Raw genomic sequence first — 57,671 nt, forward strand, 5'->3', positions numbered from 1 at the left:
TTTTAAAGAGTCATCGCCAATTTTACTCTATAGTGATCTGTCCGATAGAGAGCAACACTCTACCTTAGAATTATACCTACGCGGCGGCTACCTGCTGGATCCTTTCTACGGCGCCATTCAGCGAAGTGTACCCGAAGGTATTTATCAACTAACCGAACTGGCACCCGACGACTTTTTTCAGACAGAGTATTATTTAAACTATTACCAAGCCACAAGGCTTAAAGATGAGCAAGGTGTGATCATCCACCTATCCGATGAGGTGTCAGTGGTCATCTCTCTGGGCCTGCGAGACGACTCCACAGACGATATAGATGAGCCTTTTCAAGCTGTCGAACCGATAAAGTTTATCTTGCTCGAGTTAATCCGCAAACACTTCCAGCTATACGACCTACAGTCACTGATAACCGACCAACAATCGGTAAAAGACAAAAATTTCAGCAATAATCTCAACAAAGCCTTCAACAACTTTGGTCGAGAGGTGCTGAGTGAACGAGAACGTGAAATTGTGTTATTTATTTTGAAAGGTTACTCCAGTAAGGCTATCGCTAAATCACTGGATATCAGCCTGGAAACGGTAAAGGTTCATCGGAAAAAGATCCACTGCAAGCTAAACATCAGCTCACAGGCCGAGTTATTCTCCTTGTTTATCGTATCTTTACCTATGCTGGACAAGGATGCCGATGCAGATCCACTCGCCCTGTATCTCAGAAAATTTGAAGATTAAAAGTCTCAAAATTTCACAAAAAGTGCTCTGCCTTGCAGAGCACTTTTGATTATAACTGGATATTTAACTCATACTAGTCGTTGTCTACAATAACTGTTTCAGCGACAAGGCGATCAGCTAAATCACCGGCTATCCATGCAGTGAAATAAAATACTTCATCAGGCTCTTGAATATCATCATCGACACTATAATAAGTAATAATGACTTCACTCACCCCTGCTGGTATATTTAGTACCTTAAAATTAAGTAAATTGACATCATATTGATATGTCCGTGATGCATCAGTATATATCAACTCAACATCGGCACGAAGATCAATCCATACTTGTGCACTATTAGTGAGAAGTTGTATACCTAAACCTGTATTACGATATGTAGCACGATCAAACATCACATGACTCGTATTAAACTCACCCTCCATTATAGTTTGTTTATCAGTTAGCATCTCTTTTAATTTAACGTTATTCTCAGAGTAAGAACCACTAATATCGAGAATGAAATTTTTCTTATCTGCTTGCATTTCATCTAACCAGGCAAATAATTCAATCTTAGTATCATTATCATTATCATCAATTAACGTCAGAACTCTCAATAGTATGCTTTGACTTCCAATTGGAACAACTAAACTCCCATTTGTATTAATGTCGACTACTTTTGGCCAGGTTTTACCGCCATCAAAACTGGCATAAACTAAACTACTGAAATCAATTTTAACAATACTTTCAAAGGAGTTAGAGAATTGTAGCCCTAGAACTCTTTCACTAATTGTTGGTGTCTCTAAGTGAATGTTGAAATAAGCATCGTTACCACCTACAGAACCCATGATATCACCCACTATGCTCTGAACTGGTGGTTCTACTGGATCAACCGGACCTGTAATCTCAGATACCCGCATAGAGTGAGGTTCAGAAAAATCAAGATATTCACCATTAAATGCCAAAACATTGATTAAGTCAGCATTGTCTGTGTCTTTCGTAAAAAAGCCTAAACGGTTGTAAGATAAATTATCAAAGTCCGACAGGATCACCTTCAATCCATCAGGAACAATCAGGTCGACTTCATGGCCACGAATATAGTGAGGCAAAGCATAACCTGAACGCTGGCCTGCAGTTAAGCAGTATTTTTCGTTGGTTATACGACTAATGATACAGGCTTCAGGAAGCCTTTTACTCGGAACAACTAACATTGAATAGGGTGCAGAAAAGTCGAGATACTTGCCATTTCTAGCCTTTACATGCTCCAACTGCTTATTTTCAGTGTATCTATCAAATGAAGCCGTATGATTATTTGGTATACTTCCATCATCACTAAGAACCATTACCAGACCACTGGGTATTTGCAAATCAACTTCATCCCCTTTTATATAAGCCGGTAATGTATAACTAAGCTCACCTGCTGTAAGACAAAATTTTTCACCGGATTTACGGCTAACGATGCAGGCTTCAGTAACTTTCTTCGTCGGAACAACTAGCATAGAATAGGGTGTAGAAAAGTCGAGATACTTGCCATTCCTAGCTTTTACATGCTCCAACTGCTTATTTTCAGTGTATCTATCAAATGAAGCCGTATGATTATTTGGTATACTTCCATCATCACTAAGAACCATTACCAGACCACTGGGTACTTGCAAGTCGACTTCATCCCCCATTATATAATCCGGTAGTGTATAACTAAGCTCACCTGCTGTAAGACAAAATTTTTCACCGGATTTACGGCTAACGATGCAAGCTTCAGGAACCTTCTTCGTCGGAACAACTAGCATGGAATAGGGTGTAGAAAAGTCGAGATACTTACCATTTCTAGCCTTTACATGCTCCAACTGCTTATTTTCAGTATATCTATCAAATGAAGCCGTATGATTATTTGGTATACTCCCATAATCACTAAGAACGACTTCCAGCCCACTAGGAACCAGTAAGTCAACTTCATCTCCCATAATATATTTTGGTAGGGTATATGCAATTTCTCCAGCTTTAAGACAATACTTATCGCTGGTATCACGGGTAATGATACAGGCCTCAGGTATACTTTCAGCATATATAAGAGTGCTATCACTAGCTATAGAAATATTGGAGACCGAGGTTAAAGACATACCAAACAATAAGAGTAAATAATTTTCTTTCATAAGTAACCATTAAATAAATATTGAAAATAATATTTAACACAGTAACAATTAAAAACAAAGATAAATATTTAAACACGCCAACGCATTAATAAAAAAGCAATAATAGTTCATTTTAAAACCAACAGGATACACTTTAGATACACTAATTAAGTATCAATAACCCCTCTACCAAGTAATTATTTATGAAGATTAGTAAATCCTAGCTTTCAATCTAAGTTTCTAATTAGAAAATAACAAATAAAAATTCAATTTATTGGGAAACATATGAATAATCATAAAAGAATATTTCTAAACATTTCTGCCAAAATTTGTTTAATTACAGCACTAAGTGGATACTTATTACCAAATATTGCATCTGCAGAGGACTTAACAGCTAAGATATTAGCATCATCCCCCTACTTTTCTGAAGTGCATGCAAACCTAGATACAAATACCATTTCAATGTCATTTACTAATGATCTTAGTTCATTACCTGGTTTCTATGTCAAAGCAGAAGTGAATACTCAGTACAAAATGTCTTGCAAAGAAGAGAAATGTTTTTATTCTAAAACGAGTGTAACTAGTAATATTAAAGAGGTGTATAAAAGCACCCTTTTATCTTCAGGTGATAAAGTCATTTTCACTATGAAATGGGGTGGTAAAGATGGTGTCATAATCGATACAAGAGAAGTGACGGTTTCCGATTATAATTTTGATTCAGATTATGACGGTGTCATAGATAGTATGGATACAGAACCCGAGTTAAATTCATCCATAGAGACATTTGAACAAATTGGCGCCCAAGCCTGGTTGGACTCTCTTGATAAAGAAGATTTACTAAAAACTAAGGGTAACTTCGCCAAAACGACAGATTATAATAGCTTCATAATTTACGATATTGATAATTCTGGCAACCTGATATTTAATACAGTTTATCCATGTCCGCCAAACTTTGCCTTCTTTGGTGATATAAAAGCATGCCTACCACTTGATAAGGTGCTACCAAACAACGACATTTTTCATGGTGAAGTTTTAAAAAAAGAAGATGCACAGAAAAATTATATCGAAAGCCTTACACCTGAATCTATTGCATTAATTAGCTCTGTTAGCGGTATCGATTATGATTATGATCATGACGGCGTTATAGACAACATAGATTCTGAACCTCAGCTCCATTCTTCCATAGAAACAATGGAAGCCATTGGCGGCCAAGCTTGGCTAGACTCTCTTGACAAAGAAGATTTACTAAACTCCTCGTTCGCCAGAACTACAGATTATAATAGTTACATAATTTATGATATTGATAACTCTGGCAACCTAATCTTTAACCAAGTTAACCAATGCCCACCAAACTTTGCCTTCTTTGGTGATATAAAAGCATGCCTACCATTAAAAGCAATAGCAGATTATGAATTCTATCAAAAAGAAGATGCCCTTAGAGATTATGTAGACAGTCTTACCCCTGAATCTATTGCCTTAATAAATTCAGTTACCCACTAAGTCACATTGGCAATGACTCTCATTAGCTTAGTAAATAAGGAAGAATAATCAGGCTGCCTGTACTTTAACAGGTATGCCTGATTTTATTCATTACCTGTATTCTACCAATGTCCCATCAGCTTTATCGCGATAAGCTCATAGGCTAACTTGTACAATCCAACTGCACAATATCCAAACGATCAACACAGGTAATGACAGTAAGTCATTACTAACTCATATTAAGACACACTCACCACACAAGTCTCAAACCAAGTTAAGTAACTGTTAAAAATGGATTATACCTTATCACCCTAAATTATATTTATTCATTTCATCTAGTTTAATATCCCGTCTACAATGTCGAACGTCTGATGAGATTTACAAGAAATAAATTCCCATGAAAATTTTTATAGTAAGTGAATTTGAGTTAATTAAAACAACCATTAGAAAATGCTTAAGAGTTTCATGAAAGATGCGCTATCCAGGGCAAGAGCATGAGTGTTTAATGGATTTTGCACTCTACTTCTTCCATAACTATCAGACTCGTGCAGAACAAGGGCTGGGAATGTATTACTACATACCTAAGCTCGAAAGCATGGAAGAAGCACAGTGGTGGGATGATATTTTCAGTTTCACCGAAGCCTATTTCAGTGTAAGTACAGGTACGATTAGAGCAACGGTATTGATCGAAACTCTCCCTGCGGTGTTCCAGATGGATGAGAGCCTATACGTAATGCGTGACCATATTGTTGCGATGAATTGTGGTCGATGGGATTACATTTTCAGCTACATAAAAACCTTAAAAAATCACCCAGACCGTATATTGCCAGATCGCCGTGAAGTCGGTATGAATAAGGCATTTCTCAATGCCTATAGCCAACTATTAGTACGTACTTGTCATCAAAGAGGAGCTTTGGCTATGGGCGGCATGTCTGCCTTCATTCCAAATAAAGATCCTCAAGTCATGCAACTTGTACTCGACAAGATGGTTGAGGACAAACGACGGGAGTCTAACAATGGGCACGACGGCACCTGGGTCGCTCATCCACACTTAGTGGTCCCGGCGATGGATATGTTTAACCAGCATCTTAAAGGTCAAATTAACCAACTGGATTTTGACTCTAGCGACATGGGCGAAATAAGCGCAGAGCTTTTGCTGCAGCCATGTACCGGTGGGTGTAACCAAGCTGGTGTGCGGAAAAATATCCGTATCGCGCTCTATTATATCGAGGCATGGATTCAGGGGGTGGGTTGTGTGCCTATCTATGGCCTCATGGAAGATGCCGCAACCGCCGAGATTTCACGCGCGAGTATCTGGCAGTGGATCCATCACGCAGTGAAATTGGACGATGGACAAGTCTTCACCGCAGCGCTTCCGCACTTGGCTAACTCAGGAGCTTGACACCATCAAGGCTGAAGTCGGCGACGCTAGATTCGACTCGGGTTGCTTCCATGAAACGGCGCGCCTCTTCGATGAGATATCTACCTCCGCCGAATTTGCGCCTTTCTTAACCTTGCCTAGTTACCCTCTGTTATTAGACTAGGATTGGAAATAATTCACAACATAGCATCTGACTCTTAATACAATCGGTATAACAACTAGAATAGAGTCAGATGGTAGCTGTGGTGTGATTGCCCTTTAAGCCTTTGTTATTTATCTTCACTTTGCCCCAATCAACAAGTACAATTTCTGATTAGCGCGCGTTTTTGGCTAACTGTATACAAAACTCAATTTTATGCTAAAAATAAAGCTGATAAATTGTGTACAAAACACAGTAAAGTTAACTGAAAAACGTATAATGAACGGCATTTCACCCTCTATCAAAGAATCTGGCAACCTAATGACAAGTCACCTTAAATCGACACAGGTAAAACCCAAATCTAAGCTTTCTAATCAGACTTTGGATGACATCGTTTACTGCCATATTTTTGATGCAATTCTAGAGCAGCGCCTACCGCCTAATACCAAGCTCAACGAAGAAGTGCTGAGTGACATATTTGATGTCAGCCGCACCATGGTTCGCCGCGCCTTACTGCGATTATCTCTGGAGCAAGTCGTCGTTATCCGGCCTAACCGAGGTGCCATCGTTGCCGCACCGACCGTAGAGGAAGCCAAGCAGATCTTCAAAGCCCGTGAAGTCATGGAGTTGGCGATCACTGAGCTGGCTGTAGAACACGCAACCGCCGAACAGATAAAGCAAGTTCGCAAGCTTGTAGCAGATGAGCAGAGTGCATTCGAGAAAGGCGATTTTGGTAGTGGTATCCGCTTATCTGGTGAGTTTCATCTACAACTTGCCGAAATGGCTAACAATACTCCCCTGTTTAATTTCCAACGCAGCCTTGTCTCACAAACATCATTATTGATTGCTCAGTATGAAGTGGGTAACCACATAAACTGCTCCCTGGATGAGCATACGGCGCTGTTAGATGCCATCGAAGCTGCCGACAAAGGCAAAGCCCTTACTTTGATGCAGGAACATCTAAACCATATTCGCTCGAAATTAAACCTCGATGGTGAATCTGTGTCTAAGGATCTCCATGTAGTTTTTTCCAGCTTCACCAATAAGAACACCAACAAAGGTAAGATCAACAAGGCCTAAAGGTTTAAATTCAGTCAGCCTCACTGTTTATTGCGCTCTTGCTGATGATAACTCGTCATAAAAACAAAAAAGGCCATAAAGGCCTTTTTTTGATTAACGCGTTAACATGATGATTAGACTACTTTCCAACAGCGACTCACATATCCTGCAATCGAAACAGGGCTATCTTGTTTATCTCAGCCAAGGCGGTACTGAATTCGGTTTCACTGTCGTTATCTAAGCGCATTTCAAAAGACTCGAGGATTTGATGGCGATTGGCCCCTTTCACAGCCTTGATAAAAGGAAAGTTAAAACGATTCAGATAGAGCTGGTTAAATCGCGTAAAGCGCTCAAATTCCTCTGCCGAACAAAGATCTATGCCCGCACCAGCTTGCTCCGAAGTGGATGCCTGGGTCAGCTCGCCATTGATCGCTGCGCGTCCCGCAAGATCCGGGTGAGCATTGATCAAAGCTAATTGCTTACTCTTGTCGGCTTGCAGCAGTGTATCGGCCATTCGCTGGTGCATAATATTGATGTCGTCTTCATTGCCGGAAAAGCCGGCATCAAACACCCACTCTGCTACCCAAGGGCTGTGTTCATACACATCTTTGAAGTGTGCGACAAATTCGCTTCGGTTCATTTTAGTTGGCTGACAATGTGAAAAGTGCATCATAGTTCCCCCTCCTTTATGCTTGGATGCGGGTGATGCTGGTGCCAGTGCTTGGCAATATCTATTCGTCGGCACAGCCACACCTTATCATGTTGCTTGACATACTCGAGGAAACGCTTGAGCGCAGCGATGCGACCGGGTCGACCGATGAGGCGGCAATGTAAACCAATCGACATCATCTTAGGCGCCGTTGCTCCCTCTTCATACAAGGTGTCGAAGGAGTCTTTTAAGTACTGATAGAACTGCTCACCCGAATTGAAACCTTGCACTGTGGCAAAACGCATATCATTGACATCTAAGGTATAAGGGATCACCAGTTGCGGCTTAGGCCCCTCTTCATGCCAGTAAGGCAGATCATCATCGTAGGCATCAGAGTCATAGAGGAAACCACCTTCTTCAGCCACGATTTTACGTGTATTTGGCCCGGTGCGCCCCGTATACCAGCCCAGTGGCCGCTCACCTGTGATGCGCTCGATGATCTCAATCGCCTTATGCATATGCTCCCGCTCCTCGGCATAATCCATATGTCGATAATCTATCCAGCGGTAACCGTGACTACAGATCTCATGTTTATCTTCCATCATGGCTCTCGCCACGTCCGGGTGACGCTCTAAGGCCATAGCAACGGCAAAAACAGTCAGCGGAATATCATATTGTTTAAACAAACGCAGTACGCGCCAAACGCCGGCCCGGCTACCGTATTCATAAACAGACTCCATACTCATATGCCGCTCGCCCACATAAGGCTGTGCGCCGGGAAGCTCAGATAAAAAAGCTTCGGATTCTGAATCACCGTGTAACACACAACGCTCCCCCCCCTCCTCATAATTGAGCACAAAGGAGACAGCAACACGCGCCTCTCCAGGCCAATGTGGGTGTGGAGGGACAGCGCCATAGCCAATTAAGTTACGCGGATACTCATTATTCATCGAAGGACTCCTTATCTAAACCTAGCCACAAACAAGCAAGCAACAAGCGTTAACCAACAATGAGGCCGATTCGCTTGCTTCTCTGATCTCTGTTTTTATTTTTAAATCTGTTTTAAAAATTGATTGGTTAATCTTGCGCCACACATTGTACAAAATCAACCGTAAAAATGTGTACAAAAATAAAAAGCAAATAAAAAAAGCCAAAACCAAAAGAACTACCACTTAATAATCAATAGGTAATGTATGGGTGAGACTTTAATTCTCAATGAAAAAAGCACATTTATGAAACAAAAAAACATGGTGTAAGGCTTTACTATCCGCTCACGTTGTGTACATAGTTAGCATGACAAGTGAACAATAATCTAAGGCTATGCCGATAATATGGCCATAGATAGCCAACGTCTTCCACTCAGGGATCACCACTGACGCCATAGTCACAGCCTTGCTGAAGCAAACCTACCGGAGCCCGCTTGCGATAGGTCCTCCCTGAGACCGAAGAGAAATATAAGCTAAACCCATGTAATAAGCAGCAGAGTACAAAATAGAATAAACACTAGAATAACAACAGATAAGCCCACTCTGACTGAGTTGGAGGTGGGCTAAGGAAGTATCAATGGAAACAGTATGGCTTAAAAACCCCCTCGCTTTCTACACAGGCACAGATGAAGATGCCCGCGGTGGTGTAGTGATATCCGGCACTAAAGTTGTCGAAATAATTAAACTGGGAGCTGAGCCAACACTAAAAGTCGATGTTGTAGTGGATGCCAGCCAGCATGTGGTTACCCCAGGATTAATTAATGCCCATCATCATTTCTACCAGACCCTGACGCGGGCCTACCCCGACGCACTCAATAAAGAGCTATTTCACTGGCTCAAAACCCTGTATCCCGTTTGGGCCGGGCTCGATGAAGAGATGATTAGTCTGGCAACCGAGGTCGCATTAGTAGAGATGATGATGTCAGGCTGTACTACGGCATCGGATCATCACTACCTGATCCCCAACGGATTAGAGCACGCCATTGATCTCCAGGTCGAGGTGGCTAATAAGTTAGATATGCGGGCAATTTTAACCCGTGGTTCCATGAGCCTCGGCGAAGATGACGGCGGCCTGCCGCCTCGCCATACCATTCAAACTGAACAGGTCATAGTCGATGACAGCTTGCGTTTAATTCGCGAGTACCATCAGCGTAATGATGGCGCCATGATACAAATCGCTTTGGCTCCATGCTCTCCCTTCTCGGTCACAACAGACCTTATGCGTGAGACAGCACGCATTGCTAAAAATGAGAATGTCATGGTGCACACTCACTTGTGTGAAACCATAGATGAGCAAGACTTCTGCCTCGAGCGCTTCGGTCATCGTCCGGTGGATTACCTCGAAGAGGTTGGTTGGTTAAATCACCGCACCTGGCTAGCTCACGGTATTCACTTCAACGACGAAGAAATTAAGCGTCTGGGTCAGGCACAAGTGGGGATAAGTCACTGCCCTACGTCCAATATGATGTTGGCCTCGGGCATATGTCGTAACAAGGAGCTGGAAGCCGCAGGAGTGAAAGTCGGACTCGGCGTCGATGGCTCAGCCTCTAACGACGGTTCTAATATGATAGGTGAAGTTCGTATGGCACTGTATTTACAGCGCTTACGTTATGGGGCTGCCGATGTTACTCACTTTGATGCACTACGCTGGGCAACCCAAGGCTCGGCTCGCGCCATGGGCCGTGACGACATAGGCACCTTAGCCGTAGGCAAGCAAGCCGATATCGCCATGTTCAAACTCGATGAAATCCGCTTCTCTGGCTCCCACGATCCTCTGGCAGCGCTCATATTGTGCGGCGCTCACAGTGCTGACAGAGTTATGATAGCCGGAAAATGGCGTGTCCACGACGGCCAAGTGATTGGACTGGATCTGGAGCGACTGCTCTACAAACACCGCAATGCCGCCAAGCGCCTAGCAGAAAAAGCACTAGCACTACGCTAGTTGTTATAACTCAAGATAAACTGCAGTACAGCCGACACAATGCACTTCAAATTGCGTCGGCTGTACTTAACCACACCGCCATAATATACATGCACAATTAACATCGTTTGATACGAATCAGTATACACATTTTGTTGTTTGAACTTAAAGAAGTGATAATTTCAATTGAAGATAAAGCTTAGCTGGAAATCATAGAAAAATCACTGGTAGGCGTATATCAAGGCTGCAGATAAAAATTTGATTACTTTTAAATAGGAATGTACAAGTAATAAGCTGACTAACTCTACATGTACGTGGCACGCACTCTTAATAAATAATGCATAACCAATCTTATTAAAATAAAAACAGCCCTAGCTAATAAAGGACTGTTTTTATGGTTAAATATTAATGGTCTCTAGTCATTATCAACAATAACTGTTTCAGCAAAAACACCATCAACAAATTTACCCGCTAACCACGCGGAGAAATAGAACACTTCATCAGGCTCCTGAATATCATCATCAGCACTGTAGTAAGTGATTATGACTTCTTTCACCCCTTTAGGTATGTTTAATACCTTAAAACCGATTAAATTTACATTATATTGATATGTTCGAGATGAATCTGTATATATCAACTCAACATCCGCTCGAAGATCATTCCATACCTGTGCAGTATTAGTAATAAGCTGTATACTTAGCCCTGTATTGCGGTATGTCGACTTATCAAATATGACATGACTGGTATTAAAGTCACCTTCAATAATGGTTTGTTTTTCAGTTATCATCTCTTTTAACTTAACAGTATTATTAGAGTGCTCATTACTGATATCTATACTGTATTTTTTCTTATCTTTCTGTAGTAGATCTAACCAAGCGAGTAATTCAACCTTTTTGTTCTTATCATTTTTCCCATCAACTAAAGTCAAAACTCTCAATACTACACTCTGACTTCCGTTCGGCACAACTAAGCTACCACTTGTATTAATGTCGACCACTTTAGGCCAAGTTTTACCATTATCAAAACTGGCATAAACTAAACTACTAAAATCTACTTTTACAACACTGTCTAATGAATTAGAAAACTCCAGCCCTAAAACTCTTTCGCTAACGGTTGGTGTATCAAAATTAATGTCGAAAAAAGCATCATTCCCACTAACAGTCCCAGTGATAGCAGCAACTTGACTTTGAACTGGTGGATCAACAGGGTCAACAGGGTCAACAGGGTCAACAGGGTCAACAGGGTCAACAGGGTCAACAGGGTCAACAGGGTCAACAGGGTCAACAGGGTCAACAATGATCGCAGAAGAAGAGACTCGCATAGAATGAGGTTCCGAAAAATCCAAATATTGACCATTAAATGCCAGAACATTTGTTAGTTGTGAATTAGCTGTATTTTTCGTAAAAAAACCTAAACGATTGTAAGATAAATTATCAAAGTCCGATAAGGTTACTTTTAATCCATCAGGAACAATTAGGTCAACTTCATGACCGCGGATATAATGAGGTAATGCATATCCTGAACGTTGACCTGCTGTTAAACAGTACTTTTCATTGGTAAACTGACTAACAATACAAGCTTCAGGCTGCTTACTGGTCTTGATTACTCTCATCGAGTGCGGATGAGAAAAATCAAGAGTTTTCCCATTTCTAGCTTTTACCCCCTTAAGATCTGCATAAGCCGTATATTTATCAAACACAGCTAATCGGTTATAAGACAGATTATCAAAATCACTCAACATAACACTTAACCCACTGGGCGCCATCACATCAACTTCATGTCCACGAATATAATGAGGGAGTGCATATCCAGAACGCTGCCCAGCCTTTAAGCAATATTTTTCAGCCGTTTCTCGGCTAATGATACAGGCTTCCGGTTCCTTAGTTTTTGCAATCACTCTCATCGAGTGTGGGTGGGAAAAATCGAGGAATTGGCCATTTCTCGCTTTAATATTTTTAAGGTCTGCATATGCCGTATACCCATCAAATACAGCGAGTCGGTTATATGACAAGTTGTCATAGTCACTCAACATCACACTTAGCCCACTAGGTGCTATGATATCAACTTCATGGCCACGAATATAATGAGGTAGAGCATAGCCAGATCGTTGCCCTGCTTTCAGACAGAATTTTTCACCTGTTTTTCGGCTAATAATACAAGCTTCAGGCACCTTCTCTGTAGCAATGACTCTCATCGAATGTGGATGGGAGAAATCCAAAATCTTACCATTCCTAGCTTTAATATTCTTAAGGTCTGCATATGCCGTATAACCATCAAATACGGCGAGTCGATTATATGACAAATTGTCATAATCGCTCAGCATGACACTTAACCCACTGGGGGCTAGTACATCAACTTCATGCCCACGGATATTTCTAGGCAGCGCATATGGAGAACGTTCGCCTGCTTTAAGACAATATTTTTCACCAGTATCACGAGTTATCAAACAAGCTTCGGACGTATTCTTTAATTGTGATGAATCATTGCTGGCAAGGCCAGCTTTAGAAAAAGAGACCAATGAGATCCCCATCATTATTAGTACAGATTTTAACTTCATATATTGCCTTCAGTGTTCAAATTTATTAGTACCTAACAAGTAACTTAGCTATTTCGATCCGACCTTTTAAGTTCGCAAAGAAATAAACCGCAGAAGTATCTAACAAATTTAAAAACAACTGGTAGTAAATAAGTATAAAAACTTATCAAAAATCATAATAATGTTGTTTTAAAAGAAAATGTTCAATACCTGCACTCATCACTATAAAAACAGAAACACCCAAGATACGCACGCACTCGAAAATCATGACATACTAAATATTTATTTTCATTATCAATAACTCAATCGAAATCTGCTCAGCTTAAAATAAAGTTTCACATTCAATACAAGATGGTAAATCATTACGATCAAAATCAATTCAGAGCTTCACACTCAACAGGAAATCGATTCAAAAACCTAACTTTAGTTGTACACTAAAAATAAAACTAGAGCAGTTCAATATAATGGTGGTTTGATATCAGGTGCGTCAGAGTAAACTACTGGATTACATATAGAAAGCCTAGCTCTTATTTCTGAATCGTTCCAATCTACCCACAGTTTCATAAGTGCGGAATTTAAATTTAACTAACAAACACTCTAGGACGTTTAAACCTTATTTAGTACAACTAATAGAGCACTTTACAGCTGTTATATCGTTACATGTAATTTAACCAATAAGGGGCAACATCTCCATTAAATACGAGAGGGGAAGTGCCCCTCCCCCTTAGAACAGACCTCAACTCTATATTCCACATCATATTTATCTTTAGATGAATCAAGCAACTCAAACAGGTCAAGCACCAAATACATGGTTATTGGAAATAATAAATTTCATGACGAAATAGGAAAACGAACAGGAGGTCATGAGGTCAAAGAAAGTGGCATCTGTAATTTACGAAGTGCATCTTTTAACACAACCTTAGCTCGTCACTCGTGGTAGTAAAACCTGACTTTTAGGTTTTCTCAGCCATTTCCCAGGTAGGAGCCCATAAATAGCAGTGACTGCACACTTATCTTCTCAGTTAGCTATAAGCAACTTGATATTTGTTCATTCTGTCCTTTAAGCTCACAACGCATATCCTCTTCAAGCCTGTAAATGGTCAATAAAAAACCAGCGGCATGACACCGCTGGCTTTTCATTTCAAGACTCAATCAAACGACTTGAAGATTAGCCCATTTAAATATGTGTTAGCATAAGTGACACCATTAATCTTGCTTTGCGGCATATTGATGGGCCACAATAAAATCAACGCTACCCTTTAATACATGAAACATAGTTACTATAAGAGACTCCTGCACTGGCACTACCTACACGTCTGACACCTCTTGTAAGATCAACATCATAATGTCCATCTCCTGACACAGTAGATGACCAAAACCAGTCGTTCATCGGCCAGCCCTTCTCAGTAAAGAGTCTGTCATTACTATCATCAACCCCATCAAAGGTATTAAACAACGAAAATAGCTCATTTGTTGTTGGTAACCTCATTCCTTGATTTGTGCAAAAAGTATTTGCGGATGGCCAATTATGCACAACGTTTATCTCTCCCGCTGGTGCTGTATTACCATCCCCAGTGAGTGAACCAGTATAACTAACTCCTTGCGCTTTGGCTTCAGCTAGCGTTAACGGACGAGTAAACGTTAGCCCTCCAGCAATTAAATCTCCAGATCCGATGAACTGACTGGCCACCTCTTTATTACTCGACGCTGTAACATTAGTAAATAAAGCTCGAGTAATTACGATTTCTTCTAGCGTATTGGTAACACCAAAATTTACTACGCCATCGGTGCCGGATATCAAATTTCCATCAACCAGTTGGGCTGTCACACTATCACCGAAAGAAACCTCAACTTCTGCGCCCCCTACTTGATTACCATAATCATCCAGTATGGTAACCTCAAATAAATTCTGCTCACTGCCATCGGAGATAGCTTCATCACTAAGCAACACTAGGCTATCGACTCGCGCCGTATCGATGTCACCGATAAAGTTCACTGTCCTCCACACATAAACGCTAATCCCATTATCCCCTATATAGGTCACGGTTATCTTTGAGTCACCAGATTTGATACTAGTCACCTTGATAGTCGCTAATCCGTTCTCGTCTGTCGTGTATGTACTGCTATCAGGAACCGCATCATTTGTTGTCTCTACAGACAAAATTGCATTAGCGACCGGGCCTGTATCACGTACCAAGGCAAAGTCCAGCTGTACCCTATCAGTCCCATTTGCAACAGCAACTCCACGTACAACATCTACAGTGAGTCCGCCACTGTCAACACAAGTCACATTGTAAGTGTCTGTCCCCATTACATTAGGCGTCCCATTTTCAATTGAGTACAAACCAGCATTCGAACCGTCTTGAGTGATATAAGCTTTACCTGCTGGCCAAAGTTTATTCACTTTAGGGTCAACGGCATCATACATTACATCCATTTCAGCTGACGTAGGTAAACGCCCTCGCCCCCCACAATATGCTTGAGCACCAGCGTAGGTAAATGTGGCTAACTGCAGAGCTGGCGTGTAGCCATTATCTGTATATGACCCTTGATATTCACTAGTCGTTTGTTCAATTTCAAACTTGGTTTTAGGGGCTGAAAATGTCAGTAGACGTTTAGCAGGATCATCCCAATAATCGATATCGGTCCATCTGGCCACTTGGTTGGCATCAAATGCTGTAACCTCAACTATCCCCGTAGCAAAGCCGCCTCGATGGTCTGACACCATGTAACTGACATAATGCTCACCATCGGTAGGCGCCTCAAACGTAAACACGGTATTAGTTAAGTCTGCGGCGTTTTTTGACGCCACATTGGCGGTGTAACTTTTAACTTCGATAAGCTGCAGCTCATCGCTATCGATGACATCTTCGATATAGCCACTGACATCGATATCTACACTGGTGTTTATCTCAACATCTTCATCGTATGCAAAATTTGCTGCCGTAGGCGCATTATTCAAGCTATCCGACACAGCATAATCTAAAGTCCCCATCTTGATGTCAGGCACGCCAGCGATGTTACCTTCAAGAGCATAAACCACACGGGATACACCTTCAGCGGTGGCCTGATAGGTAATAGTAAAATCATCGGTACTTATATCAACTTCGCCATCACCTAACACGCTGAAATCTTCAGATAAGGTATAACCAGCGGGGAAATCAGTTCCCAGAGCCGCTTTGATATCTGTCTCTAACTCTGGATCACCCACCGCCATGGCTATCGAGATAGGAGGCAGTACTGCCGCGCCACCTGCACTACTCGCCACCATGACTTTAGCCCTGGCACGTGTCTTAGTCTGACCCGCCAAAGCAACACTTTCCACCTCATAACCATATTCACAAATGGCCGCGCCTTCAACTGTGACATTAAAGCCCTGACCTAAGATGTCGCTGCCTTCGTCACCCGTTTGTACCTGACCACACTGGCCACTGCCCTGGCTGGATTCGAGATAAACATCGGTCACCTTAGCACCTGCTGTCCCACTCTCAATCAGACTCGACAAATCGACATAACCTGCCTCGTCGGGCGCAACTACATTAAAACCATCACGAGCCGATACCGGCGCCTGCTCAACTACAGGACCTTCAGCGGGAGAATCAGAGCCTGAATCTCCTCCCCCACACGCTGACAACAACAGGCTAGACAGCACCACAGAAGTTAATACATTGAGTTTACCCATTCTCATCCCAGGCCTCCTGATAGCTTGATGTCCATACATTTGAAATGTCTAAATGCATTAAATAGTGCTTGAGTGGCCGCCAGGCCAATGACACTGGTCATGTTAAATCCTTAAATTGTGTTAACTGCACACATCCTTCCCCAAAGCGCTTAACGCTCAGGATGAAGGTGATTGCAATGTTATTTGTGTGTCGCTGTTTCTATGAGCTGCGTTATATACGTAGTGACACTCCCTAGGAGTGCATCGAAATGGCTCGTATCTCGTATCTTGTATTTTCATAGCGCGTCGGCCAGATATCCTGAGGTTTCATCTCCAAGGCTTCAGCTATAATTCGCTCCCCCTTAGTCCAGGGGCGGTCCAGCGCCTTACTCAAGGTTCCTGCCGCCAACCCCGCCTCTAGCGACAGTGACTTGATGGTTAGCCCTTTTTTATGCAGCGAACAAACGATATCCAAGCGGTGCATATCGACAACAGTGTGACTTTCTACATGGGCTGATTTCATCTCTGGAACCTCATTTGTTAACTAGAGCATCTACCGCACATTTTGAGCGGCCCGCAGGCAACGCTTACTGACTTAATTTTTATATCGAACAAAACTAAAATCTAAATATACGATCGAAGATTATTGCTTGATCTATTAAATAGATCTAACATCCAAGCTTTGTTTCACCAAGGTTTCAAATGAGGCCAATCTGCACATTTCATACTTAACAATGATTAATGAATGTTTTAATTACAGCTACTGTCGAAACATTACAGTTGACTGCTATAATTAATATTGATTCAACATTGACACCACATAGATAAATAATGGAAAACCAATCGCTTATATGAATGACTTACCCAGTTTTAAGAACCTCGTTTACTTGGTTAACCTGCACCAAGAGCTTAATTTTCACCGTGCAGCCAAAGCATGCGGAGTGAGTCAGTCGACCCTGTCTACGGGAATTAAAAACCTGGAGGATATGCTTGGCGATAAATTACTCGAACGTCACGGCAATACATTTACTTTTACTGCGATTGGTGAAGATGTAGTGCAGAGGTCAAGGAAGTTACTCGCTGAAGCTAATGATATGGTGTCGCTGGTCAGGCAACAGGGGAATGTAATGACCGGCAATGTTCGATTGGGTTGTATCTCCAGCATAGCCTTGTTTGTGCTCAAGAGTATCTTTAAACACTGTGATGAGGCCTATCCGGACCTAAACCTGACGATTAAAGAGGGCAGTACTGATGAGCTTATCGAGGCGTTAACCAAGGGCGAGTTGGACATGATATTTGTGGCTCAACCGGTAGACATAGGCCGTCACCATTATATGAAACTGGGAATTGACCCGTTTAAGTTTGTTGTACATCCAGACCTTGCCGAGCAACTAGGCGAACCACTGGACTACCAAAACCTCCCAGACGAAAGTATCTACCTGCTAAAAGGAGAAAGTAGCATGTCAGAGACTGAACTAGGCCCTTTCTTTCTCGATAATAAAAAGAAATTTAGCCATCAAAGCGCCACGAATCTACAAACCTTAGCCCTGCTCGTCGATGCAAAAGTCGGCGCCATATTCCTGCCTCAAATGGCCATCGATTATGGCCTGATTAAGCACTCTAATGCGGTTGTGATGCAGCCACCCGGCGAAGCACCCTACCGCGAAATAGGCCTGATGTGGCGTAAAAGCTCAATCAAGGTGGCCACACTGAGAACTCTGGGACTGGCAATACAGAAACTGAGATACAACTAACGTCCAGTACCCTTTTTCGGCACCCAATAAAAAGACCAGCAGCAAGTGCTACTGGTCTAATAAAACCGTCAACCTATTTCAGGACGGGACATTCTCCAGATACCCTTGCCTGAATAAATCGAAACTCAACCAAAGCCAAATCAAACAAGTGGCACCAAACGAATAACACAGTCGCACAATGTCAGAGCAAACTGGCCGCATAACACTCAAGAAATGCAGCGAGAACCAAAAAAAAACCAAACATTCAAAAGTGAGATAAAACCAAGAGGAGGATATAGATCTCATTTTTAAATATTTTTTAAATAATACGCAAAAAAATCTAAAAATATAAAGCACCCTAAGACATGATCAAATTAAGATAAACCCGAAGATGTCAAATATTTGTCGCGACATTTTCGTATCCTGAGTGTATCTTTATTTTAGATCTTGGATTATAAATAAACCTGAAGTTACGACAATGTTGAATCAAGCAGATAATTTACGGGTGAACTATGAAGAACACAATTCTATTATTAACACTACTTTTTACAGCAGCCCAGGCGAATGCAGGTAACCAAGCGGTTTTTCAATGGTCGGGTACGGTTCCTATGGCACATGACTGGAGCTCAAAACCCTTAAATATCACAGAGAATTATTGGCAAAAGGGATTAAATCTACAAACTAAGTTTATCACCATTGAAAATCAGACCGAAGTTGCCAGAAATATAGTGATTAGCATAGAAAAAATAATAGATAAGAATAAATTCAAAGTTGCAAGCTATAACACAGATGCCAGAACCTATAAGTTAATAATAGAATCAAAAATATGAACATTCATAATTATCGGTATTTTCAAGATAATTAAAAATACCTTTTCTTTATATGGATATATTGAAATAACAATCATTTAATTGGTACTAAGACTCACTCAACTAAACCATACAATCAAAAACGGTCAATAACTTAAGTCATTGACCGTTTTTGATTGTAAATGAGCATTATCAGAAGCTACCTATAAGCTTGGCATCGAGGTTTTATCTAATAGGCAGGCTTAATTTTTCCTTTGGAAAAACAAACTTATTGTTATCTACTCTGACTTTAATCCAAGGATTGAGCACACTCAAGGCATCGATTGTTAAGCAATGTTCCTGAGCAATTAAATGTAACCAAGCCCCTTGTACGATCACATGGTCCTCTAGATTCGCACTATCCATACCTAAAACATCCTGGACATCGAAAACATGTTCACAATGGCCATAGCTATAGAACCTTTGATAAATATTACAGTCATTAGGCTCATACACCTGATCTATATTATCCAAATCAGTCATTGCTATGGTGGTTCTACAAGTTTCAGATGACTCCTCTAGCAAAGCCACAACCGCGGGAGCCGTGACTACAGGAGCAGGCTTGGACACAGCAGGAGTAGGCTCGACTGAAATCTCAACAAAATCATAATTGGATACATGCTGGTATTTGTTTGACTGACCAAACAGGTACTGTACTCCTATGGCTAAGGTATAGCTGTCACCACGAGACTCACTTACCGGTTCCTGGTACCAACGATAGCCTAAGTTCACTTCCCAGGATGGAGTCAGCTGATACTTAACACCTAACCCAGCAAACAGGCCATCGCCCTCATCACGATAACCCAGCTCAGAGTACAGAGAATACCCCTCCCCTAAGGAAAACGTAGGCCGCATAAAGGCTTCAACAGCCTCAGAGTTGGCCACACCATCATGTAAACTACTCACAGCCACACCTAAATCAAGATACTGATTAAGACGGTAACCAGTTCCTGCACGCCAATACAGATTGCTCTCTTCAGCCTCTTTACTTAAGCCCAAACCAGTGGCACCTTCGATAAACCAGGCTCCAACTTGATCGGCTGAACCGGTATCACTCTGTGCAAATGCCTGAGGTGCGAGTCCACCCAGACCAACAAGCAGCAGTGCTGCTAACCTCTTATTCATATTATACATCCGGTTCAAAAATTAACGTAAAGGTGTCAGTGTAAGAACCTACCTCAAGTGGATCTAGCGGGACTGAATTAAACTCAACATCAATTTTAAAATTGATGTTGTTCACCTCAACTCCAGACACTTTTAAGCTAGGATCACTAGGGTTGCTGACGACCCCCTCTTCGACTAAGTATTCGCCATTACTACAGCCAATGCATTTAATACTGTAAGGGATCTCTGACCCAGAATTTCTCAATATGTAATCATCAGAGCTATTTAACATCACTTTCATACCGTCGCTGAAAAAGCCGCTGGCAGTCACATCAAAGCTGGTTTTGGCCGACACAGTGTCGGTGCCTACGCCATAGACAGTTTTCATCTCTGACTCACCAGTTAGCTCCACCGAGGTGATATAGGCCGGAGTATGATCAATTTCCAAAACAAACGGCTGACTGTCGATAAACTGAGTTTTTATATCGCCAAGGTAATACTGATAAAACTGACTGAGCGACACACTGCCGCGATAAAGACCTGCATCTTCCCCATCAAAAGCATCGGCCAAATCAGTCTCGTCTATACTAAATATCGGACGGATAAAAGCGTAGGGCGTCACGACCTTAGTACCTGTGGTTAATATATTTGGAAAAAGGCAACTACTCCCTAATACAGTAGCGATAGGTGGACTCCAGGTGCCGCAAGAAGAACCACCAGGAACAGGGTCGCCTGAAGTAGGGGCCGCAGAGCCTGTGTGGTATTCAAACCCCTTGAACGTAATCGGCACGACGAAATTAGTACTAGCTGAACTCATCGTAATACCAGTTGGTATCGTTCCGACAAAAGCCCCGGGGATCCACTTAGCAGTAGGTGTTAAGCCATGTGTCGGCGTCCAGAACGAAGGCACCATGCCATCACCGCTGCTACTGACAATGGCATTATCCCAACGAACAACCCCGCCGGTAAGATCCACGTTCAGGGTCGATGCCCAGCCATTCGATATACTAAAAAGTAAGCTTACCAGCAGCAGATTAACTCTTTTCATTATTCGCATCCCTGATCACTACACGCATGTCCTTTAATTTATTACCCGTAGTGCGAACTTCTAGATTGAGCTTACCCTTATTCATATCAGGCTGAAGCTCCATCTCGAAACGGCGACCGGCCAGCACCTTAATGTTCTTGCGGCAAGTATCATTCAACGTGCCTTCACAATTGTTGACACTGATATTCAGGAACGTCTTACCTTTGTTATATACCACAAGCTTATTATCAATATAACGGGTTGAATAATTGAGCTTATCAGCCTTACCAGGGACGATAAACAAGGGAGCAAAACCCACCGCCATCTGCACCGCTTGCTCAGGACGCACTGATTCATCAAAATAAGGCGTCGGTACTACGGCAAGCTGGAAAACTCGATCAGTATCGCTAACACAATCCGGTAAACAGCTCAGTGACACCTTAAGATCTTTCTCAAACCCCGGATTGATCACGGTGCGCGCCGGACGTACCGTGAGTTTCCACTGGTCTAAGTTATCTCGTGTATAGGGAGTCTTTACGATCTCACCATCAACCATAGTGAGTTCATATATACCGATATTGAGAAATATCTTCTTACCCTCAGTGTTGGTGACGGTAAACACACCTTCGCTATTTTTATCAGCAACTTTAAACATAGAGCTGACCTGAATCGCTTCGGCTGACTGGATACTGATAAACAGACCCAAGACGGCTGCTAAAACATATTTGATATTAGGCATCGTTACCTTCCTCATTTTCTAAAAGAGTAAGCAAGTCCAATTCGCTGTCTTTGATTAATACATAAGCATCCAACTCTTGTAGCAGCTGACGCTTTGCTGATGTTAAGTTAATATCCGTCACATAAATGTACTGCTCACCGGCAACGGTAACGCTGGTAAATATGACGTTTTGACTGTTAAGGCGCGCGATAACATTTTTCGCATCTTTACCTACGGTAAACTGTCCCAGGTATACTAATGCTTGCTCTAAGTTATCCCCCTGTAATAAATAAGATGTTTTCTGCCATTTATCACGACCAGTCTGCTCTAACCCCGGCAAACAGAAGCCCTTAAGCGTATTCACCTTAGTGTCGCTGGCCTTACCTTCGTAGATACACAAGCCTTTACGTGAAATAAGACGGAAATCAGCATTCTTACGATAGTTAACTCTGAACACACCATCGTCAGACAGAGGTTCGGCGCTGATACAGCCATCACCTAAACACTGCACTCTGGATATAGGGTTACCGAAAATATCATCCAGTACCAGGATCTGACTTGCCAGTTCGGTAACATCTGCAGAAACATTAAACACAGTACCAGGGTGGCTGAATCTGTGATCTCGCCCTCGCTGGACTTCAACGTTGTCTCCAGATGCATCGAAGTCAAAATCGAACGCCGAGTACTCTTTTAACGGTAGCAAAGATACTTCATCGGACACTGTCACCCTGCGGTTGTAACGGCCGTCTTTACTCAAACCAAGCTTTAACTCGGGAGAGAAATCTTCATCCTGTGTCAGGGCACTAACCTGAGCATAACTGCGTGACTTATCCTTAGTGAACGACAAGCCACTAGATGACAATACCTGAGTGCTATTAAAACCAGCTGACAGTGTTTTTTCGCCTCTGTCATTTGTGTAGCCATAACTGTTAGCGGTGAAATAGTCGTTGTCACCCGAAGCCGTTACCGAAAGATCACCCATCACAGAGTTATCATTGAACACATGCGCGCCCGCCGAGGCATTACCACGCCAATTATCACCTTGATAATCGCCCCTTAGGTAATTTACATTGCGATCGAAACCATCCTGATCGACATACAAACTGCTCTGAGCCGATATACCACTATCACCGAACGGCATGGTCCAACTTAGTGATATGCGAGAATCCACATCAGTAACACTGTTATCCATATATTCGGCGTTAACACTTAAACTACCGGCATCGAAACTCTTTGATAAACCGGCAGATAACGACCAGAGTTCAGACTCACTCTCGACCACAGCACTAGCAACTTTGACAACATCTCTAGAGGTATAGTACGCAGCCCGTAAGAAACCATTAGCCCCCATGACCTGACCCGAAATACCAACCCCAATGTCTTCGAAACTGCGCATGCCATAAAGGTGGCTGGCCATTCGGTACTCAGTATTTTGAGCATCGTATTCATAGCGACGATAGTCCAAGAAAATCCCAGAATATGACAGACTGCCTCTCTGATAAAAGTCATCAGCATTAAGAAAGCTACCATGAACAAAATCCAGACTCAGAGCTTCATTAAAGTAATAACTTCCACCAAGTTGAAGATATTGCTCATCAGTCCCTATGGTTGCCGAACCACCAAAGAGAAGCGCTTCGTTAAATCTATAAGTGCTACTTGCCTTAATAATATTACGGTCGTAATTGTCATAATCCGCCATCAGAGAGTCTTGATTTAAAGGAGAGTCTCCAAAATCAAAGTCTTCTAAACGGCCCACACCGAATACATAGTCAAACTCACCCACAGGAATGGAGAATTGGTTATTATTCACCACCTGACGACGCTCTTTAAGTACGGTATTTCCTGAAACCTTCAAGATAATTGTGATGTCATACACACCTTTTGGCAGATCTTCATAACTGAGGAATTGTTGTCCCTCATCTACCACCTGAGTCAAGATCAAGCGATCGTCTCGATAAACCTCTAATTGCCCAAGCTGAGGTGCATAAAAATAGATCTTTTGCTGACTATCCGCACTGCCCTTAATCAAGTTCCTGCTGGAACCGACAAAGGCACCATCTAATGCCATTCTGGCACCAGTATCGAACATATCGGTCGAATTAAAAGACAGGTTATAGCGACTACGACCCGCCTGCAGGGTATGGCCTGAAAAATCTAATGTATAAAGACCTGAATAGAGATCAAACTCATTACCTGGTGTGTGATATTGAGTATCGAAAGTGAGATACCCCAAAGGCAGGCCAATTGTGGTGTAATTCGACATGGAGCCGCTATTTCTGCCATCAAAATCGGTATATCCATAGAGGCGAGTCGAGTTAATCAACGCATTACTCTCACTAAATGCGCTCTGATACTCGACCTCGGCCAGCTCAGCTTTAACCGATGTCGATGGCACAAAAATTCTTAGCTGACCATAATCGAAATCAAACACATAACCAGCATTGTCAACCTCAGGTGTCACCAAACAGCGAGCCAAATTCCCTGTACATGACTCATCGGTGGCAACCCCAACAACTAACTGCTCGAGAATCGCATCCACTGCAGCAGATTTAACCTGACTTTCTAAAAAATAGCTTTTTAACTGCTTGTAGGCACTGCTATCACTCTCGACTCTAAACGTATCGTAACTGGCTAGCCCCTTAACTAAGGTACCTTCACCAGCTCCCACCACCACCACGTTGATTTGTTGTTGAGTCTCATCGAAAAAATCCGAAAATTCACCGGGGAAATAATTTGTTTCAGCCAAAGCACTGGCAACACCACTGAGTGTCAATGGCAGTGCAATCAATAAACATGTACTTAGGCGGCTCATATTTTTAACCTCGCATAGACACTCAGGGTTCCGTTACACACTTGCTCGCTATCGGTTTGCGCTAGCGTAGGATAAACCAGAGTAAATTTATGCTGACTAGTTCTTAAACCATTGTTTGTGGTTTGAAAAGACATCGCTGGAGTCACGTCATCAACGACAAATGGAGTATCGTCAAACAATGTGCTAACAGCCAAAGGAGCACCATCACACTGATGATCTGAGCCCATTAATTCAATCTCATAATCTTCAGTGTTTGCCATCGGACTGGAAATAGTAAACCCCATATCTAAATCGTTAAACCCTTGGTTTTTTGTGTCATATAAAGCGGTAAATATTTTTTTATCGGCCTCAATAGAAAGTTCTGCTGAATTACTGTTTTTTACAATATCAACATTTATATTGACACTCTTAGTTACTGTCCCAGCACTTACGCTAGCCGTAAAAAAAATCAATATATAAAAAAGTAAACTTGAATACATTTCAGTCCCTACATTTATTTCGAATACTTCAATATCAATATATTTTCAAGTATTAATTTTAGATTTAAGTTGAACTTTAGAATTAAATAAAACCAACTTGAAAATAAATAAAACAATTTAAAGTGAAGACAATATATTAAGCCATGTTGAGCTTATCCACATTCAAAGTAAATAATTCACTCTACGCGACACTCAAATCTATTGACTAAAAGCTACAACTTAAAAAGCCGGATATAAAGATATAACATCTAGCATCCGGCATTATCTACTTACAAAGGCTTAGTTCATAATCAATAAAATAAATAGTTATGAACATAGCATCTGGATAATTAAATTAGATTGCAGCGTCAGAAATCAAAACTGTCGCCTGAACAACAACTTCATCACCTTCAGCAACACTAGGCATACCAGATGCACCAGTTTCTAGAGTCATAATTACTGACTCAGCAGCAGCAGTGCTAGTATTTTTAACAAGAGCGCTTGAATCAACCATCACAGAGAACTCTTCAGCTGTATCTTCGCCAAGTAATCCACCACCAGAAGAGAACTTAAGGTTAGTTAGTGCGTAGAAGTAATTGGCTTGAGCACCAGTGCTGTCTTCTACATTGAAAGAAAGCTCAGAAGATGATGAAACAGTTACTGCTTTAGTAGTCTCGTCGACTGCAAAAGTAAGTGTACCGTCATTGTGGCCAACAGTACCTGTATCAACAATAACCAATTCAGGGTCAATAACATTTGCAGCAGCAACAGTACCAGTCCACTGGAAGTTACCTGTAGACTCAACAGCTACTGCATTACCTGCCAACATAACTAGTGCACTGATTGTTGCGATTTTGAATACGTTTTTCATTTTAAAGCTCCGTAAAATAATAATTTGTTGAAGTTCTTCTTTCGAACTGGAGCCAGTATATGCTTTTGAAAAACGCAATTTGTATCACGAAAGTATCGAATGAAAAGCGATTTCATCTACAGTGTAAATACCTTGTAGTATGAAATAACGAAATCAGCTTTCATCTTGCTATAAAAACCTTCCCCTTTTTAACAATGCTTTTAACTGTGCCACCCATGTTAATTACCCCTCATTTACTTTGCCTTCAAACTTAATAGCTCTACCATTACCAGCTCAAGTTTGTTGACTTGCTATAAGTATCTAGGCTTCTCAAAACTGCTCTATATAATGAGTGATAACTAGTAAATAGTCATAAACATATATAAATCACCCAGTGAATAGACAAAGTAAATATAAAACCTACATTTCAATAGCTTGAAATCACCTTGCTGAGCATGATTATGAATTGAGCATGCATTTTATGCCGCGTTACCTTTCTCACCTACCTGATATACTTAAGCCCCCCTTAACCGTGCCACCCAATATAGTGGCCACCCTGAGAACTCTGGGACTGGCAATACAGAAACTGAGATACAACTAACGTCCAGTACCCCTTTTCGGCACCCAATAAAAAGCCAGCGATGTCATGCCGCTGGCTTTATCAATATTTGAGCCCTCCTAAAACACACAAAAATGATTGCGCGCGCATTAAATCATCCTTGATGACCAATCGCCCCCCCATGCGCTTAATTCAAAAACCACACGACGAGCGAGCTACCACCTTTAACTACATGCAGTTGACCAATCCCTGTCAACAATAAAAGACGATTACCATGCCCACATGCAATACCCGCTATACGCTGCGAAAAGCGGTCAAACAACTCAATCAGTGGTTTAACCACTTTGGCTTTGTGCAGCATCCCAATAAAACCTTTATTGGTAAAACCACCAAAGGTTTTGACTGGCTCGGTGTCAATACAACTTAAACGGCCATGTAGGCACAGGAAAACGCGCTCTCACCAATTTCACCGTAAAATTACGCCAGCTTTACGAGCAGGTGGCGCTGTATACTCCTAACAAATACAGCGCGATGCATAACCCCCTAGCATCCTTTAAAGACACTCCACAAAAAATGTTAGCAACAAAACAGCCGGCTTTAGAGGCGGTACCTCAATACAGCCTTTTAGTTACATATAACTGTCAGATCTGAAGCAGTACTGTCAATTTTGGACTCCATTCTTATAGTGCCCGTCCCTCTACTTGTACAATATATTTGCCCTGGGTAAGCATACTGCTTAAGCGGCCCCCCAAAAGTATAAGTAAAGTCAGATCCGCTCTGAAATTGCAGCATATTCTTTCGCCTTGAACTACAACTACCTGCAAGTATTTCCTGACTATTACTAAGGGTAACCTGGGTCACATTCAAAGGCCCCGGCCCTTGAATCGTCTTCCGAGTCGCAAACCCACAACTACTAGTCCAATATCCATCATAAAAATTTCCAGATAAAATAATTGCATTCGAGTTGAATGTAATATCAGCTTGTTGACTTGAAAGCCCATTCAGCAAACTGGTAAAAGTACTAGTCACCGATACGACCTCTTCCACATCGTTCGTTACCTTGATTTCGAAAAAACCGCTATCATCCGTATATAAATTAGGTGGCGGCTGTATCATTGCAGTCCCGCTATCTAAACTCACTTCAACAAGCGCACCTACAACAGGATTACCATTAGCATCAAGCAACTCCGCTCTTAAGCTGTTTTCCTCAACACCATCACTACTAGCGTTATCCTGAAGTACTGACAACTGCGCTACTCGCGCCGTATCGATGTCACCGATAAAGTTCACTGTCCTCCACACATAAACGCTAATCCCATTATCCCCTACATAGGTCACGGTTACCTTTGAGTCACCAGATTTGATACTAGTCACCTTGATAGTCGCTAATCCGTTCTCGTCTGTCGTGTATGTACTGCTATCAGGAACCGCATCATTTGTTGTCTCTACAGACAAAATTGCATTAGCGACCGGGCCTGTATCACGTACCAAGGCAAAGTCCAGCTGTACCCTATCAGTCCCATTTGCAACAGCAACTCCACGTACAACATCTACAGTGAGTCCGCCACTGTCAACACAAGTCACATTGTAAGTGTCTGTCCCCATTACATTAGGCGTCCCATTTTCAATTGAGTACAAACCAGCATTCGAACCGTCTTGAGTGATATAAGCTTTACCTGCTGGCCAAAGTTTATTCACTTTAGGGTCAACGGCATCATACATTACATCCATTTCAGCTGACGTAGGTAAACGCCCTCGCCCCCCACAATATGCTTGAGCACCAGCGTAGGTAAATGTGGCTAACTGCAGAGCTGGCGTGTAGCCATTATCTGTATATGACCCTTGATATTCACTAGTCGTTTGTTCAATTTCAAACTTGGTTTTAGGGGCTGAAAATGTCAGTAGACGTTTAGCAGGATCATCCCAATAATCGATATCGGTCCATCTGGCCACTTGGTTGGCATCAAATGCTGTAACCTCAACTATCCCCGTAGCAAAGCCGCCTCGATGGTCTGACACCATGTAACTGACATAATGCTCACCATCGGTAGGCGCCTCAAACGTAAACACGGTATTAGTTAAGTCTGCGGCGTTTTTTGACGCCACATTGGCGGTGTAACTTTTAACTTCGATAAGCTGCAGCTCATCGCTATCGATGACATCTTCGATATAGCCACTGACATCGATATCTACACTGGTGTTTATCTCAACATCTTCATCGTATGCAAAATTTGCTGCCGTAGGCGCATTATTCAAGCTATCCGACACAGCATAATCTAAAGTCCCCATCTTGATGTCAGGCACGCCAGCGATGTTACCTTCAAGAGCATAAACCACACGGGATACACCTTCAGCGGTGGCCTGATAGGTAATAGTAAAATCATCGGTACTTATATCAACTTCGCCATCACCTAACACGCTGAAATCTTCAGATAAGGTATAACCAGCGGGGAAATCAGTTCCCAGAGCCGCTTTGATATCTGTCTCTAACTCTGGATCACCCACCGCCATGGCTATCGAGATAGGAGGCAGTACTGCCGCGCCACCTGCACTACTCGCCACCATGACTTTAGCCCTGGCACGTGTCTTAGTCTGACCCGCCAAAGCAACACTTTCCACCTCATAACCATATTCACAAATGGCCGCGCCTTCAACTGTGACATTAAAGCCCTGACCTAAGATGTCGCTGCCTTCGTCACCCGTTTGTACCTGACCACACTGGCCACTGCCCTGGCTGGATTCGAGATAAACATCGGTCACCTTAGCACCTGCTGTCCCACTCTCAATCAGACTCGACAAATCGACATAACCTGCCTCGTCGGGCGCAACTACATTAAAACCATCACGAGCCGATACCGGCGCCTGCTCAACTACAGGACCTTCAGCGGGAGAATCAGAGCCTGAATCTCCTCCCCCACACGCTGACAACAACAGGCTAGACAGCACCACAGAAGTTAATACATTGAGTTTACCCATTCTCATCCCAGGCCTCCTGATAGCTTGATGTCCATACATTTGAAATGTCTAAATGCATTAAATAGTGCTTGAGTGGCCGCCAGGCCAATGACACTGGTCATGTTAAATCCTTAAATTGTGTTAACTGCACACATCCTTCCCCAAAGCGCTTAACGCTCAGGATGAAGGTGATTGCAATGTTATTTGTGTGTCGCTGTTTCTATGAGCTGCGTTATATACGTAGTGACACTCCCTAGGAGTGCATCGAAATGGCTCGTATCTCGTATCTTGTATTTTCATAGCGCGTCGGCCAGATATCCTGAGGTTTCATCTCCAAGGCTTCAGCTATAATTCGCTCCCCCTTAGTCCAGGGGCGGTCCAGCGCCTTACTCAAGGTTCCTGCCGCCAACCCCGCCTCTAGCGACAGTGACTTGATGGTTAGCCCTTTTTTATGCAGCGAACAAACGATATCCAAGCGGTGCATATCGACAACAGTGTGACTTTCTACATGGGCTGATTTCATCTCTGGAACCTCATTTGTTAACTAGAGCATCTACCGCACATTTTGAGCGGCCCGCAGGCAACGCTTACTGACTTAATTTTTATATCGAACAAAACTAAAATCTAAATATACGATCGAAGATTATTGCTTGATCTATTAAATAGATCTAACATCCAAGCTTTGTTTCACCAAGGTTTCAAATGAGGCCAATCTGCACATTTCATACTTAACAATGATTAATGAATGTTTTAATTACAGCTACTGTCGAAACATTACAGTTGACTGCTATAATTAATATTGATTCAACATTGACACCACATAGATAAATAATGGAAAACCAATCGCTTATATGAATGACTTACCCAGTTTTAAGAACCTCGTTTACTTGGTTAACCTGCACCAAGAGCTTAATTTTCACCGTGCAGCCAAAGCATGCGGAGTGAGTCAGTCGACCCTGTCTACGGGAATTAAAAACCTGGAGGATATGCTTGGCGATAAATTACTCGAACGTCACGGCAATACATTTACTTTTACTGCGATTGGTGAAGATGTAGTGCAGAGGTCAAGGAAGTTACTCGCTGAAGCTAATGATATGGTGTCGCTGGTCAGGCAACAGGGGAATGTAATGACCGGCAATGTTCGATTGGGTTGTATCTCCAGCATAGCCTTGTTTGTGCTCAAGAGTATCTTTAAACACTGTGATGAGGCCTATCCGGACCTAAACCTGACGATTAAAGAGGGCAGTACTGATGAGCTTATCGAGGCGTTAACCAAGGGCGAGTTGGACATGATATTTGTGGCTCAACCGGTAGACATAGGCCGTCACCATTATATGAAACTGGGAATTGACCCGTTTAAGTTTGTTGTACATCCAGACCTTGCCGAGCAACTAGGCGAACCACTGGACTACCAAAACCTCCCAGACGAAAGTATCTACCTGCTAAAAGGAGAAAGTAGCATGTCAGAGACTGAACTAGGCCCTTTCTTTCTCGATAATAAAAAGAAATTTAGCCATCAAAGCGCCACGAATCTACAAACCTTAGCCCTGCTCGTCGATGCAAAAGTCGGCGCCATATTCCTGCCTCAAATGGCCATCGATTATGGCCTGATTAAGCACTCTAATGCGGTTGTGATGCAGCCACCCGGCGAAGCACCCTACCGAGAAATAGGCCTGATGTGGCGTAAAAGCTCAATCAAGGTGGCCACACTGAGAACTCTCGGGCTGGCAATACAAAAACTGAGATACAACTAACGTCCCGTAACCCCTTTTCGGCACCCAATAAAAAAGCCAGCGGTATGACACCGCTGGCTTTTTTATTGTGGGCTCTATCAATTTATTTGAAGATTGTGCGTACTTACAAAGTACGCTTTAAAGTGACTGGCGCCGTTAAGCCAGCCCCTTAATCCAAATGTAAACTTATACTGAATCCCATCGTAAATGAAATCTATAGTTAGTTAGTACAAGTAACATACCTAGAATTATTATTATGTTGAGTACTGGTACTATTATCATGGAGACGAACTTCCCAGTGGTAGTCTGGATTAGTATCATGCTCTGTACTCGTCCAGTATGCCCAATATGTAGGCCAACCGAGTGCGGTCCACATGTTTCCTTCGTCTGCGTATAGTAATTCAAGCTCATCGAAACTCGGCAGGCGTTTGCCCTGATTAATACAAAATGAACTTGCTTCAGCCCAATTCATCCTCGCGAACGTGACATCATCAGGTCCATAACTGCCATTCTCTCTCTGAGTAGAGCTATATGGAACACCTTGTTCAATCGCTTCTTGCTCGGTCAATGGATAAGTAAATGGCAGCGGAGCAGCAAATTGACTTGTCGTAGAAAGAGATGTGAAGCCAGATATATAACCAGTGTAAGACACCTCTACAGCGACTGGTTCCCCTACAGTGTTAGCCAAATGAAGCCTGACCTGCCCTCGCCCATCCGACACTAGCAAAGCTATATCTTCATCAGTTGAAACAGTGTTACTACCAAGTTGAACATTGATATTAGCCCCTGGTACCGGACGATCTTCACTATCGAGTAAGGTGATTTCAATCACGTTCCGCTCAATGGTATTCGCTCTGGCATTATCTTCCTCTATGGTCAGACTGGCAACTCTTGCCGTATCTATTTCACCACCGTCACTGACGCAAGCAAATTTTGAGATATCTGCAGGGTTGTTATTCGAAACAGATCCATTAGTAAGGTTAAAGTCATAAGTTCTACCCTGACCATCCATTGTACTGGACCAGTAATAATCGCCCATATTCCAACCATATGCAGTTCCCATGTGTCCATTTTCTTGAAACAAGGCTAACAGTTCATTTATGGTTGGTAAGCGTGTACCAGTATCGTTGCAATAATCTTCAGCTTCAACGGATCTCAATGAAGCATCGTTATGTTTCTTAGGGCAGACAAATAGAATTTCTCCACTGATAACATCAGAACAGATTGGGTCACTAAATACGCTATATCTGGATTCAGATGTGAAAGCACCTCCGGCATTAGTGAAACTTGCGGTAACCTCAACACGCTCCTCGATAGAATCAGTTAGATTAAAAATGACTTGACCATCCACACCAGATATTAGCCCTAAGGGGTTTTCGAACAAATCAGCAGTGACGCTGTCCTTCTCCAACTTTATAAGTGCCCCGCCAACTGGATTACCGTAAAAATCATGTAGGGTAACGCCATATTTATTCATTGCTAAACCATCGGCAGCTGCATTGTCATTAATCACTACCATAGAAACGACTTCCGCAGTATCTATATCACCGATAAAATTAATATCAGTAGACACACGAACTGTTTCCGATGTGTTGTTTACGTACTCTAAATTTACCGCCGCCGTACCTGCTTGAGTACTCTTCACACTAAACTTGGCTTCACCTTGTTCATCTGTAGTAATGACAGTTTTTTCTGGACTCGATGAAAGACTATAGCTGAGTACAGCACCAACGACCGGTCCGGTATCACGAACAAATGAAGCAGTCAGTTCAACCGTGTCAACGTCGTTGGCAATTGCTGTGTTTTTATTTGCCAAAAGACGAGGTCCACCACTATCTACACAAGTGGCATAATAAAGCCCCCCATTAACTTGAGCAATCTTGTTATCGAGTAAAGATACAACGCTAAAACTAGTATCATCCAGAGCTAGATACCCTTGACCCATCGGCCAAGAATAACTTGAGGCCGGAGATTTAACGTTATACAAATCCTGTATTTCTGCGACAGTGGGCAATCGGCCTCGCGTAGCACAATATGCCTCGGCCCCCACTGATGAGAAAGTTGACATGCTAATATTGGGTGTATATCCGGTATCAATCCAGTTACCCTGATAAGTTGCAGCAGCAGCTTCAATATCCATTTCAAATTTAGTCTGAGGAGCTGTAAAAAGTAACTGGTCATTCTCGATATCTGACCATCTTGCCATTTGATCTTGATTCGCCACACTGACTTCTATAATGCCTGTAGCAAAACCACCGTGCTGGTCGGAAACAACGTAAGTAACATAGTGTTTACCACCAACTAAACTTGTAAATGTTAATACAGTATTACTTAAATCATTTGGGTCTTTAGCCGCCACTGTAGCGGTATAGCTCTGAACCTCAACCAATTGCAGACCATCACCATCACTATCATCTATATGATTATCAGCACTGAGATCGATTTCATAGGAGGTATTTATCTCATCAGCATTGTAAGCAAAACTTGAGGCTGTTGGGGCATTGTTTAAACTGTCTGAAACCGCATAATCTAATGTGCCCATTTTGATATCAGGCACGCCAGCGATTTCGCCTTCGAGGGAGTAAACCACACGAGATACACCTTTAGCTTTGGCGGTGTAAGAAATTAAGAAGTTAGGCGCGTCTACAGTGACATCACCATCACCTAACACACTGAAATTTTCAGATAAGGTATAATCTGTCGGATAGCTAGTCCCCATGGTCGCTTTTAAAGCCGCTTCGATATCGGTCTCTTCTATAGCGCCAATCGCCATGGCTATCGAGATAGGAGGCAGTACTGCCGCGCCGCCTGCACTACTGGCCACCATGACTTTAGCCCTGGCACGTGTCTTAGTCTGACCCGCTAAAGCCACACTTTCCACTTCATAGCCATATTCACAAATAGCTGCACCTTCAACTGTGACACTAAAGCCTTGATCAGAAGCTAAATCATCTGTAGAAACTTCACCACATTGCCCACTACCCTGGCTGGACTCAAGATAAACACCCGTTACCTTAGCCCCTGCGACGCCACTCTCAATTAGGCTCGACAAATCGACATAACCCGGCTCGTTGGGCGTAACCACATTAAAGCCATCGCGGGCCGATACCGGCGCTTGTGAAATAGGGGGCACATCAGGAGTAGTGGTGGTATCACTACTGTCGCTGCCACCACAGGCAGTCAGTAGTAACGCCGAGGCCAACACCGATAACCCTGTTGTCATTAACTTAATTTTTCTCATTGTGTTTATTCCTAAATTTACAATTTTCGCACCTAAACCAAAGATCCGGCCCGGGAACCAACAATCTCTTATACAACCAACTCTGAGTAAAATTATAAGCAGTGGTCAAAGGTAAGTGTTTCACAGAGGTATCTGCTATATATCACAGTAGGGGAAAGAGGCCATAATGCTGAAACTAGCAGGCGAGTGGAAACCAGATAAAATTAGTTGACAACTGATTTTCATACTCGTTACGTATTTTATTGATGAGTAGCCTCAGTTTGATACTTTCGGGGTACAAAATGGATGTCAAAACGAATGGATAAATGTCCTCGTTAAGCGCATCATGCCCGCAATTGAGTAATTTTATACGTATTAGTTTATTCTTGTATCTGGCTCTTGAATATTTAGATTAACTCACCAATAACTTCAGACAGGTAGTTTATAAATGCAAACAACGGAAAAATCCAAACTGCCCGATGGATTAGCGCGCTTCTGGAACGATGTGTGTGATCAAGATATCAAGTTTGCATTAGAAATTTGTACTCAGTATGAAGATTATATCGCAGCTCAACTAGACCAGTTAGAAGCATTAGTCAATAACGCGACAAACACTAAACTAAATCAGCAAAATATACAGCTTACCGAAGAGATACTGCATAAATTAACAGGAAGTCTTGCCCTGTTAGGCTTCGATCCACAAAGTCACTATCTGCATGAATTAGAACTCAAGTTTTCTAGCAAAACAACATTCTTGGATCAAGCTACTTTTGACAATATCCAAAGTCAAGTAAGGGGAGTGTCAACTCTTATAAGGCAATGTTGTCATTTGACCTAAGGCAATTGACAGCCATGGCTGATGTGTTTATCACAATGGGTTGAGGCATCACTGACAAGCACTCCCAATATAGTACAAGCTATTGATGTACTAAAGTATTCGAGTCAAACCACCTAATTAGTGTATAAATTGTTATAACCCAAAGTAAACACACCCTTCAACACCCTGTATTACATGGCTTTTATTGTGGCTTATGATTTTCACATTTTTTTACTACCTTCATACTGAATCCTACGTCAGACTTGAAACAAATCTTGTGCGAGCTGGCGTGTGTTTAGACATATGTCCGTCTGCAACAAGAATTACAATCAAGATACTTGGAAGGAATGATTCAATGATAACTAAAACTTTGTTGATCGTTGAGGACGATCTATTTACCTCACGACTGATTAAAACATTTTTTGAACGCAAAGGTTTCATCGTATATCAAGCCTATGACACAGGTGCCGCTTATATGTATGCCACAGAGAAGCGTCCTGATTTAATCATCCTTGATATTCAATTACCGACAGACTCAGGGGTGTCCATTTTCAAGGCACTAAAAAACATACATCCTTGCCCTATTATCTTCTATACCTCGATATCGACGGAAGATATGGAGGTTAAAGCAATAGAAATAGGTGGCGATGACTATGTCAACAAGCAACGTGGTATGCAGGTGCTTCACTCTAGAGTTATCCGCCTGATTAAAAAGAATAATACCCATACTCAGGAAGCGATTAGTCCCTTTATTGAGATCAACAATATTAGCCTAAATGCCGAGTTAAACCTGTGTCAAATCGGTGATGTTTCAATTGAATTACAAAAAAAAGAAAGCAAGCTATTAAGCTTTTTAATGTTACATAAGAATACTTTGGTAAATAGGGATGAGTTGTCTTTTATATTAAATGGATACTCCCATGATGGTTGGAGCCGAAGTATCGACTTAATAGTATGTAGGATCAGAAAAAAATTGCGTCAGGCTAATATTCCTGAATCTGCAATCAAGACACTTCGTGGAAAAGGATATAGTTTAGTGGAAACTGAGTTTAAGGCCGCTTAGTCACTATCAGCGTTATCAACAGTTTAAGTATAGTATTTACCTTGACACATTAAGTTGATGGGATCTGCAAACATGGAAATGTCACCAGATTTCATTAACAAACTTTCTCCCCCCCTCACATTTTCACATTTAAGTTCCATACATCTCTGATAACCTTTCTAAATAACAAGAATTAAAACTAAAACCCTTTCAACACAATAAAAATTAATAAATATTTTTATGCATAACATTAATGTATACCCGCAAAAAGAATAATGATTTGTCATAATTGGTGATGTTATTGAATATAGACATTAACGTTATTAATGATTTATATTTTATGAGTATATTACTGCTTCTATTTGTTACTTTCATCGCAGCTAGCCTACAAGCCGCTACAGGGTTTGGTTTTGGCATAGTAGCGGTATCCGCTTTCTTAATTCTATTACAGTCGACTGCTGCGGTGCAGATTGTCATTATTCTCACCTTAGCCATGTCAGTGATCCACTGGTTTAAGGTCCGCTCTCTCGCTCCCAAACTATTGGTAAAACAACTCATCATCGGCTGTTTCATCGGCTATCCAATCGGCGTAGTACTCTTCTACCTGGCGGATATTGATACGCTAAAATTAGCCGTGGCCATTCTCATCCTATTGATGGCAGCGCAAAATTTAGTAGAGCGATTTCGTAACCGTAATGATGAAACCAGTTTTCTACCAATGAATCAAAAGCTATGTGCTTTTGTTGGCACCATTTCCGGCACCATGGCCAGTGCCTTGGCGATGCCGGGCCCTGCCGTTGTGAGCTACTTAACCCAATGTGAACTCGATAAAAATGCCATTCGGGCAACGGTGATCACCACTTCCACGGTTTCTTATTCTGTGTCGCTTATTCTGCAATTCTCATTTGTAGGCATAGAGAGTCAAACCTGGGAGTCATCACTCATGTTGTTGCCTATGGTATTTGCCGGCCTTTTCTTCGGCGAGTACATATCAAAATTTATCAATCCAAAATTATTCAAGAACATTACTTTGTTCGTACTCGTCGCAAGCGGAGTAAACATCTTAGCCACCTTGTGATAGATGAAACTCGCTTTCCAGAGAATGACTAATTCTAAAAATAAGTTCTAAAAATACACGTTAACTCAATAAATAAAACACAAAAATAAGAAGGTTGAAAATATGATAACTAGCAAATTTACCAAGGCACATCTGGCTCACCTACCCACTCCATTTGAATTAATGCCCAACATGACCAAGAAATTTAAGGGTCCGAATTTATATATCAAGCGAGATGATGCCACAGGCCTGGCTTTTGGCGGAAATAAGGTTCGCCAATTGGAATATTATGTCGGCCATGCCATGGATCTAAATGCCGATGCCTTACTCACTACAGGTGCCGTGCAGTCTAACCATGTTCGTCAGACTGTGGCTGCAGCTCGAAAGATGGGCTGGCACGTAGAAGTGCAGCTGGAACACAGAGTCGACACTCACTCTAAAGAGTATTCAGAAAGCGGCAACCCATACCTGAATAAACTTATGGGCGCAGTAATTCACAATTTTGATGTAGGTGAAGATGAACTCGGCGCAGATAAAGCCATGTATGACCGGGCAGAAGAACTAAAAGTACAAGGATATAGCCCTTATGTGATCCCTCTCAGTGCCACAGACAAGACGCCATGGGGCTCCCTAGGATACGTGGAATGTATAGAAGAGCTCTGTCAGCAAGCCAGCGAGAGTGAAACTCAGATAGACGCTATCATTTTAGGTTCTGGCTCGGCCAACACTCACGCCGGTGTATTAGCAGGTCTGATTGCTCTGAACATGAACATCCCTGTTTATGGTTTCTGTGTCCGCCGTGATAAAGCCGCTCAAACTGAACGCGTCGAAATAAAAACACGCAAGGTACTCACTCTTTTGGGCATAGACGAAAATAAGTTAACCTCAGGCATGGTGATGTGTGCCGACTGGGTGCTTGCGCCTGGTTACGGTCTGCCATCGAGCGAGGTGGTCGATGCCATACACACCACGGCTTTCGAAGAAGGCATATTGCTGGATCCGACCTACACAGGTAAGGCCATGGCAGGAATGCTCGGTATGATCAAAGAGGGCAAGTTTAACGATAACGATAATGTCGTGTTCCTCCATACGGGCGGGACTCCCTCCCTGTTCGGCTACCCCGAACTTGTTGCCGGTAAATAGCTAACAATAAGAGGAAGAACTATGTCTACACATAATCAATCCCCGAAGCTTGAGTTTTATGTTGGCAAGATAGGCGGGATACTCCCCCTATTTGCCATGGTCACCTTGATGCTTATTCTCACAGCCTACGGCATGGGAGGGCCAAAAGGCGCATGGGCTCCAGGATTTATCGCGATTTTACTCGGCCTATTGCTGGTAAAGAATAAGACTGATTACTGCCAATCAATTCTCACAGGTATCGCCAACAAAACCGGAGTTGTCGTCATTACGGCCTGGATGTTTGCTGCCGTGCTCGGCGCACTGATGAAAGCCGGTGGTTTAGTCGATGGCATCTTATGGTTTGGATTATCTACCGGTATTCACGGCAGTGTATTTCTGGTGGTGGTATTTTTCTCCACCGCGATATTTGCCTCTGGGACAGGTTCCTCAAACGGGGCAAATTTAGCCCTGGCCCCCATCTTATTTCCTGCCGCTGTCATGTTAGGCGCCGATCCTGTTTGGGCCGCATTAGCACTCCTGTCCGGCGCCGTATTTGGTGACAATGTAGCGCCGATATCGGATGTGACCATCGTCGGTTGTGCGACACAAAATGCCGATCTGGGGCGAACCGTTAAGGAACGTTTTCCACTGGCTGTCACCGCAGGTGCAATCTCACTCGGTATATTCATCATCTTTGGTGCCAGTGGAGAAAACGCGTTAGATGTGAACACCATAGATCTGGATAGACTTGAGCCAAGTAACTTATTGATGTTAATCGCGGTAGCCGTGGTCATAATCACGGCATTGAAAGGGCGTCACCTCATTGAAGCCTTAGGTTACGGTATCATCACTGCCATGATGGTCGGGGTATCTTTGGGAAGATACGAGATCTCAGATCTATTTCATATACCCGCAACCCGAGGCGATAGCAGTGGTTTAATTGAGACCGCCATAGGCGGTGTGACAGGCGCCGTGATGTTTGTGCTATTGCTGCTGGGGATCATCAGGATTTTCATGGATTCAGGCTTAATGGACAGCATACTTAAGTTCATCATGAAAAATCTGGGCGACAGTGTCATAAAGAGTGAGATGATCATCTTCTTCTCTACTGCAGCCTCTTCACTACTGGTGAGTGCTAACGCGCCATCGCAACTTCTTGTTGGGCCAACAATCGTTCGTCCAATTGGAGAAAGACAGGGAGTGAGCCCAGAGCGTCGCAGTAACTTGATGTCAGCGGCGGTATGCTCAATCTTCTATATGATGCCTTGGTGTTTAGCCGTCATGGTGTGGTATTCCTCAATAGAGACCGCAGCATTAAATTCAAACCTGCCCGTCCCCTCGGCCGCCATTAGTTTTGTCGCCCCCTACCCTTGGGCCCTGTTTTTAGTGTTTATGTTTTCGATTCTCACTGGCTGGCAACGTAAAACAATGACAAAAGAAGAGATAAGTTCTGCCAGTCTCAAAACGACGAATTCAAAATCAGAAGTTAGTACATAATAGAAGGAAAGAAGTATGACCATTAGATTAAATACAGAATTAGCACCCGCTGCTATTGGCCCCTACGTGCAAGGTGTAGTCACTGACGCTTTTGTGATAACGTCGGGTCAACTGCCCATAGATCCAGCTACAGGGAATATGCCCGAAGAAGTTGCCGCTCAGACGCGCCAGTCACTGGCCAATGTTAAAGCCGTGATTGAAGAATCTGGACTGAGTGTTGGCCATATTTTTAAGACCACGGTATTTGTGAAAGATCTTAATGATTTTGCCTTAGTAAATCAGGCTTATCAGGAGTTCTTTGATGCATATGACGCACCCTATCCTGCTCGCTCTTGTGTCGAAGTAGCTCGCTTACCAAAAGATGCCTTAGTTGAAATCGAGGCCATGGCAGGAAAATAAGATCGCCACGCAAAAAACTCAACATAATGAAGGCGGTTTTTACCGCCTTTTTTTCGCTCAATATTACTGAAGAGAGTCTCTATGTCATCAAATAGTAAGCTCAACCCACGCCAGATTGAGGCATTCCAAAAATTCATGCTAACAGGCAGTGTCACTAATGCCGCGTCATTGATGCATGTCTCTCAACCGGCCGTCAGTAGATTGTTAGCCGATCTTGAGAAACAACTTGGTTTCAAACTCTTCGTCAGGAGTCATAATAAGTTAGAGATAACTCCAGAAGCTCACCTGTTTTATCAAGATGTAGAACGTCTGTTTACTGGTTTAGATAGCTTAAGTCGCTCCGCAGCAGCGATAGTAAATAACAATAGGGGAAAATTGAGGATCGGTGCTATGCCAGTGTGTTCCGACAGTTTTCTTCATGATGTGGTTGCAGATTTTGCCATCTCTCACCCCCAAATAAGGATAGAATTAGAAACAGCCCCAAGAAACCAACTTATCGAGATGGTGTTAGACAGAAAAGTAGATGTTGCTATCATCGCCGATGTCAATATCGATGATGAGGATTTTGATTGTTGGGAGCTCTATAAACAAAAAGCCAGAGTGTTCTTGCCTCAAGGCCATCCACTCGCTAACAGAGACTCTTTAACACCTAAAGACCTGCAAGATGAGAGATTTATGACTCTGAGCTATGGCAGTCCATTCAGAACTCGCGTAGAAAATTTATTTATAGGCCAAGGGATAAAACGCAATATTGTCTTTGAGGCTAGATCGCAGCACCTGTTGCTTCAGCTGGTTAAAAGAGGGGTCGGTATTGCCATTCTCGACCCCTTTATTTTACTCGCCGACGATAGAGGTATTGTGACACTCCCCTTGGAACCAACAGCACAATGGAGCTATTTTTTGGTTCAAGCCAGAGTGCCACAACAAAGTGCCTTAGCAAACGCCTTTAGATCATCTCTACTCGCCTATATGAAGAAGCTAAAATAATCGGCTTTAACATAGATATTAAAAACGATAAATGAGCTTGGTCCTTAAGTCCGTCATGCTTCTGGCATCGTTATCAAAAGTCATCACAGAATAGTCCATCATGGCAGAGACTTGTTTCAATGATTCGAATTGGTAACTCAAATTTAACGTATGTTCCGTCATACCCCCTTCTTCGTCTAAGGGATTAAAGTTCGTCCATCTATATTTTACCTTTACCGAATAAATCTGATAAGCGACACCGAGTTGTAATGAGTTACTTCCGGCCTCAAAACCTGTATCGCCAGAGGTTTTAGTGGTTGTGGTAAAATTAGCATAGGCATTGTTGCCTAAACCATGAAGGACTTTACCGTTATCATTGGTCTTGTTATAACCAGTAAACAAGTCAAGGTTATCTATCAATTCAACTCCCAGTTTTAGCCCCAACATATCCGAATCCTGTCCCAGAGTATTATCGTGGTAAACCGTCTTATAATATTGCCCACCGATATAAGGCTTAAAACGAGTATCGAACTGATAAAACATGTCAGCATAGCCCATAAACGCAATTCCTTGGGTCTCCACCAGATGGACTTGTACATTAGTATTTGCTATCGACGTATTACTCATATACAGGCTATACATTCCATATTCACCAATATCCAAAAACTCACCAGGTTTACCTTTAGCATCAGCTTTAGCCTGAGTGAAGGGAGTAGTCGATTTAAAATCGGTTCTGGCTTGATATCGGTCTATTTTACCGGCAACAATGACAGTTTGAGGCAATGAACGATCGGTGATCAAGTATGCCTCATAGGACTCAGTGACGCTTTGAGCCGATGAGCCACCCAGCAAAGGCATGGCTAAATATCGCCTACCGAGATGGACTCGAGTATTGGCATTCGAAAAATCATAACTAAGATACGCTTCAGATAACACGGCACCATCGGCGCTCATGGACGTTTTGTAAGCATCGTCAACGTCATCTCTCCAAGTTACGTCTACAACTTGGAGAGAGCTACTAAGGCTAAATCCATGGAAGTCACCAGATACTAATTTGAACTCTCCTCCATTAGTCCAAATTGAGCTAGTTTGCTTTCCTGAGCTATCAGAGAAATCTTGTGAAAAATACAGTGATTTTATTTCTCCGCTCACCTTAGCCTCATTAATAGCATCGACGATGGCATCCGATGCGAATGACTTTGGCATACAGATAAGTGATATGACAATGGAAAGACAGAGCTTCTTATTCATAATTATTACTCTTTTTAACAATCAAAGACACGAATATTAACAAGTGTCATTGTCAGCAATGATGTATATTCCGACAAATGATTGTTTATTTAACGAGCATGACTAAATGTTATCCTGAATAAATACACTGCACTTACACAAGAAAAATAATAGGCATGATAAATTTATACTATTGTAGATAACTTAAATTGAAGGTCTTATGAATACTGCGAACCTGTTATCAAGAGATGAATTGGCTATGTTTGCAGACTTATTCTCCGTCGATAACATTACAGACGCTAATCATTCAGATGTTAATCAGCAAATAGATCTCAAAGATTACTCTTCAGATAGTTCAGAGCTCCTCATCGACAATATTGATAGATGGTCAAATTTAATGGCACTAGGAAATGTTTTATCTGAGGTTAAAGAAGATGTTACTGATCCTAATAAAGTGGCTAACGGGATTCAGTTAGCCATAGAAATTTACAATACGATTATTAACAAAGATTTAGTTAATCCTTTACAGGTTTAATCAATTCCCCCCTTAAACTTCTAGCTTTAAGGTGCATCATGTCGATAATAGCAAAAAAACCATCATTTATTTAGGTATTATCATATTTTTAACGAAAATCATTTTTTCACTGTAAATAAAATATCGCCTACAAGGTATGAAATGGTGGGGAGAACAATAGCCATATAAATGTAGCCATCCATGAATTCGATCCTGTCGCATATCAGACAAAGAGAGAGGCGATAAGAGAAAATAAAGAAAACAACTTCATCTGGAATAAGATTGAATGGCATTTCAGCAACCGAGTCAACATGATGCTATTTAAGCAAAGTCCAAAGCATTATGCGCCACAGTATGTAGGTTATTGTGCTTTAGCCGTTAGTAAAGGAGTAACAGTAGAAATAGAGTCAGATAAGAACTGGTCTGAATAACAAAATATAATTTAATACCTTAGCGGTTATTTATATCAATTATTTATATCTCATGCCGTAGGTTGTAACCCATGGCAATCACTCTGTATTAAGGCTTTCTCATACCAGATACTCCAAGCATGTTGATCATCTCCCTGTGCTTGGGATTGCATCCCTATAAGCAAAAGTACCAATAGTTTATGATCTTCTAATTGTTCAGAACAGAACAAGGGATCATAGAAGCAGCGACGCTGAACAAACTCTAACTGAGTATCGAATCCTTTCTCTATACCACTGATACAAAGCGCTCTGGCTCTTTGATGCAGATTTCTATAATCATCACTCAGCAAAAATGCAACAGGTCCCAGGATTAATATCAGTGCTAAACACCCCAATGGACTTTTTTGCCACTGATCCAGTTGCCCGGCTCTCGCCTGCTCCAGTAATTCGAACCAGTCCAGCTTGATTTCATTAGAGAGCATATAAAGCTCGATTCCCTTACCTTTACTGTATTGGCTGAACCATTGCCTCAAAAAACTATTCATATTCCTACTCTTATTGATAATGGATTATTTACTCTAGTAAATATCAGTAAACACATGCCATTATAAAAATATAAAACAAAATTGACCATGATTTTAAATTTACATGGCTACTAAGTTATTTACATCCTTGATTATGTATCTTCAACGTAATCCTAATAGCGTTAATTCTAAAGATACAGTTATTTAGGACAAAAATAACATCGTGGGCAATGCGGGATACACTGTGGATACAAAAGACTGAGTGCGAACAATAAACAAACAGACTAAATTATAATTTCAAATCAATGGATCCTTAAGTGAGTAGATGATGGAATATTTTGAACTGTTTATGATTTATGCAGGTGTTTTTTCTGCCGGAGGTTTGTCAACCTTCCTGACAATACATTGGATTATCTCTTCATCTAAGAGGGATGCCAATCCATATAGTAACTAAATCTAGTTAACTAATTAAACCTATATTACCTTGGCTCTTAATCCCCCTAACTATTTGTTAAGAGCCTTTTTTATACCTTATATATTTCAAACTTTTAAAACCCTTAATAAAATTAATATTTATCAAATGCCCTCCCTCTATTGTTCAGGCATTAACTCCTTGATGCACAAATTATAAAATATCATTGCCTGAGGCGAACTATGGCGATCCTTTAGCCTGAATATACCAATCTGTCTCTCGACCAGAGGATCCAATAAGGGGATCCAACACAGTGAAGGCACATTTTGAGGAAAGGCTAACCTTGGCAGAGTTGTCACACCTATCCCAAGTTCAAGCACTGAAAACAGTGAAGTGATGTTCTCAACGCTATATAGGGCATTTTGAGTCAATGGGCTGGCACAGCTAGCCTCTAATAGCTTACAGGTCCCATTATTGATGAAGGGGTAGCGACTTATCTCTTGCCAACTAACGCCTTTTTTCTGTTGCGCTAACGGGTGTTCTTTTAGGCAAACCAGTCCCAGAGGGTCTAACAATAGCGAGGTGAAATCGACTCTTGTATGGTTTATGTTAAGGCAATTCCCCAAGGCGAGATCCACTTCACCCGCCAGTAATCTTCTCTCCACCCCAATAGCATTGTCATCGATAAGTGACACCTTTACCTTGGGATGATCACGGGTAAACTTCGCCAATACCTTAGGAATAATCTTAGCGGCAACCGAAGGTACACTGGCGATACGCAGCTCGCCTAGCTCACCCGCGGCTGCGGCGCTAAAGTCATAGGTTAACGCACGATATTGACTGAGAAACAGAATAACCTTAGGCAGACAGATCTCACCAAAAGGGGTCAACCTAGCCTTGTGGCCAGTTTCGAACAGAGGCTGGCCCAGAGTGCGTTCCAGCTCCTTTATCGACGTGGACAGAGCGGCCTGAGAGCGGTTCGCCCTCGAGGATGCAGCGCGAAACCCTCCCTCCTCGACCACCAGAGAAAAATGCTTGAGCTGCTGCAACTTAATATCCATTGGCTAGTTCATTCCTATTGTATTTCTCTGATATTGGTACTGAATTCTATTTACTAAGAACTGTTGTTTAGCATTGTAATAAAGAGCGCTAGATTGATAAGTATCATTTATTTTTTTTGTAATCTAAAGCATTTTATTTATCAACTTTTTCATCATCAGTTGATAAATAAAACTTATCAATTAGACAAAATTAACCGTTAGTCTTATCGAAAGGTGTGTGCAATATTTGAACTCACACATTTTTTGATTCTTGATGAGTAATAATTCATGGCCAAGACTAAACAAGCAGTGCCCACATCACTTTTCGCTTCGACCGCTCCGTTAGAGTGGGCCATCACAGCTAACGGCACCCTGTATACCGCGCAAATACCTATCGATAACCAAGGTATTGTGGTCGAAGGTGGAATTGAGGCCCAGACCCGCAAAACACTGGATAATCTGGTGCATACCTTGGACTGTGCAGGCGTTGATACAGATGCCGTATTACAAGTGATGATTTATGTAACAGATGCCAGTTACCTACCTAAGGTCAATGCCATTTATGCCGAGTATTTTAAGGCGCCCTTCCCTAATCGCGCGGCCCTTGTGGTTGCCGGTTTAGCCAGAAAAGAGATGCTGGTCGAGCTGGTTGTGTATGCGGCGGTTGCATAAACCCTAACATCTAGCTATTTCCCAGAATTTAAGTAAAAGAAAAGGATTAATAATGAGCATCAATACAGAACAAGCTATCTATATCGGCGGTGAGTGGCAGGGTGGAATATCGACCATTACCAATATTAACCCGTCTGATCTATCCCAAGACTTAGGTCAATTTTCTCAGGCCAGTCGCCAACAGGTAGACCAAGCGATCTCGGCGGCGAGACAAGCCCAGCCTATCTGGGAAAAAACGCCATTGGAGCAAAAACAAAAAGCCCTGCAAGCCATAGGCGATGAGTTGATAGCCCGTTGTGATGAACTCGGCACCTTGCTGTCGAAAGAGGAAGGTAAACCTTTTGCAGAAGGCAGAGGTGAAGTCTATCGTTCCGGTCAGTTCTTCCATTATTTCGCCGCCGAAGTACTGAGACAGATGGGCGATCTCGCCGACTCGGTCAGACCTGGCGTGTCTGTAGAGGTCAGTCGGGAAGCCGTGGGGGTGGTGGCCATTATCTCTCCCTGGAACTTCCCCGTCGCCACCGCCGCCTGGAAAATCGCCCCCGCATTAGCCTTCGGTAACAGTGTAATTTGGAAACCCGCCAATCTGACACCGGCAAGCGCCGTCGCATTGGCAGATATCATTCATCGTCAGGGCTTACCCGCCGGTACTTTTAACTTGGTGCTAGGCAGTGGCAGTGAGGTCGGCGACGCCTTGATCAATTCTGATAAAATTGACGCGGTAAGCTTTACAGGCTCGGTAGATACCGGCCGTAAGATAGCCGCAGCAACGGCGGCTAACTTTGTTAAGTGCCAGCTGGAGATGGGCAGTAAAAATGCCTTAGTCATCGCCGATGACGCCGACATTAATATTGCTGTCGAGGCGACCATTGCCGGTTCCTATTCGGGTGCGGGTCAAAAGTGCACCGCCTCGTCTCGCTTAGTCGTGTTAGGGAGTATCCATGACAGGTATGTCGACGCCCTGATTAAACGCATGAGTCAATTAAAAGTTGGCCACGCACTAGAAAAAGACGTTTTCATGGGGCCTGTGGTCGATGACAAGCAGCTGACTTCTAATTTTGACTGGATTGATAAGGCGCACCACCACGGCGCCGAACTTGCCTTCGGAGGACAGAGATTAGCGCTTGAGCATGAAGGCTATTATATGTCGCCAACCTTACTGCTTAATACTCAAAATGATTGGGACTTGAATCAGGAAGAAGTGTTTGCGCCCTTAGCCAGCGTCATCAAGGTCAAAGACCTCGATGAAGCCATAGCCACAGTCAATGACACACGATTCGGCTTAACCGCCGGCATCATCACCCAGAGTCTACGCAGTAGCGCCCTGTTTAAGCAACAAGCACAAACCGGGTGCGTCATGGTGAATTTACCCACGGCAGGCACAGATTATCATGTGCCATTTGGTGGACGTAAACAGTCGAGCTTCGGCCCCAGAGAGCAAGGTCAATACGCTAAAGAATTTTATACCGTTATCAAGACCGCTTACCAGCGCCCTTATTAAGGATCCCGCCATGTACCAAGATCAAATTATCATAGATGGTCTGCAATATTGTCATTGGGATCGAGATTACTTCAAGTCTCTCAGAGACAGCGGCATCACAGCGATCCATGCCACCTTGGCCTACCACGAGAATGCTAGGGAAACCTTGAGCCAATTTGCTAAGTGGGATCAGCACTTCGAAAATAACAGGGATCTCATCATGCCAATCTTCGAAGTGGAAGATATCTATCAGGCTAAGGCCAGTGGCAGGGTCGGCATTTTTTTGGGGGCACAAAACTGTTCCCCCATCGATGACGAGATTGGCTTAATTGGGGTAATGCGCAAGCAAGGCCTGCTCATCATGCAGCTCACCTATAACAATCAAAGCCTGCTCGCCAGCGGTTGTTATGAGGCAACTGACAGTGGTGTGACCCGCTTCGGTCGACAGGCCATTGCCGAGATGAACCGTGTCGGCATGATAATCGACATGTCCCACAGCGCAGAAGAATCGACACTGCAAGCCATTGACCTCTCTTCACGGCCCATCTGCATCAGTCATGCTAATCCGGCTTTTGCTCATCCGGCCCTGCGCAATAAATCTACCCTGGTGATTAAGGCACTCGCCGAACGTGGCGGCCTGATAGGTTTTAGCCTATATCCCTTCCATCTCCCGGGCGGTAGTCAATGTAGCTTGAGCACCTTCTGTAAGATGGTCGCTGACACCGCTGAGCTTATTGGGGTCGAGCACCTCAGCATAGGCAGCGACCTTTGCCTTAACCAGCCAAAACAGGTACTGGAGTGGATGAGAAATGGCCGTTGGTCTAAAAAAATGGATTATGGCGAAGGATCGGTCAGCAATACAGGTTGGCCCAATGCACTGCCCTGGTTTAACACCAGCCAAGGGATGGAAAATATCTATAAGGGCTTAGTCGAACAGGGGTTCTCCCTTGAGGATACCCAAAAGATATTGGGCGGGAACTGGTTGAATTTCCTTCGGGAGGGATTGGTCCCCGAAGGCACTTAGGCTTAATTTTAGGGCTTGGGGGGCTTAGGGCTTAGAACCTAGGAGTTAGATCAAAAGCCAGAAAGTCATAGATGAACTGAATTCTCCTATGACTTCTTGGATAACTTCAGAGAAGAACGCCCTATGAGAGGAAACAGAAATATACATGTGCAGCCCTGAATAACCTATAACTCAAAACCGGGCAGCTTAAAAGGATTTAGCCACTGGCAAGTCCAATAACCTGTGGAGCAGAATATGTCTGATGCAATCAATACCGCGAACGCGGAGATTTCAACAGCAAGGAAATCAACAAATAAACACCAAGAGCTCAATTTAGATAAGTCTGTACTCTGGCTAAGTGGTGGCTTTATCGCCCTATTTGTCGCCATTGCCCTCTTCGACGATAAGCTGCTTGCCAAGATCGTTGATGTGGGTTTTAACTGGTCGGTGATGATCTTCGGACCCTATTGGCAGGTGCTTCTTTTACTCACCTTCCTGATTAGTTTAGGTCTTGCGGCAGGCAGAACCGGCCATGTAGTACTCGGGGGCTTAGATAAACCTGAGATGGACGGCTTTCGCTGGTTATCGATAATCCTGTGTACTCTATTGGCCGGTGGTGGGGTATTTTGGGCCGCTGCCGAGCCCATTGCTCACTTTGTCAGCCCTCCACCAGTGTTTGCTAGTACTGATGATGTTAAGCAAATTGCCATTAATGCTTTGTCACAATCTTTCATGCACTGGGGTTTTTTGGCCTGGGCCATACTCGGCAGTCTGACTTCAATCGTACTGATGCACCTGCATTATGATAAAGGCCTGCCCCTTAAGCCACGCACCTTATTGTATCCGGTTCTGGGTGAGCGAGCACTTCATGGCATAACTGGCACCCTGATCGATACCACGAGTATTATCGCCGTCGCGGCTGGGACTATCGGACCGATAGGTTTTCTTGGGCTTCAGGTCAGCTATGCCCTCAACGCTTTATTTGGCTTGCCGGACTCCTATGCTACCCAGCTTGTGATCATCTTATTAGCTATCGGTATGTATACCCTGTCGGCTCTGAGCGGCGTCAATCGCGGTATTCAGTTTTTGAGTCGATGTAACATCATACTGGCCATAGGCTTGATGATTTACATTCTGATATTTGGTGATACTAGCTTCATTATCAACGGCTACTTGCAAGGCGTTGGCTCCATGCTGAACAACTTTTTTCCTATGGCAACTTATCGAGGTGATGAGGCCTGGTTAAGTTGGTGGACCGTGTTCTTTTGGGGCTGGTTTCTGGGGTATGGCCCCATGATGGCTATCTTTATCGCCCGTATCTCTCGTGGCCGAACTATTCGTCAATTGGTGTGCGCCGTCAGTATTATTGCCCCCCTAATCACTTGCTTCTGGTTTACTGTGGTTGGCGGTTCAGGCCTGGCATTCGAGATAAGTAATCCGGGATCTGTTAGCGCCGCCTTCGAAGGCTTTAATTTGCCCGCATCTCTGCTAGCTATCACTCAGCAGCTGCCGTACCCGACGGTTATATCTATTTTGTTCTTGCTGCTCACAGCCATTTTTATCATCACTACAGGTGACTCCATGACCTACACCATCAGTGTCGTGATCAGCGGAAACAGTGAACCCAGCACGGCGATTCGCGCATTTTGGGGGATCATGATGGGCATCTCCGCCTTGATATTAATCTCCATGGGTTCTGGCGGGATCACGGCATTACAGTCGTTTATTGTGATAACCGCAGTACCAGTCTCCCTCATTCTGCTGCCTTCTTTGTGGAATGCGCCAAAACTGGCTATCGAAATGGCCAAGGCCCAAGGTTTATAACAATAATTCGAGCCTGTAAACAGGCTGAAGCTATTAACAAATGAATAAGAAGTGAATAACACTCAAGGATTCAACATGATAAATAATTTAGGCTCAACAAACCTGATGGATAACGGGACATTAAGAGAACCGGACATTGTGATGAACCCGAGTCGTTTGGGCGCCATGCACCAGAGTCGATTGAGCTTCGTACGTAGCTTAGTGCGCCGTATGGCACGACAAAAATGGACCATATCCCAGTCTGAATGGGCCCTTGATGGGCAAGGTTTTGGTCATGTGATATACCGAATCGATACCTTAGAGAATCACTATCACCTGCTGATTTTTTCAGATGAGATAGCCAATGATGAGCGTAACGATCGCGTTATTGCCCAGAAGTGGGATATCACCTTCGCACTCGTCCATGGGGATGTCGACTCTGGCTTATTTTCCAGACTTAAAGACAATGTGCCACTACAAGAAGCGGGTAGAAATTGCAGTCAGGTATTAGTGCTAGCAAGGGCCAACAAGAGTATGCGGGTGTTCGAACATCTGGTGGACTCGCTTTCATCTGGAATGCAGCCCCAGCGGGACATTCTGGCTAGCGTCGGTTATATTTTGCGTACTACGGCGGTATATGGCAACGGTAAATTTGGCATCGCAGATTTTGAGGTTCTCAAACAGAATCTAGATTTCGAGCCGTCTTTCAGTGCTCAGATGTGCGCAGTATATGTGTTGCGACAATTCAGTCTGGACTGGGTACATTATCTGGCTAAGCAGCGCGGCGGCGATCAAGCCGTCGAGTTAATTAAGCCACTGCAAAGATATTTAGGTGTCGGTAATGCCACTGGTCTGGGCATGGTGCCTTACCTGATCAATCACCCAAAGATCATGGACAGGTGGTTATCTCAGCGGGAACATGCCATAGCCGCAACATCATGCCAGCCACTGACACAGGCGAAAAGTACCAGCTTAGTTAAGCTACTAAGGCGAGCCGTTATTCACTTGCAACAAGTGATCACCATAGATACCAATCAGCAGGAGAAAAACAGGCTAAGTGTTCAGGAACTCGATACCTTGATCTCAAGGTTAACCCAAGAGCTGTATCACCAATGGCAGACACTTATCCAAGACACCCAGACTTACAGCTATGAATCTCAAGAAATCGTTATCACTTGCATGCTGGAGCTGTACCCTGATCTAGTCGATAAATATGAATTGACCATGAATGCCGATGAAGCTTTGTGTCTCAGACCTGGTTTGCTTATCGAGGAGATACTGCAAATATTGCAACATCGTTATCTCTGGGCTCTGAATATTGATTTTTCATTAGCTAAAAGTAGTCACTGGTTCTGGTATCGCTCTAAAGATAAAGAGGAGCCCAGAATGGGAGTCAGGGGAGTAGAACCAGGAGATGAGCAAGAGATGAGCCTAGATATAGCCAGACAAATCTCACGCTTACACCAAGCACTAATCAATAAGCCAGTATCGATGCCAGTTAGTGAGTTCTTACTAGAGCAGCCACAATATCGCAGCATCACCCGTCGAGTCTGGGCTATGACTCAATGCCCCCTGGGGGATATACAGGTTAACTTGTTAGATAAACAGACGCTGCCGATGGATCTATTGCGCTGTAAGTTAGCCATGTTCGGTGCTACTAAGTTTGACCCGCGATCGAGTCGCTGGGTAAGAGTAACGCTATTCCAAGGAGCGCCCATGAGTGATGAGTTACACACAGATGAGTGGCTGTTTCCTGTCTTTCCTCAAGAAGGCTTACTTCAAAATCAGCTGCCACAAAACAATGCCATTCCAGGCTCTAGCCTAACAACAAACCCGGACGAGGCTTAGACTATGATTCAGATATCTCATAATGAATTAGTGACACTCTGCACTAAGGCCTTTATCGGCTTACATAAAAACTGTGGCGAAGCCGACGTAATAGCCAACATGGTGGCGGATCTGGAGATGGTAGGCCTAGATGGCATCAAGCACTTCATCAAGGCACTAGACTTTCTGGCAGATGATCTCGACTCACCGGTTAAGGTCGATACTTCATCCGAACAGAGATTAAGCGTAAATCTTAAGGGCAGCAGTATCTTATGTCACCTACCCAGCCTACTGGACTACAGTTTGGAGAAACTCGCCGATCAACAAACCGTCAGCTTACAAATCAGCCATTGCCACAATCGTTGGCTAGCCTTCGGTGAGCTGATAAAACTCGCTCAGAATGGCTTGTCAGTAAAGGCCAGCTGGAATAATGGCCCAGAATCGATACAGCTAGTGTATATACTCGGTGCAGGCCAGAGTTTACCCGAACTTTACTTGACCCAGCAAAAAGCCGATGATCAGCATTCACTATCAATAGAAATCAGTCGGCAGTCCATCACGCATCCGTTAGCAGGTGATATGACACAACACATCACATCATCGATGCAGGCGGAGAGAAAACGAAAGGCATGGAAGCAAGGTATATCGGTGAGCAGGGAAAATTGGGACACCATCAAGTCGGTTGCCAGCACTATTTTAGTCGAATCTAATATCGTGTCTTTAAGGGGCGCCGGAGCGGATCATCAGCTGCTAGTCAGCGAATAAAACACTCAGCTTAGAGGTGAAGTCCCTCTACTCTAAGTATATTGCCCCTTTTGGAGAAGGATTGGCTCGTCTGCTATTGAAGATGAGGAATTAACCTCATCTCACTGAATAATTCATTGCGGAAGTTTTCTGACGATAAGTACTCTTGTAAACGTTTGCTGAACTCATTGACATCCCCCTTTGGACTCTTTAAATCAATCAAAGCTTTGCAGCTCGATAAAATGCTGCAAGCCAAAGGTCAAAGAAACAGAGTCATCAAAATCGATGTCGTTATCAACTTCCATTGACTCCACTAGCATCTCTTCACTGGATAAACGATTAATCACTAAGGTGATACTGGCTAGCAATTTTTCGATCAACACTTGCAGGTTTTCAACATAAAGTGTGTTGTTCACATTGAATGTTTCAATGTTCATGCCTGGCATACATCTCTCCAATTATTACGCTAAAGCTAAATAGTTTTAGCTTTTTTACTTTTAAGAAGACGACCTTGATATCCATAGATGAGTGCCTTATTTAATGACTTAAGCTGAGTCTTAGTCTCTACTGCTTCAACGATCACTTTGAGCCCATTTAAGACAAGTTCAGAGTGAATAAACTCAACAAGCATATCCATCTCATCATCAGTGTTCGGCATGGTAAGTTTTACAAAGTCATACAAATGACTCTTAAGCTCAGAGTCTCTGAAATCTTGATCTCGATAATTAAAATTATTAGCCGATATTAAAATATCATGCTCTTTAAGGAATAAGAGTCCTTGCTGTACCCTAGGACAGCGATTACAGGGGTTTGCGTTCGTTAAGCCTACAACTAGGTTCCCCCCCAGATGATGCAGAAGAATTGAAAGCTCTCTTATCTGGTTAAGCCCATGCACATCACACAAACTCGCCCTTTCGGTATTGACAAAAATCAGTGTATGTTTTTCATTGAAAATTGATCTGTCACTGTCTATAGCTAATTTTTTCACCACGTCGAGTAGTTGATTCAAGGTTCGACCTGTATTAAATTCGTGTAACTGCTGCTGATTAACACCCTGCTCCGGGGTCAAAATCAGGTTCATCTCGGTAGCTATGGCTACTCCATTGCGATTAACAATAGAATCAGAGCTAAATTTCAAATTTAGCTCTGATTGCTGCAAATTAAAACAAGGGTTGTAAACCACTGAATTCAAAATAAAACAATTATCTAGCACAAGGACCTCACTAACCTAAAAATTGGGGGAAATATACTGGCACGGTAAGTTAAATCAGTTTATTTATAAAAATAAGACCGGCAGCAAGGTTCATGTGCCATTCGATTTATTGAATATAATTTGCGACTGATTTATATTGTTCAAAATAAAAGTATTCCCCCTAAGCCAAGTTATTTTTTGTCCTTCACCAAAAGTTCTATTCAAAACATTAATGGCTAGATGAATAAGAAACTCTTCATCACTATCTGACCCCATAGGTTTTAATGTATGGAAGTTTTCGAAATTAAAGTTGATAATGTCTTGTTCGGCATCCCAGATTCCATTTAGATTAACCTCGTTATTTACATTAACAACTTTATCTTTATTTAATTCTTTAACGACTATACTGAATGTAACGGAGTAATGATTATCATTGTAAAATCGTAACCTACCACGAAAAACGCCCTGAAGATCGCTATTAAAGCCAGCCAAATAATCATCTGTATTATTAACATAATGCCTCACATCAAACACCCAATCGCCATCCTTAAAAGCATGGATATTTCTTCCACCTAGATCGGAAAAAAAGTAAGCTGACACTGAGATAACAAGCATAGAAAACAAAAAAACTAATAATTTAAAATGACCTGACATAGGTTATCATCCAGTGGTATACTCTTGTTGATTTTCACCAACAATGAATAGTCAACATTATCAGAAACAACAAATAATATTGTGAAAGAATAGCTTTTCTTAGCTGAAACAATTACACTTTTTAACTCACCAAGGTTTAGATCAACATTGGTTAAAATACATTTCCTGATGAGATTTGAGAGCCCATCGTCAATATTATTGTTTTTAAACTTAAGTATTTTTACCCCATCGATTTTTATCTTACTATAACCTGTCAACCCCTCACCGAAACTTTCACCTTGCTTTACTCCCCCGAAAACATACAAAGAAACAAAGATGGTAAATAGAACAATATAGAGTCCATAAATAATAGATTTTTCGTTTACTCTATTCATAATTGAAGATGATTGTTTTTCAACCTCAACACTCTCAATATTTACACCAGCTGTGAGCCTATAACCCATTTTAGTCACAGTTTTAATAATTTTTTGCTCTTTGACATTGTCACCCAAGAACTTACGTAAAAGGGAAACGGTTTGATTAACACTAGTCTCATCTACGACCAAACCACGCTGGTTCCACACCTCTTCTAATATCTGCTCACGGCTAACAACCTCGCCATTATTGCAGATCAATACAGCTAACAAGCGTGACTCATTCAAACCAAGCTCAACGCTTGTGCCGTCCTTTTGATCAGTTAGCTGATGAGTTTTAACGTTGAACAGGTATCTCTGACCTATTTTGTAGGTAATATTTTTATCACTATTCATTGTAATTTACATCTACACTGGTCCCACAGGACACGAATAATTCGCAACAATCTAATCCACAAACTAATAATGATTGGATCATATATCTCCTTTAACTAGTTTATGTATCTACAGTGTATCCTTACTGTTATAGGTGTAAGTCAAGATGGGGAATGTAAAGCAATATGAGGGGGGAGCTGAGCGGGTATTTCACTATATTCAAGCTAGAATACTAGTTATTAAACGAGTTCAATACTCTTCTGAGCCACTCCGTGGCTGATACTACACAGGAAATTGTTACTAACGATTACCCTTCCAGTCGATGAAATCTATTACAGGCATAGGTTGGCCGTATACATAGCCTTGAATGGCCTTCACTCCACGTCTCTTAAGATAGGTTACTTGATTCAGGCTTTCTACTCCTTCGGCTACAATTTCCAGTTTTAAGCTTTTAGCTAGACCAATGATTGAATCTAATACTGAAGTATCTTTGTTTTCTGCTATGGTATCGATAAATCTTTTATCTAATTTTAATGAGCTAAGTGCCAACTCCTGGAGATAGAGAAAGCAACCATAACCAGTACCAGCATCGTCTAAGCTGGCAGTAATACCGAGTTGGTAAAAATCTTCAAGATATGAACGAGCCCCTAACAGATCGTTAATTTCCAATCGCTCGGTGATCTCAAGCTTGATCTGATTCCCATTGATCACGCCTCGAGCGACATAATCTTGGATAAACTTAAATAGACGTCTCGACTTCAAATGCTCCGGTACTATGTTAATACTTAAATACTTGTCACTACCAGCCCAGCCTAATTTATTAAAATCATTGAAAGCTTTAGATAAAAACTGTTCAGTTATCTCTATGATTAATCCAGATTTCTCTGCATAATCAATAAACTGTAATGGCGATATGACTCGTCCGTTATCCATGACTAATCTGACCAGCAGCTCCGCACCTATCACTTTACCAGTGTCGCTGTTGATTATCGGCTGATAGTAAGGAACAAAGCCATCTATTGCCAAGCCATCTATTATCAGTTCCTCTTCAACTTCGACAAATCGGTTATTTTGAAAATGAATCTGACTCGGCTTAAAAAATCTATCAAACAGTAAACTAAGTCCCCTGTTCCCACTGTAACTTAAAATGTTTTGCATATGGTCTCACTCAAGCTCGAATTATGATTACAATCAGAAAATGTTAAGTGCAATGTTAAAAATAAAAGTACACACAGCCTTGTTCTTATAGATTCTATAAAAGCCACAGGCTTAAATTGTTTCACACGAGTACAAGTGTTCTCGCACGCCCTTAATCTGCTAACTCAATTCCTAGGCAATGGTCACATAAACAGAGCGGGTCCACGAATGGCCAGCTATAAGCAAAACTAAACATATTTTAAACATTAAGGCTCATCCTTGAGCATAACCTTCCCTTCACAGCTCAAGCTGCGGCTTATAGTGAACTAATTAATATTTTTTTTGTGCTTGTAAGCTCAACTACAACAACTCGTTCGAGTGAACGTGATTGTGTGCTATTTGCGCGTGACTCTTTCTCACCGATAGCTTGCTTACTCATGTCAGCAACTTGCAGACCTGAATCCAAAAGGTAATTAGCAACAGCTTCAACGCGTTGCTTAGAAAGCTTCATGTTATAATCTGCCGCACCTTGATTATCAGCCTGACCAATTAACACGATAGAGTCATCGATTGAATTTTTAGACTCTCTGACAATCTTATCCAATTGACGTTTTCCGCTTGAACTAAGCTCAGATGAGTCAAAACCAAATAGAATAGTCACTTCTTCTTTTTCGATTTTAGTCTGATACTTTGGTTCTATTTTTGGCTCAACTTTGGGTTCTACCACGGGCTTAGTTTCAGTTAT

At 42.5% G+C, this 57,671-nt stretch carries 49 protein-coding genes (2 of these 49 running past the window's edge); 25 read left to right on the top strand and 24 right to left on the bottom strand.

Annotated elements, in window-relative coordinates:
* Positions 1-724: the 3' portion of a LuxR C-terminal-related transcriptional regulator gene (locus tag FS373_RS07560; protein ID WP_144045605.1), read on the top strand. The gene continues 158 nt to the left of window position 1, outside the view; the window shows 724 of its 882 coding nt (coding positions 159-882); its start codon lies beyond the left edge, outside the window; it ends in the stop codon at positions 722-724.
* Positions 725-797: 73 nt separating this feature from the next.
* Here the strand turns inward: FS373_RS07560 and FS373_RS07565 are convergent, their stop codons facing one another.
* On the bottom strand, positions 798-2,849 hold the full coding sequence (locus FS373_RS07565; RefSeq protein ID WP_144045604.1) for a hypothetical protein: 2,052 nt from the start codon (positions 2,847-2,849) through the stop codon (positions 798-800).
* A gap of 264 nt (positions 2,850-3,113) precedes the next feature.
* Between FS373_RS07565 and FS373_RS07570 the strand changes: the two genes are divergently transcribed.
* From FS373_RS07570 to FS373_RS07580, 4 genes are all read left to right on the top strand, one after another.
* Positions 3,114-4,328, top strand: coding sequence for a hypothetical protein (locus tag FS373_RS07570; RefSeq protein WP_152829207.1), 1,215 nt, complete (start codon positions 3,114-3,116; stop codon positions 4,326-4,328).
* 484 nt (positions 4,329-4,812) lie between these two features.
* Positions 4,813-5,709 (top strand): malate synthase, encoded by an 897-nt coding sequence (locus tag FS373_RS07575; RefSeq protein WP_227992591.1) that lies wholly within the window; start codon positions 4,813-4,815, stop codon positions 5,707-5,709.
* Entirely contained in the window at positions 5,657-5,851 is a 195-nt protein-coding gene (locus tag FS373_RS31865) for a hypothetical protein (RefSeq protein ID WP_227992592.1), read from the top strand. The genes FS373_RS07575 and FS373_RS31865 overlap by 53 nt, the downstream gene beginning before the upstream one ends.
* 297 nt (positions 5,852-6,148) lie before the next feature.
* Entirely contained in the window at positions 6,149-6,907 is a 759-nt protein-coding gene (locus tag FS373_RS07580) for a GntR family transcriptional regulator (protein WP_144045602.1), read from the top strand.
* Positions 6,908-7,043: 136 nt separating this feature from the next.
* Here FS373_RS07580 and uraD read toward each other — a convergent pair whose 3' ends face one another.
* Together uraD and puuE are read right to left on the bottom strand one after the other, a co-directional pair.
* On the bottom strand, positions 7,044-7,559 hold the full coding sequence (gene uraD, locus FS373_RS07585; protein ID WP_144045601.1) for a 2-oxo-4-hydroxy-4-carboxy-5-ureidoimidazoline decarboxylase: 516 nt from the start codon (positions 7,557-7,559) through the stop codon (positions 7,044-7,046).
* The gene (gene puuE / locus FS373_RS07590) at positions 7,556-8,485 is read right to left on the bottom strand and encodes an allantoinase PuuE (RefSeq protein ID WP_152829208.1); all 930 of its coding nucleotides are present in this window, start codon (positions 8,483-8,485) and stop codon (positions 7,556-7,558) included. The genes uraD and puuE overlap by 4 nt, the downstream gene beginning before the upstream one ends.
* Before the next feature lie 613 nt (positions 8,486-9,098).
* On the opposite strand from puuE, the gene FS373_RS07595 reads away from it, so the two are divergent.
* Positions 9,099-10,463: an 8-oxoguanine deaminase gene (locus FS373_RS07595; RefSeq protein WP_144045600.1), complete on the top strand. Its 1,365-nt coding sequence runs from the start codon at positions 9,099-9,101 to the stop codon at positions 10,461-10,463.
* A gap of 394 nt (positions 10,464-10,857) precedes the next feature.
* On the opposite strand, the gene FS373_RS31425 is transcribed toward FS373_RS07595, so the two are convergent.
* The 3 genes from FS373_RS31425 to FS373_RS07615 all read right to left on the bottom strand — a co-directional run bounded on the left by FS373_RS31425 (position 10,858) and on the right by FS373_RS07615 (position 17,162).
* Positions 10,858-12,999 (bottom strand): leukocidin subunit S, encoded by a 2,142-nt coding sequence (locus FS373_RS31425; RefSeq protein ID WP_227992595.1) that lies wholly within the window; start codon positions 12,997-12,999, stop codon positions 10,858-10,860.
* A 1,231-nt stretch (positions 13,000-14,230) separates the two neighbouring features.
* Positions 14,231-16,666 carry an Ig-like domain-containing protein gene (locus tag FS373_RS07610; RefSeq protein WP_194165828.1) on the bottom strand — a complete coding sequence of 812 codons (2,436 nt, stop codon included), beginning with the start codon at positions 16,664-16,666 and terminating at the stop codon, positions 14,231-14,233.
* 226 nt (positions 16,667-16,892) lie between these two features.
* The gene (locus FS373_RS07615; RefSeq protein WP_144045588.1) at positions 16,893-17,162 is read right to left on the bottom strand and encodes a helix-turn-helix domain-containing protein; all 270 of its coding nucleotides are present in this window, start codon (positions 17,160-17,162) and stop codon (positions 16,893-16,895) included.
* 328 nt (positions 17,163-17,490) lie between these two features.
* Here FS373_RS07615 and FS373_RS07620 point away from each other — a divergent pair, with 328 nt between their 5' ends.
* Both FS373_RS07620 and FS373_RS07625 read left to right on the top strand, forming a co-directional pair.
* Complete coding sequence (locus tag FS373_RS07620) at positions 17,491-18,393, top strand: LysR family transcriptional regulator (protein ID WP_144045587.1); 903 nt, start codon at positions 17,491-17,493, stop codon at positions 18,391-18,393.
* A gap of 491 nt (positions 18,394-18,884) precedes the next feature.
* A complete protein-coding gene (locus tag FS373_RS07625) occupies positions 18,885-19,202 on the top strand; it encodes a hypothetical protein (RefSeq protein ID WP_144045597.1) in 318 nt (105 codons plus the stop codon).
* Positions 19,203-19,406: 204 nt separating this feature from the next.
* Here the strand turns inward: FS373_RS07625 and FS373_RS07630 are convergent, their stop codons facing one another.
* The 6 genes from FS373_RS07630 to FS373_RS07655 form a co-directional block, all read right to left on the bottom strand.
* Positions 19,407-20,345, bottom strand: a complete 939-nt coding sequence (locus FS373_RS07630; protein WP_144045596.1) for a hypothetical protein — start codon at positions 20,343-20,345, stop codon at positions 19,407-19,409.
* 1 nt (position 20,346) lies between these two features.
* Entirely contained in the window at positions 20,347-21,372 is a 1,026-nt protein-coding gene (locus FS373_RS07635; RefSeq protein ID WP_152829210.1) for a hypothetical protein, read from the bottom strand.
* A complete protein-coding gene (locus FS373_RS07640; protein ID WP_144045593.1) occupies positions 21,359-22,090 on the bottom strand; it encodes a hypothetical protein in 732 nt (243 codons plus the stop codon). The genes FS373_RS07635 and FS373_RS07640 overlap by 14 nt, the downstream gene beginning before the upstream one ends.
* Complete coding sequence (locus FS373_RS07645; protein ID WP_144045592.1) at positions 22,083-24,881, bottom strand: TcfC E-set like domain-containing protein; 2,799 nt, start codon at positions 24,879-24,881, stop codon at positions 22,083-22,085. Before FS373_RS07645 ends, FS373_RS07640 begins: the two co-directional genes overlap by 8 nt.
* Complete coding sequence (locus tag FS373_RS07650; protein WP_144045591.1) at positions 24,878-25,360, bottom strand: hypothetical protein; 483 nt, start codon at positions 25,358-25,360, stop codon at positions 24,878-24,880. Before FS373_RS07650 ends, FS373_RS07645 begins: the two co-directional genes overlap by 4 nt.
* Before the next feature lie 334 nt (positions 25,361-25,694).
* Positions 25,695-26,210: a hypothetical protein gene (locus FS373_RS07655; protein ID WP_144045590.1), complete on the bottom strand. Its 516-nt coding sequence runs from the start codon at positions 26,208-26,210 to the stop codon at positions 25,695-25,697.
* 812 nt (positions 26,211-27,022) lie between these two features.
* On the opposite strand from FS373_RS07655, the gene FS373_RS31430 reads away from it, so the two are divergent.
* A complete protein-coding gene (locus FS373_RS31430; protein ID WP_185977105.1) occupies positions 27,023-27,175 on the top strand; it encodes a hypothetical protein in 153 nt (50 codons plus the stop codon).
* Positions 27,176-27,372: 197 nt separating this feature from the next.
* Here the strand turns inward: FS373_RS31430 and FS373_RS07660 are convergent, their stop codons facing one another.
* Both FS373_RS07660 and FS373_RS07665 read right to left on the bottom strand, forming a co-directional pair.
* Positions 27,373-29,730 carry an Ig-like domain-containing protein gene (locus FS373_RS07660; protein WP_144045589.1) on the bottom strand — a complete coding sequence of 786 codons (2,358 nt, stop codon included), beginning with the start codon at positions 29,728-29,730 and terminating at the stop codon, positions 27,373-27,375.
* A gap of 226 nt (positions 29,731-29,956) precedes the next feature.
* Positions 29,957-30,226, bottom strand: a complete 270-nt coding sequence (locus FS373_RS07665) for a helix-turn-helix domain-containing protein (protein ID WP_144045588.1) — start codon at positions 30,224-30,226, stop codon at positions 29,957-29,959.
* 328 nt (positions 30,227-30,554) lie between these two features.
* Here FS373_RS07665 and FS373_RS07670 point away from each other — a divergent pair, with 328 nt between their 5' ends.
* The gene (locus tag FS373_RS07670; protein WP_144045587.1) at positions 30,555-31,457 is read left to right on the top strand and encodes a LysR family transcriptional regulator; all 903 of its coding nucleotides are present in this window, start codon (positions 30,555-30,557) and stop codon (positions 31,455-31,457) included.
* A gap of 199 nt (positions 31,458-31,656) precedes the next feature.
* Here FS373_RS07670 and FS373_RS07675 read toward each other — a convergent pair whose 3' ends face one another.
* Entirely contained in the window at positions 31,657-34,677 is a 3,021-nt protein-coding gene (locus tag FS373_RS07675; protein WP_152829211.1) for an Ig-like domain-containing protein, read from the bottom strand.
* A 427-nt stretch (positions 34,678-35,104) separates the two neighbouring features.
* Between FS373_RS07675 and FS373_RS07680 the strand changes: the two genes are divergently transcribed.
* From FS373_RS07680 to FS373_RS07710, 7 genes are all read left to right on the top strand, one after another.
* The gene (locus tag FS373_RS07680) at positions 35,105-35,494 is read left to right on the top strand and encodes an Hpt domain-containing protein (RefSeq protein ID WP_144045584.1); all 390 of its coding nucleotides are present in this window, start codon (positions 35,105-35,107) and stop codon (positions 35,492-35,494) included.
* Positions 35,495-35,828: 334 nt separating this feature from the next.
* Complete coding sequence (locus tag FS373_RS07685) at positions 35,829-36,536, top strand: response regulator transcription factor (RefSeq protein WP_185976978.1); 708 nt, start codon at positions 35,829-35,831, stop codon at positions 36,534-36,536.
* 319 nt (positions 36,537-36,855) lie between these two features.
* Positions 36,856-37,593, top strand: coding sequence for a sulfite exporter TauE/SafE family protein (locus FS373_RS07690; protein ID WP_144045582.1), 738 nt, complete (start codon positions 36,856-36,858; stop codon positions 37,591-37,593).
* Positions 37,594-37,695: 102 nt separating this feature from the next.
* Positions 37,696-38,715, top strand: coding sequence for a D-cysteine desulfhydrase family protein (locus tag FS373_RS07695; RefSeq protein WP_152829212.1), 1,020 nt, complete (start codon positions 37,696-37,698; stop codon positions 38,713-38,715).
* A 21-nt stretch (positions 38,716-38,736) separates the two neighbouring features.
* Positions 38,737-40,191: a Na+/H+ antiporter NhaC family protein gene (locus FS373_RS07700; protein WP_144045580.1), complete on the top strand. Its 1,455-nt coding sequence runs from the start codon at positions 38,737-38,739 to the stop codon at positions 40,189-40,191.
* Between the two features lie 15 nt (positions 40,192-40,206).
* Positions 40,207-40,590, top strand: coding sequence for a Rid family detoxifying hydrolase (locus FS373_RS07705; protein ID WP_144045579.1), 384 nt, complete (start codon positions 40,207-40,209; stop codon positions 40,588-40,590).
* A gap of 81 nt (positions 40,591-40,671) precedes the next feature.
* Complete coding sequence (locus tag FS373_RS07710) at positions 40,672-41,577, top strand: LysR family transcriptional regulator (RefSeq protein ID WP_144045578.1); 906 nt, start codon at positions 40,672-40,674, stop codon at positions 41,575-41,577.
* Positions 41,578-41,595: 18 nt separating this feature from the next.
* Here the strand turns inward: FS373_RS07710 and FS373_RS07715 are convergent, their stop codons facing one another.
* Positions 41,596-42,807 (bottom strand): hypothetical protein, encoded by a 1,212-nt coding sequence (locus FS373_RS07715; protein WP_152829213.1) that lies wholly within the window; start codon positions 42,805-42,807, stop codon positions 41,596-41,598.
* 199 nt (positions 42,808-43,006) lie between these two features.
* Between FS373_RS07715 and FS373_RS07720 the strand changes: the two genes are divergently transcribed.
* Together FS373_RS07720 and FS373_RS32710 are read left to right on the top strand one after the other, a co-directional pair.
* Positions 43,007-43,321: a hypothetical protein gene (locus FS373_RS07720; protein ID WP_144045576.1), complete on the top strand. Its 315-nt coding sequence runs from the start codon at positions 43,007-43,009 to the stop codon at positions 43,319-43,321.
* Positions 43,322-43,497: 176 nt separating this feature from the next.
* The gene (locus tag FS373_RS32710; protein WP_416221754.1) at positions 43,498-43,731 is read left to right on the top strand and encodes a YHS domain-containing (seleno)protein; all 234 of its coding nucleotides are present in this window, start codon (positions 43,498-43,500) and stop codon (positions 43,729-43,731) included.
* 50 nt (positions 43,732-43,781) lie between these two features.
* Here the strand turns inward: FS373_RS32710 and FS373_RS07725 are convergent, their stop codons facing one another.
* Together FS373_RS07725 and FS373_RS07730 are read right to left on the bottom strand one after the other, a co-directional pair.
* Positions 43,782-44,255 carry a DUF924 family protein gene (locus FS373_RS07725; protein ID WP_144045575.1) on the bottom strand — a complete coding sequence of 158 codons (474 nt, stop codon included), beginning with the start codon at positions 44,253-44,255 and terminating at the stop codon, positions 43,782-43,784.
* A gap of 570 nt (positions 44,256-44,825) precedes the next feature.
* Complete coding sequence (locus FS373_RS07730; protein ID WP_144045574.1) at positions 44,826-45,707, bottom strand: LysR family transcriptional regulator; 882 nt, start codon at positions 45,705-45,707, stop codon at positions 44,826-44,828.
* 267 nt (positions 45,708-45,974) lie between these two features.
* Here FS373_RS07730 and FS373_RS07735 point away from each other — a divergent pair, with 267 nt between their 5' ends.
* The 6 genes from FS373_RS07735 (at position 45,975) to FS373_RS07760 (ending at position 53,236) form a co-directional block, all read left to right on the top strand.
* Positions 45,975-46,358, top strand: a complete 384-nt coding sequence (locus tag FS373_RS07735; protein ID WP_144045573.1) for a RidA family protein — start codon at positions 45,975-45,977, stop codon at positions 46,356-46,358.
* A 52-nt stretch (positions 46,359-46,410) separates the two neighbouring features.
* Complete coding sequence (locus FS373_RS07740) at positions 46,411-47,859, top strand: aldehyde dehydrogenase family protein (protein ID WP_144045572.1); 1,449 nt, start codon at positions 46,411-46,413, stop codon at positions 47,857-47,859.
* Between the two features lie 10 nt (positions 47,860-47,869).
* Positions 47,870-48,862, top strand: coding sequence for a membrane dipeptidase (locus tag FS373_RS07745; RefSeq protein WP_144045571.1), 993 nt, complete (start codon positions 47,870-47,872; stop codon positions 48,860-48,862).
* 234 nt (positions 48,863-49,096) lie between these two features.
* Entirely contained in the window at positions 49,097-50,665 is a 1,569-nt protein-coding gene (locus tag FS373_RS07750; protein ID WP_144045570.1) for a BCCT family transporter, read from the top strand.
* A gap of 75 nt (positions 50,666-50,740) precedes the next feature.
* Entirely contained in the window at positions 50,741-52,492 is a 1,752-nt protein-coding gene (locus FS373_RS07755; RefSeq protein ID WP_227992597.1) for a hypothetical protein, read from the top strand.
* A 3-nt stretch (positions 52,493-52,495) separates the two neighbouring features.
* Positions 52,496-53,236 (top strand): DUF3726 domain-containing protein, encoded by a 741-nt coding sequence (locus FS373_RS07760; protein WP_144045569.1) that lies wholly within the window; start codon positions 52,496-52,498, stop codon positions 53,234-53,236.
* Between the two features lie 194 nt (positions 53,237-53,430).
* Here the strand turns inward: FS373_RS07760 and FS373_RS07765 are convergent, their stop codons facing one another.
* The 6 genes from FS373_RS07765 to FS373_RS07790 form a co-directional block, all read right to left on the bottom strand.
* A complete protein-coding gene (locus FS373_RS07765) occupies positions 53,431-53,661 on the bottom strand; it encodes a hypothetical protein (RefSeq protein ID WP_144045568.1) in 231 nt (76 codons plus the stop codon).
* 26 nt (positions 53,662-53,687) lie between these two features.
* On the bottom strand, positions 53,688-54,353 hold the full coding sequence (locus FS373_RS07770; RefSeq protein WP_152829214.1) for an EAL domain-containing protein: 666 nt from the start codon (positions 54,351-54,353) through the stop codon (positions 53,688-53,690).
* 165 nt (positions 54,354-54,518) lie between these two features.
* Positions 54,519-55,061 carry a hypothetical protein gene (locus tag FS373_RS07775; RefSeq protein ID WP_144045565.1) on the bottom strand — a complete coding sequence of 181 codons (543 nt, stop codon included), beginning with the start codon at positions 55,059-55,061 and terminating at the stop codon, positions 54,519-54,521.
* Positions 55,037-55,810 (bottom strand): winged helix-turn-helix domain-containing protein, encoded by a 774-nt coding sequence (locus FS373_RS07780; protein WP_152829215.1) that lies wholly within the window; start codon positions 55,808-55,810, stop codon positions 55,037-55,039. Before FS373_RS07780 ends, FS373_RS07775 begins: the two co-directional genes overlap by 25 nt.
* Positions 55,811-56,089: 279 nt before the next feature.
* The gene (locus tag FS373_RS07785) at positions 56,090-56,947 is read right to left on the bottom strand and encodes a cyclic diguanylate phosphodiesterase (RefSeq protein ID WP_144045563.1); all 858 of its coding nucleotides are present in this window, start codon (positions 56,945-56,947) and stop codon (positions 56,090-56,092) included.
* A 295-nt stretch (positions 56,948-57,242) separates the two neighbouring features.
* Positions 57,243-57,671 carry the end of an outer membrane beta-barrel protein gene (locus FS373_RS07790; protein WP_144045562.1) on the bottom strand. It continues 618 nt past the right edge of the window, so the window shows 429 of its 1,047 coding nt (coding positions 619-1,047); the start codon falls outside the window, past its right edge; the stop codon is at positions 57,243-57,245.

This window comes from Shewanella sp. YLB-07, from assembly GCF_009377275.1.

Bases quoted from the DNA above. Each gene is read 5' to 3' on its own strand.
- FS373_RS07565 (WP_144045604.1), bottom strand. From the start codon at position 2,849: ATGAAAGAAAATTATTTACTCTTATTGTTTGGTATGTCTTTAACCTCG.
- FS373_RS07570 (WP_152829207.1), top strand. From the start codon at position 3,114: ATGAATAATCATAAAAGAATATTTCTAAACATTTCTGCCAAAATTTGT.
- FS373_RS07575 (WP_227992591.1), top strand. From the start codon at position 4,813: ATGGATTTTGCACTCTACTTCTTCCATAACTATCAGACTCGTGCAGAA.
- FS373_RS31865 (WP_227992592.1), top strand. From the start codon at position 5,657: ATGGACAAGTCTTCACCGCAGCGCTTCCGCACTTGGCTAACTCAGGAG.
- FS373_RS07580 (WP_144045602.1), top strand. From the start codon at position 6,149: ATGACAAGTCACCTTAAATCGACACAGGTAAAACCCAAATCTAAGCTT.
- uraD (WP_144045601.1), bottom strand. From the start codon at position 7,559: ATGATGCACTTTTCACATTGTCAGCCAACTAAAATGAACCGAAGCGAA.
- puuE (WP_152829208.1), bottom strand. From the start codon at position 8,485: ATGAATAATGAGTATCCGCGTAACTTAATTGGCTATGGCGCTGTCCCT.
- FS373_RS07595 (WP_144045600.1), top strand. From the start codon at position 9,099: ATGGAAACAGTATGGCTTAAAAACCCCCTCGCTTTCTACACAGGCACA.
- FS373_RS31425 (WP_227992595.1), bottom strand. From the start codon at position 12,999: ATGAAGTTAAAATCTGTACTAATAATGATGGGGATCTCATTGGTCTCT.
- FS373_RS07610 (WP_194165828.1), bottom strand. From the start codon at position 16,666: ATGAGAATGGGTAAACTCAATGTATTAACTTCTGTGGTGCTGTCTAGC.
- FS373_RS07615 (WP_144045588.1), bottom strand. From the start codon at position 17,162: ATGAAATCAGCCCATGTAGAAAGTCACACTGTTGTCGATATGCACCGC.
- FS373_RS07620 (WP_144045587.1), top strand. From the start codon at position 17,491: ATGAATGACTTACCCAGTTTTAAGAACCTCGTTTACTTGGTTAACCTG.
- FS373_RS07625 (WP_144045597.1), top strand. From the start codon at position 18,885: ATGAAGAACACAATTCTATTATTAACACTACTTTTTACAGCAGCCCAG.
- FS373_RS07630 (WP_144045596.1), bottom strand. From the start codon at position 20,345: ATGAATAAGAGGTTAGCAGCACTGCTGCTTGTTGGTCTGGGTGGACTC.
- FS373_RS07635 (WP_152829210.1), bottom strand. From the start codon at position 21,372: ATGAAAAGAGTTAATCTGCTGCTGGTAAGCTTACTTTTTAGTATATCG.
- FS373_RS07640 (WP_144045593.1), bottom strand. From the start codon at position 22,090: ATGCCTAATATCAAATATGTTTTAGCAGCCGTCTTGGGTCTGTTTATC.
- FS373_RS07645 (WP_144045592.1), bottom strand. From the start codon at position 24,881: ATGAGCCGCCTAAGTACATGTTTATTGATTGCACTGCCATTGACACTC.
- FS373_RS07650 (WP_144045591.1), bottom strand. From the start codon at position 25,360: ATGTATTCAAGTTTACTTTTTTATATATTGATTTTTTTTACGGCTAGC.
- FS373_RS07655 (WP_144045590.1), bottom strand. From the start codon at position 26,210: ATGAAAAACGTATTCAAAATCGCAACAATCAGTGCACTAGTTATGTTG.
- FS373_RS31430 (WP_185977105.1), top strand. From the start codon at position 27,023: ATGCCCACATGCAATACCCGCTATACGCTGCGAAAAGCGGTCAAACAA.
- FS373_RS07660 (WP_144045589.1), bottom strand. From the start codon at position 29,730: ATGAGAATGGGTAAACTCAATGTATTAACTTCTGTGGTGCTGTCTAGC.
- FS373_RS07665 (WP_144045588.1), bottom strand. From the start codon at position 30,226: ATGAAATCAGCCCATGTAGAAAGTCACACTGTTGTCGATATGCACCGC.
- FS373_RS07670 (WP_144045587.1), top strand. From the start codon at position 30,555: ATGAATGACTTACCCAGTTTTAAGAACCTCGTTTACTTGGTTAACCTG.
- FS373_RS07675 (WP_152829211.1), bottom strand. From the start codon at position 34,677: ATGAGAAAAATTAAGTTAATGACAACAGGGTTATCGGTGTTGGCCTCG.
- FS373_RS07680 (WP_144045584.1), top strand. From the start codon at position 35,105: ATGCAAACAACGGAAAAATCCAAACTGCCCGATGGATTAGCGCGCTTC.
- FS373_RS07685 (WP_185976978.1), top strand. From the start codon at position 35,829: ATGATAACTAAAACTTTGTTGATCGTTGAGGACGATCTATTTACCTCA.
- FS373_RS07690 (WP_144045582.1), top strand. From the start codon at position 36,856: ATGAGTATATTACTGCTTCTATTTGTTACTTTCATCGCAGCTAGCCTA.
- FS373_RS07695 (WP_152829212.1), top strand. From the start codon at position 37,696: ATGATAACTAGCAAATTTACCAAGGCACATCTGGCTCACCTACCCACT.
- FS373_RS07700 (WP_144045580.1), top strand. From the start codon at position 38,737: ATGTCTACACATAATCAATCCCCGAAGCTTGAGTTTTATGTTGGCAAG.
- FS373_RS07705 (WP_144045579.1), top strand. From the start codon at position 40,207: ATGACCATTAGATTAAATACAGAATTAGCACCCGCTGCTATTGGCCCC.
- FS373_RS07710 (WP_144045578.1), top strand. From the start codon at position 40,672: ATGTCATCAAATAGTAAGCTCAACCCACGCCAGATTGAGGCATTCCAA.
- FS373_RS07715 (WP_152829213.1), bottom strand. From the start codon at position 42,807: ATGAATAAGAAGCTCTGTCTTTCCATTGTCATATCACTTATCTGTATG.
- FS373_RS07720 (WP_144045576.1), top strand. From the start codon at position 43,007: ATGAATACTGCGAACCTGTTATCAAGAGATGAATTGGCTATGTTTGCA.
- FS373_RS07725 (WP_144045575.1), bottom strand. From the start codon at position 44,255: ATGAATAGTTTTTTGAGGCAATGGTTCAGCCAATACAGTAAAGGTAAG.
- FS373_RS07730 (WP_144045574.1), bottom strand. From the start codon at position 45,707: ATGGATATTAAGTTGCAGCAGCTCAAGCATTTTTCTCTGGTGGTCGAG.
- FS373_RS07735 (WP_144045573.1), top strand. From the start codon at position 45,975: ATGGCCAAGACTAAACAAGCAGTGCCCACATCACTTTTCGCTTCGACC.
- FS373_RS07740 (WP_144045572.1), top strand. From the start codon at position 46,411: ATGAGCATCAATACAGAACAAGCTATCTATATCGGCGGTGAGTGGCAG.
- FS373_RS07745 (WP_144045571.1), top strand. From the start codon at position 47,870: ATGTACCAAGATCAAATTATCATAGATGGTCTGCAATATTGTCATTGG.
- FS373_RS07750 (WP_144045570.1), top strand. From the start codon at position 49,097: ATGTCTGATGCAATCAATACCGCGAACGCGGAGATTTCAACAGCAAGG.
- FS373_RS07755 (WP_227992597.1), top strand. From the start codon at position 50,741: ATGATAAATAATTTAGGCTCAACAAACCTGATGGATAACGGGACATTA.
- FS373_RS07760 (WP_144045569.1), top strand. From the start codon at position 52,496: ATGATTCAGATATCTCATAATGAATTAGTGACACTCTGCACTAAGGCC.
- FS373_RS07765 (WP_144045568.1), bottom strand. From the start codon at position 53,661: ATGCCAGGCATGAACATTGAAACATTCAATGTGAACAACACACTTTAT.
- FS373_RS07775 (WP_144045565.1), bottom strand. From the start codon at position 55,061: ATGTCAGGTCATTTTAAATTATTAGTTTTTTTGTTTTCTATGCTTGTT.
- FS373_RS07780 (WP_152829215.1), bottom strand. From the start codon at position 55,810: ATGAATAGTGATAAAAATATTACCTACAAAATAGGTCAGAGATACCTG.
- FS373_RS07785 (WP_144045563.1), bottom strand. From the start codon at position 56,947: ATGCAAAACATTTTAAGTTACAGTGGGAACAGGGGACTTAGTTTACTG.